Origin of the sequence: Paenibacillus auburnensis (assembly GCF_927798115.1) — a bacterium.
Lineage (GTDB): Bacteria > Bacillota > Bacilli > Paenibacillales > Paenibacillaceae > Paenibacillus_AQ > Paenibacillus_AQ auburnensis.
Genome location: NZ_CAKMMG010000005.1, coordinates 1 through 57,671, shown reverse-complemented (window position 1 = coordinate 57,671; position 57,671 = coordinate 1). Strand labels below are relative to the sequence as shown.

At 48.5% G+C, this 57,671-nt stretch carries 46 protein-coding genes, 2 tRNA genes and 1 other annotated feature (1 of these 49 running past the window's edge); of the genes, 38 read left to right on the top strand and 10 right to left on the bottom strand.

The window, feature by feature from the left end; translation table 11 throughout:
- On the bottom strand, positions 1 to 1,307 hold the 5' portion of the coding sequence (asnB, locus tag L6H70_RS17655) for an asparagine synthase (glutamine-hydrolyzing) (protein ID WP_236335281.1). It extends 538 nt beyond the left edge of the window; the window shows 1,307 of its 1,845 coding nt (coding positions 1-1,307); the start codon lies at positions 1,305 to 1,307; its stop codon lies beyond the left edge, outside the window.
- A 240-nt stretch (positions 1,308 to 1,547) separates the two neighbouring features.
- Between asnB and L6H70_RS17650 the strand changes: the two genes are divergently transcribed.
- Both L6H70_RS17650 and L6H70_RS17645 read left to right on the top strand, forming a co-directional pair.
- Positions 1,548 to 1,916, top strand: a complete 369-nt coding sequence (locus tag L6H70_RS17650) for a hypothetical protein (RefSeq protein ID WP_054942775.1) — start codon at positions 1,548 to 1,550, stop codon at positions 1,914 to 1,916.
- Between the two features lie 200 nt (positions 1,917 to 2,116).
- Positions 2,117 to 2,190: transfer RNA gene (locus tag L6H70_RS17645), tRNA-Arg, on the top strand.
- A 424-nt stretch (positions 2,191 to 2,614) separates the two neighbouring features.
- Here the strand turns inward: L6H70_RS17645 and L6H70_RS17640 are convergent.
- The 7 genes from L6H70_RS17640 to L6H70_RS17615 all read right to left on the bottom strand — a co-directional run bounded on the left by L6H70_RS17640 (position 2,615) and on the right by L6H70_RS17615 (position 11,789).
- Positions 2,615 to 4,486, bottom strand: coding sequence for an arginine--tRNA ligase (locus L6H70_RS17640; protein ID WP_236335280.1), 1,872 nt, complete (start codon positions 4,484 to 4,486; stop codon positions 2,615 to 2,617).
- 62 nt (positions 4,487 to 4,548) lie between these two features.
- Positions 4,549 to 4,767 (bottom strand) — a binding site (T-box leader).
- A 124-nt stretch (positions 4,768 to 4,891) separates the two neighbouring features.
- The gene (locus L6H70_RS28715) at positions 4,892 to 5,017 is read right to left on the bottom strand and encodes a hypothetical protein (protein WP_279306770.1); all 126 of its coding nucleotides are present in this window, start codon (positions 5,015 to 5,017) and stop codon (positions 4,892 to 4,894) included.
- Between the two features lie 30 nt (positions 5,018 to 5,047).
- Positions 5,048 to 5,353: a hypothetical protein gene (locus L6H70_RS17635; protein ID WP_236335279.1), complete on the bottom strand. Its 306-nt coding sequence runs from the start codon at positions 5,351 to 5,353 to the stop codon at positions 5,048 to 5,050.
- A gap of 316 nt (positions 5,354 to 5,669) precedes the next feature.
- Positions 5,670 to 9,002 (bottom strand): DEAD/DEAH box helicase, encoded by a 3,333-nt coding sequence (locus L6H70_RS17630; RefSeq protein WP_236335278.1) that lies wholly within the window; start codon positions 9,000 to 9,002, stop codon positions 5,670 to 5,672.
- A 268-nt stretch (positions 9,003 to 9,270) separates the two neighbouring features.
- Positions 9,271 to 9,963 (bottom strand): TetR/AcrR family transcriptional regulator, encoded by a 693-nt coding sequence (locus tag L6H70_RS17625; protein WP_236335277.1) that lies wholly within the window; start codon positions 9,961 to 9,963, stop codon positions 9,271 to 9,273.
- 66 nt (positions 9,964 to 10,029) lie between these two features.
- The gene (locus tag L6H70_RS17620; protein ID WP_236335275.1) at positions 10,030 to 11,061 is read right to left on the bottom strand and encodes an ABC transporter permease; all 1,032 of its coding nucleotides are present in this window, start codon (positions 11,059 to 11,061) and stop codon (positions 10,030 to 10,032) included.
- Entirely contained in the window at positions 11,058 to 11,789 is a 732-nt protein-coding gene (locus L6H70_RS17615) for an ABC transporter ATP-binding protein (RefSeq protein WP_236335273.1), read from the bottom strand. Before L6H70_RS17615 ends, L6H70_RS17620 begins: the two co-directional genes overlap by 4 nt.
- A gap of 1,055 nt (positions 11,790 to 12,844) precedes the next feature.
- Here L6H70_RS17615 and L6H70_RS17610 point away from each other — a divergent pair.
- The 10 genes from L6H70_RS17610 (at position 12,845) to L6H70_RS17565 (ending at position 25,128) form a co-directional block, all read left to right on the top strand.
- The gene (locus L6H70_RS17610) at positions 12,845 to 13,288 is read left to right on the top strand and encodes a hypothetical protein (protein ID WP_236335271.1); all 444 of its coding nucleotides are present in this window, start codon (positions 12,845 to 12,847) and stop codon (positions 13,286 to 13,288) included.
- 190 nt (positions 13,289 to 13,478) lie between these two features.
- Positions 13,479 to 14,897: a stalk domain-containing protein gene (locus L6H70_RS17605; RefSeq protein WP_236335270.1), complete on the top strand. Its 1,419-nt coding sequence runs from the start codon at positions 13,479 to 13,481 to the stop codon at positions 14,895 to 14,897.
- A gap of 59 nt (positions 14,898 to 14,956) precedes the next feature.
- Entirely contained in the window at positions 14,957 to 15,820 is an 864-nt protein-coding gene (locus L6H70_RS17600) for a phosphate ABC transporter substrate-binding protein (RefSeq protein WP_054942766.1), read from the top strand.
- An 81-nt stretch (positions 15,821 to 15,901) separates the two neighbouring features.
- Complete coding sequence (gene pstC / locus L6H70_RS17595; protein ID WP_236335269.1) at positions 15,902 to 16,852, top strand: phosphate ABC transporter permease subunit PstC; 951 nt, start codon at positions 15,902 to 15,904, stop codon at positions 16,850 to 16,852.
- The gene (gene pstA, locus L6H70_RS17590; RefSeq protein WP_236335268.1) at positions 16,852 to 17,733 is read left to right on the top strand and encodes a phosphate ABC transporter permease PstA; all 882 of its coding nucleotides are present in this window, start codon (positions 16,852 to 16,854) and stop codon (positions 17,731 to 17,733) included. Before pstC ends, pstA begins: the two co-directional genes overlap by 1 nt.
- A 146-nt stretch (positions 17,734 to 17,879) precedes the next feature.
- Positions 17,880 to 19,679: a sensor histidine kinase gene (locus tag L6H70_RS17585; RefSeq protein ID WP_236335267.1), complete on the top strand. Its 1,800-nt coding sequence runs from the start codon at positions 17,880 to 17,882 to the stop codon at positions 19,677 to 19,679.
- On the top strand, positions 19,679 to 21,310 hold the full coding sequence (locus L6H70_RS17580) for a response regulator (RefSeq protein ID WP_236335266.1): 1,632 nt from the start codon (positions 19,679 to 19,681) through the stop codon (positions 21,308 to 21,310). Before L6H70_RS17585 ends, L6H70_RS17580 begins: the two co-directional genes overlap by 1 nt.
- 224 nt (positions 21,311 to 21,534) lie before the next feature.
- On the top strand, positions 21,535 to 22,464 hold the full coding sequence (locus tag L6H70_RS17575) for an ABC transporter permease (protein ID WP_236335264.1): 930 nt from the start codon (positions 21,535 to 21,537) through the stop codon (positions 22,462 to 22,464).
- A 16-nt stretch (positions 22,465 to 22,480) separates the two neighbouring features.
- Positions 22,481 to 23,359 (top strand): carbohydrate ABC transporter permease, encoded by an 879-nt coding sequence (locus tag L6H70_RS17570; RefSeq protein ID WP_236335262.1) that lies wholly within the window; start codon positions 22,481 to 22,483, stop codon positions 23,357 to 23,359.
- A gap of 65 nt (positions 23,360 to 23,424) precedes the next feature.
- Positions 23,425 to 25,128, top strand: coding sequence for a type 2 periplasmic-binding domain-containing protein (locus L6H70_RS17565; RefSeq protein ID WP_236335261.1), 1,704 nt, complete (start codon positions 23,425 to 23,427; stop codon positions 25,126 to 25,128).
- Positions 25,129 to 25,284: 156 nt separating this feature from the next.
- Here L6H70_RS17565 and L6H70_RS17560 read toward each other — a convergent pair whose 3' ends face one another.
- The gene (locus L6H70_RS17560) at positions 25,285 to 26,253 is read right to left on the bottom strand and encodes a DMT family transporter (protein WP_236335260.1); all 969 of its coding nucleotides are present in this window, start codon (positions 26,251 to 26,253) and stop codon (positions 25,285 to 25,287) included.
- Between the two features lie 177 nt (positions 26,254 to 26,430).
- On the opposite strand from L6H70_RS17560, the gene L6H70_RS17555 reads away from it, so the two are divergent.
- Together L6H70_RS17555 and L6H70_RS17550 are read left to right on the top strand one after the other, a co-directional pair.
- Positions 26,431 to 27,774 (top strand): aminotransferase-like domain-containing protein, encoded by a 1,344-nt coding sequence (locus L6H70_RS17555; RefSeq protein ID WP_236335259.1) that lies wholly within the window; start codon positions 26,431 to 26,433, stop codon positions 27,772 to 27,774.
- Positions 27,775 to 27,900: 126 nt separating this feature from the next.
- Entirely contained in the window at positions 27,901 to 29,766 is a 1,866-nt protein-coding gene (locus L6H70_RS17550) for a FapA family protein (RefSeq protein ID WP_236335258.1), read from the top strand.
- Positions 29,767 to 29,978: 212 nt separating this feature from the next.
- On the opposite strand, the gene L6H70_RS17545 is transcribed toward L6H70_RS17550, so the two are convergent.
- Positions 29,979 to 30,052 (bottom strand) — tRNA-Arg (locus L6H70_RS17545).
- A 221-nt stretch (positions 30,053 to 30,273) separates the two neighbouring features.
- Here L6H70_RS17545 and L6H70_RS17540 point away from each other — a divergent pair.
- From L6H70_RS17540 to L6H70_RS17425, 24 genes are all read left to right on the top strand, one after another.
- Positions 30,274 to 31,119 carry a hypothetical protein gene (locus L6H70_RS17540; RefSeq protein ID WP_236335573.1) on the top strand — a complete coding sequence of 282 codons (846 nt, stop codon included), beginning with the start codon at positions 30,274 to 30,276 and terminating at the stop codon, positions 31,117 to 31,119.
- Positions 31,120 to 31,227: 108 nt separating this feature from the next.
- The gene (tig, locus tag L6H70_RS17535; RefSeq protein ID WP_236335257.1) at positions 31,228 to 32,562 is read left to right on the top strand and encodes a trigger factor; all 1,335 of its coding nucleotides are present in this window, start codon (positions 31,228 to 31,230) and stop codon (positions 32,560 to 32,562) included.
- Between the two features lie 295 nt (positions 32,563 to 32,857).
- The gene (gene clpP, locus L6H70_RS17530) at positions 32,858 to 33,448 is read left to right on the top strand and encodes an ATP-dependent Clp endopeptidase proteolytic subunit ClpP (protein WP_054942759.1); all 591 of its coding nucleotides are present in this window, start codon (positions 32,858 to 32,860) and stop codon (positions 33,446 to 33,448) included.
- A 12-nt stretch (positions 33,449 to 33,460) separates the two neighbouring features.
- Positions 33,461 to 34,717: an ATP-dependent protease ATP-binding subunit ClpX gene (gene clpX, locus L6H70_RS17525; protein ID WP_054942758.1), complete on the top strand. Its 1,257-nt coding sequence runs from the start codon at positions 33,461 to 33,463 to the stop codon at positions 34,715 to 34,717.
- A gap of 112 nt (positions 34,718 to 34,829) precedes the next feature.
- A complete protein-coding gene (ispG, locus tag L6H70_RS17520; protein ID WP_236335256.1) occupies positions 34,830 to 35,969 on the top strand; it encodes a flavodoxin-dependent (E)-4-hydroxy-3-methylbut-2-enyl-diphosphate synthase in 1,140 nt (379 codons plus the stop codon).
- A 413-nt stretch (positions 35,970 to 36,382) separates the two neighbouring features.
- Positions 36,383 to 37,054: a DUF559 domain-containing protein gene (locus L6H70_RS17515; protein WP_236335254.1), complete on the top strand. Its 672-nt coding sequence runs from the start codon at positions 36,383 to 36,385 to the stop codon at positions 37,052 to 37,054.
- Positions 37,055 to 37,297: 243 nt separating this feature from the next.
- Entirely contained in the window at positions 37,298 to 39,007 is a 1,710-nt protein-coding gene (lonB, locus tag L6H70_RS17510; RefSeq protein WP_236335252.1) for an ATP-dependent protease LonB, read from the top strand.
- Between the two features lie 225 nt (positions 39,008 to 39,232).
- Positions 39,233 to 40,048 (top strand): hypothetical protein, encoded by an 816-nt coding sequence (locus L6H70_RS17505; protein ID WP_236335249.1) that lies wholly within the window; start codon positions 39,233 to 39,235, stop codon positions 40,046 to 40,048.
- Positions 40,049 to 40,384: 336 nt separating this feature from the next.
- Positions 40,385 to 42,751, top strand: coding sequence for an endopeptidase La (gene lon, locus L6H70_RS17500; RefSeq protein WP_236335247.1), 2,367 nt, complete (start codon positions 40,385 to 40,387; stop codon positions 42,749 to 42,751).
- Between the two features lie 12 nt (positions 42,752 to 42,763).
- Positions 42,764 to 43,456, top strand: coding sequence for a ribosome biogenesis GTP-binding protein YihA/YsxC (yihA, locus tag L6H70_RS17495; RefSeq protein ID WP_236335246.1), 693 nt, complete (start codon positions 42,764 to 42,766; stop codon positions 43,454 to 43,456).
- A 175-nt stretch (positions 43,457 to 43,631) separates the two neighbouring features.
- Positions 43,632 to 44,219, top strand: a complete 588-nt coding sequence (locus tag L6H70_RS17490; RefSeq protein ID WP_236335245.1) for a non-ribosomal peptide synthetase module — start codon at positions 43,632 to 43,634, stop codon at positions 44,217 to 44,219.
- A 101-nt stretch (positions 44,220 to 44,320) separates the two neighbouring features.
- Entirely contained in the window at positions 44,321 to 45,103 is a 783-nt protein-coding gene (locus tag L6H70_RS17485) for a tyrosine-protein phosphatase (RefSeq protein WP_236335244.1), read from the top strand.
- A gap of 145 nt (positions 45,104 to 45,248) precedes the next feature.
- On the top strand, positions 45,249 to 47,222 hold the full coding sequence (locus L6H70_RS17480) for an S-layer homology domain-containing protein (RefSeq protein ID WP_236335243.1): 1,974 nt from the start codon (positions 45,249 to 45,251) through the stop codon (positions 47,220 to 47,222).
- A 104-nt stretch (positions 47,223 to 47,326) separates the two neighbouring features.
- Positions 47,327 to 48,106, top strand: a complete 780-nt coding sequence (locus L6H70_RS17475; protein WP_236335242.1) for a YveK family protein — start codon at positions 47,327 to 47,329, stop codon at positions 48,104 to 48,106.
- Positions 48,087 to 48,773 carry a CpsD/CapB family tyrosine-protein kinase gene (locus L6H70_RS17470; protein WP_054942750.1) on the top strand — a complete coding sequence of 229 codons (687 nt, stop codon included), beginning with the start codon at positions 48,087 to 48,089 and terminating at the stop codon, positions 48,771 to 48,773. The genes L6H70_RS17475 and L6H70_RS17470 overlap by 20 nt, the downstream gene beginning before the upstream one ends.
- A 42-nt stretch (positions 48,774 to 48,815) precedes the next feature.
- Positions 48,816 to 50,648, top strand: a complete 1,833-nt coding sequence (locus L6H70_RS17465) for a polysaccharide biosynthesis protein (protein ID WP_236335241.1) — start codon at positions 48,816 to 48,818, stop codon at positions 50,646 to 50,648.
- Between the two features lie 23 nt (positions 50,649 to 50,671).
- Positions 50,672 to 51,406 carry a hypothetical protein gene (locus L6H70_RS17460; protein WP_236335239.1) on the top strand — a complete coding sequence of 245 codons (735 nt, stop codon included), beginning with the start codon at positions 50,672 to 50,674 and terminating at the stop codon, positions 51,404 to 51,406.
- Positions 51,406 to 52,419: a copper amine oxidase N-terminal domain-containing protein gene (locus L6H70_RS17455; RefSeq protein WP_236335237.1), complete on the top strand. Its 1,014-nt coding sequence runs from the start codon at positions 51,406 to 51,408 to the stop codon at positions 52,417 to 52,419. The genes L6H70_RS17460 and L6H70_RS17455 overlap by 1 nt, the downstream gene beginning before the upstream one ends.
- A 39-nt stretch (positions 52,420 to 52,458) precedes the next feature.
- A complete protein-coding gene (locus L6H70_RS17450; RefSeq protein WP_236335235.1) occupies positions 52,459 to 53,073 on the top strand; it encodes a sugar transferase in 615 nt (204 codons plus the stop codon).
- 31 nt (positions 53,074 to 53,104) lie between these two features.
- Entirely contained in the window at positions 53,105 to 54,088 is a 984-nt protein-coding gene (locus L6H70_RS17445) for an ATP-grasp domain-containing protein (protein ID WP_236335233.1), read from the top strand.
- Positions 54,075 to 54,767: an HAD family hydrolase gene (locus L6H70_RS17440; protein WP_236335231.1), complete on the top strand. Its 693-nt coding sequence runs from the start codon at positions 54,075 to 54,077 to the stop codon at positions 54,765 to 54,767. The genes L6H70_RS17445 and L6H70_RS17440 overlap by 14 nt, the downstream gene beginning before the upstream one ends.
- Positions 54,767 to 55,909, top strand: coding sequence for a DegT/DnrJ/EryC1/StrS family aminotransferase (locus L6H70_RS17435; protein WP_236335228.1), 1,143 nt, complete (start codon positions 54,767 to 54,769; stop codon positions 55,907 to 55,909). The genes L6H70_RS17440 and L6H70_RS17435 overlap by 1 nt, the downstream gene beginning before the upstream one ends.
- A 59-nt stretch (positions 55,910 to 55,968) precedes the next feature.
- Positions 55,969 to 57,129 carry a glycosyltransferase family 4 protein gene (locus tag L6H70_RS17430; RefSeq protein WP_236335226.1) on the top strand — a complete coding sequence of 387 codons (1,161 nt, stop codon included), beginning with the start codon at positions 55,969 to 55,971 and terminating at the stop codon, positions 57,127 to 57,129.
- A gap of 289 nt (positions 57,130 to 57,418) precedes the next feature.
- A partial coding sequence (locus tag L6H70_RS17425; protein WP_236335224.1) for a hypothetical protein occupies positions 57,419 to 57,671 on the top strand: 253 nt, incomplete at its 3' end.

The window sequence follows — 57,671 nt, the reverse complement described above, 5'->3', positions numbered from 1 at the left end:
GCATCGCTGTAACGGTCGCCCAAATATTCCAGTGGACGTATCCATTCCCTGACTTCGGGCGACAATAGTTCTGCGCGCATTTTGGGAGCCACGGACCAGGGGAACGTCCCGGAGGACAGCATCTCTTCCCGGTGGAACCAGGGATATCCGCCAAAAATTTCGTCAGCCGCTTCGCCGGAAATGGCTACGGTCGCATTCTTTTTAATTTCCCGGCAAAATAAATACAGCGACGAATCCACATCGGTCATCCCCGGTAAATCGCGCGAGTAGAGGGCATTATCCAGCGCCGACACCAGCTCCGGGGTATCAAAAGCGACATAGTGGTGATTGGTGTTCAGCTCATCGACCATCCGCTTAATCCACGGCCCGTCTGCTCCGGGCTGGAAGGTATGGCTTTTGAAATGCTTATCGTTATCAACATAATCGACGGAATAAGTGTCAACCTGTCCTTGGCCGCTGCGGTTGTAATAGTCAACTGCGAGCGCGGTGAGGGCGCTGGAATCAAGGCCGCCGGACAGCAGGGAGCAGACCGGAACGTCGGAGACGAGCTGGCGCTCCAGCGTATCCTGCAGCAGTTCGCGAACCTTGGCGGCTGTTTCATCGACATTATCGGTGTGATTGTAGCTCTCCAGTTCCCAGTAAGCGTACTTACGAATTCCATTCCGGTTATAAATCATGGCATGACCCGGGCGAAGCTCGAATATATCTTTGTATACACCCTGTCCCGGTGTGCGGGCCGGACCGATGATGAAGATTTCTGCCAGACCTTCCGGTCCGACCTTCGGCTGAACCTTGGGATGCTGCAGCAGCGCTTTGGGTTCAGAGCCAAAGACAAACACATCGTCCACCTGGCTATAGAACAAGGGTTTGACGCCAAGCCGGTCACGTGCCAGAAACAGATGCTCGCGTACGCTGTCCCAGACCGCAAAGGCAAAGATTCCGTTCAGCTTCTCAGTACAGTCTGGCCCCCATTCCATGTAGGCGTGGAGCAGAACCTCAGTGTCACACTGGGTCAGGAAGCGGTGCCCGCGCTGTTTGAGTTCGCTTTTGAGCTCGCCCGCATTATACAATTCGCCGTTATACACAAGGGCATAGACCTGTTCGTCATGGCGGGCGATCATCGGCTGTGCGCCATTCTCGGGGTCAATAACGCTGAGTCTGCGGTGTCCAAGGGCACAAGGCCCTGATATCCACGTTCCGGCCGCATCCGGTCCGCGGTTGGATAAAGTTTCAGTCATTTTTACGAGCAGCTGCGAGTGCTGTGTAAGGTCGCCGCGCCACTGGATAAATCCGGTTATTCCGCACATGTCGTTTCATCCTCTCTTTTTGTGCGATTGTTGTCCAAATATAAGAATGGATATGCTTTACGCAAAAAATGATCCTTATATTCTCGCTGAAACGGTTGTGGTCCTTTGGAGACGGCGCAGCCGGTTCCACTTGTTTCTTTTTTGCCAAGTAATACAGATATATGCCGATTGAAGGGATAAAATGTATGTCCTTATCCGAACACTAGGGAGAGGGAAATTTGCCAGGAGGGATGATGACAAGTGTATTACATTAAAGACGCCAAAATCCGCAGAATGACCGAATATGACGGTGCGCCTTGTGCCGAAGTAGGGGTATTGCCGGGAGCTGTAGGCGATTCCGCGCTTTTGGTGTACATTGTTGAAGACCAGCGTGAGGAAGGGTACGAAATTGTGCGCATTCTGACGAATGATGCGGACACCGAAACCGATTGGTTTGATAACAATATGCATGATGCCTTCCAGGATGTGACAGTCAGCGCGTTTACCGGCAGCATTGTCATGAGTCCGGAGGATGAACGTTCCAAGTTCCAGCGCGAGCTGCTCATCTTCGGCCATCTGAAAAAACAGCTGGAGGAGCACTTCCGGCAAGTTACGCCAGGACGGCATTAAGGGCAGCAGCAAGAGATGCTGCTGCCTCTGCTCCGGCGGCGGAAAGGCGGGAAGTGAGCGGCGCTCTGCTCCGTTTCATCCGCTGCCGGGGGCAGAAATTGTTTTTCTTCGTCTCCAGTCTTGAAAAATTATCTCAATGAGGTATAATAAATAACGTTGCGTTAATACATAGTGTTAATAATCAGTCCTGTCATCGACATGTCCCGGTAGCTCAGTTGGATAGAGCATGCGCCTTCTAAGCGCACGGTCGGGGGTTCGAATCCCTTCCGGGACGTCACTACAAACAGCCTTCCTTCGGGAAGGCTGTTTGTGCGTTCAGGGGATGAGAAGCCCTGGATGGGGGGACGTTGGAGCATAAGCATCGAAAATAAGGGTGCGAGCGAATTCTATTGCACTTTCTACAGCAGTTACTGCTATAATCGGCCCGAAAAATGAATCTATTGTATTTTGTACAGCAGAATACTGTGATTTCGGCCTTTTTCATCCATATACCTGAATTCTATTGCACGAAATACAGTAGAGAGCGATTTTTACTAATTTATAAGAATTCTGTTGTACAAAGTACAATCAGGTAACAAATTTTCTGTAATACCGGACTTGTACGCTATCACAATCACAGCAAATGACCAGAGAGCTGCTTCTATTATTCAGCGCCTGTTGCAGCTTAGGAAAGGGGCTGCAAAGGTGCGTGATACGCGCTACATCCGTTCCGGCTTAGGCAGTCCCAGTACGTCCAGCACATCCCTCAGCGTCTCCTGGAATTTGTACGTTAGCCAGAGGCGGAAGGAGACCGAGGCAGCTTCACCTTTTAGAATCGGGCAGGCTGAGTAGAAGTTGTTAAACAGCGAAGCCAGAGTATGCGCATAGTTGCAGATTGAATTTGGCGTCAGCAGAACGCTTGCACTGTAGAGAGTATCCTGCCAGGTGCTGAGATGTCTCAGCAGCGCAAGCTCCGCCTTTTCCAGTGACGGCGGGAATTCCGGGAGAGCGTCCGCTTGTTCAACATTAACAGGAACAACAGCCTTACAGAGCACACTGCCTGCACGCGCGTAGGTGTACATCAGGTAAACTCCCGTATTGCCGGAAATCTCTGTGGCCTGCTTGAAATCAAAAATAATCTCTGTTCCCAGATTGAAGCGCAGCAGATAATATCGGATGGCTGCGGTGGCGATGAGCCGGCTGGAGAGGCCATTTTTGTCGGAGCGGGTGGCTTCAATGGTATGCTCCATCAGCTGCACCAGCTCGGTGACCTTGATGCCGATGCCCTGGCGGCCGGACATGGCGTAAGAGGTTTTGCCCTCTGTGGTGTCAATTCCAAGCTCCGCAGCGGAGGCGGGACTAAGTGAAACAACGCCATAGCTCACATGATGCAGCTTCTCAGCCTGCTTCTTGTACCCCAGCACCTCCAGGGCCTGCTTGACCATCGCCTGCGGATATTCCTGTCTGTAGTCAATAACATTGACCACCCGGTCCGCCCCGCCAAAAGGCAGCTGCTCCCCGGTTAATCCCGTCGTCCAAAGTCCGGCATTAAACTCGCTGTAGGCGAAATCCTTATCCAAAAGTCCAAACTTCCAGAGATGATAGGCAATATCTTTGGCGGTATAGGTCAAAATTCCATTGGAGCGTACCAGCACCTTATCTTTGTGATGCTCTTCAGAATCTGCCCCTTCTTCATCCACCGCAGGTTGCTTCAATATCCAGCAGCCCGCAAGCTTGCCCTCTTTCTCCTGCACAAACACTTCCGTCTGTTCCAGCAGCGCAAATGCAGAAGCCCAGAAGCCCTCTTTCAGAATGCTGCTCTCCCAGACGAGCAAATCATAGCGGATGCCGAACCCCTTCATCTCCTCCACATGCTCTTTGACAATCCGCTCCGCAACCAGTTTACCCAGCCAGGCTGTATTGCCGTTCCCTTCTTCCAAAGCATGGAGAATCTCTGTCCGTTTGTGCACCGTCTCAGGATGCAGCGCGTATTCTTTGTTCACACCGGCATAAATATCCCAGCAATAATCACCAAAACGCACATGTTCACCCGCAAGCGGCACATTCAATAGCCCAACCACCGTATCCGCCAGCTGATTGCCTAGATCGTCCACATAATTATGGACCTCTACGTTGTGCCCGGTTCTACGCAAAATTCTGACCAGTGCGTCCCCGATACACGAGTTTCTCAGATGGCCTATATGCATCGATTTATTGGGATTGACAGAGGTATGCTCGATGATGACTTTTTCTCCTGCAGATGTGGGCAGTTCAAACCTGCGTCCGGCCCATTCCCGCCAGTCAATATACAGATTAATGAACCCCGGTGCCGCGATGTCGATTTTATGAAATAGTCTCCCTAGACTCTCAGACTGGCGTAGCTCAGTTGTTATCAGCTCTGCAATGGCCATAGGGGCTTTGCGCAGTACTTTAGCCAGCTGCATGGCGATGTTGCTGGAGTAGTCGCCGAAATCGGGATTAGCGGGCTGTTCAAGCACAATCGTTACCTGTTCTGCACCTCCAGCGCCGAGGGCTGTAAATACATGACTTACGCTCTTTTCCAAACTGTCTTTGATAAGCTGACTTAACATGGGTATGACCTCCTGAAATGTTGATTCAGTGATATATGCATAAGAAAAAGCCCTCATCTCTAAAAAGAGACGAAGGCTTATTGCGCTCGCGGTACCACTCTTGTTGCTAAACCGCCGGTTTAGCCACTCATAAGTTAACGGTCTTCAGCCGGGGCTTCCTACTATCAGTTCAGAAGTCCATCTCCCGGGTGCGCTTCATGGGTTGGTCTGTACCGGTTTCCACTCTCCCGGCTCGCTGAGGACTAGATCCAAAACACTACTATCCCGTTCATCGATTGCATATTGATTTTTTTCAGTATAGCGAATTTTTGGGAGAAAGCAAGAGGCTATCCCTTATTTATTTCCTTTTTTTGAAAAATAGCTTGTCTTCCGTAACCCCTCCGGCCAACTGGGGGCAGAGAGGCCTTAATCCGAGGCGGGGGCAGCGGTCAGATCTTTAATATCCGTGGAACCATAAATCAGCAGGGCAATTACGATTACCAGCAGCAGGGCACCGGCAAAATTCTCCCCGTCAAAATCCAAATTTCCCATAAGCTCTTTTGCCCCCTTGATCATCATTTTTTATGAGAGATCGGCTTTTTTCTTTAAGGCGGTCATAATTTCATTTAATGTCAGGCTGCTGTTATCATCGAGAAAGCTGACCAGCTTATCTACATTGCTCTCGCTCAAAGGATTCAAGGTTGTATATTTCCCGACCAGGCTCACGACCAGAGATGCGTCTCTAAACATCTGAATGGAGTCTACCTTCAGCTTGCCTGTCAAAAGGAGCGCAGCGACCGCAAATTCCAGCCCTTTCGGGCTTTGTGCTTTGGGGTTCGCCGGTTGTTTTTTAACACCCGTTTTCTTTCCTTTTCCAGGAGGGGGCATGGAACTCCCTTCTTCCGTTTACATTCTTTTAGGAAAGTAGCAGCTCCCTAAGCGTGCTCTCCTTTGAACACCATATGCGTATTTAGAGGTATCGGTGAATGAGCTGCCTTATGTCCACAACGACAGTACAGTCTTCGAATATAAGTTTATTGTGCGATTCATTAAAGCGCCGATAGAGTCAAAGTTTTGCAGAAATTGGTCTAGTATGAAAATGAGCAAGAGGGACTCCAAAGCCGCTTGGCTGTGGTAGTCCCTCTTTTTGATAAAACGATTCTATACCAGCTCACAGGCCGCATACTCCCGAACCAGCAGTCTATCAGATCATAAGAATCTCGCGGATGTCCTGCTCGCTCAGCGTGGATAACGCTTCTTCCCCGGGCTGGATGACTTCGTCGATCAGATTCTTTTTCTTCTGCTGCAGCTCATACATTTTATCCTCCACCGTGCCTTGGGCAACGAGGCGGATCACCTGGACCACTTTTTTCTGCCCGATCCGGTGGGCCCGGTCAGCAGCCTGCTGCTCGACAGCGGGATTCCACCACAGGTCATACAGGATCACCGTGTCTGCTCCAGTCAGGTTCAGGCCGGTTCCGCCTGCTTTGAGGGATACCAGGAACAGGTCCCGTTCTCCTTCATTGAACCTGTTGCAGAGTTCAACGCGCTGCGAAGCAGGCGTCTTACCGTCCAGATAGAAATGCTGGATGCCCTGCAGGGCAAGCTCACGTCCGATCATACCGAGCATCTCGGTGAATTGGGAGAAGACCAGCATCCGTTTGCCGGAGCTGCGGCATTCCTCAATAATTTCGAGCAGCTGCTCAAACTTGGCGGAACCCCCGTCATAGCCTTCAACGAAAAGTGCAGGGTGGCAGCAGAGCTGGCGCAGTCTTGTAATCCCCGCCAGCACCTTGATCCGGCCATGGCCGAAGCCTTCGTTATCCAGATGCTTCAGTGCTTCTTTCCGCAGTCTCGCGAGATAAGCAACGTACAGCTTCTTCTGCTCCGGCAGCAGCTCGGAGGCCTGCAGCGATTCGATTTTATCCGGCAGCTCCTTAAGCACGTCGCTTTTTAGGCGGCGCAGTAGAAAAGGCCGAGACCGCTTCGCGACTGTTTCCCTGGGCAGGTCATGAAACGCTTTTTTGCCGGGGAACAACCCGGGGAATACGACACTGAAAATGGACCACAGATCCTCCAGCGCATTCTCCACCGGCGTTCCGGTAAGGGCGAAGCGGTAGCGCGCCTGCAATATTTTGACCGCTTGCGCAGTCTGGGTGGCATGGTTCTTGATCATCTGGGCTTCATCCAGAATCAGCGTATGGAAGGAGAGCCGGGCATACAGTTCAATATCCCGGCGCAGCAGCGGGTAAGACGTAATGATCACGTCAGCGCCTGCGGCATTCCGCACGGCCTTGCTCCGCTCGTTCAGGTTCCCGTCGGCGATGGCCGCCTTAATTCCGGGGGCGAACTTCTTCAGCTCATTCTGCCAGTTGTAGAGCAGGGAAGCCGGAGCAACGATCAGGGCAGGCTTGCCCCCTTCGCGGATATCCGCCAGCTCCGAGAGCAGAAAGGCGATTGCTTGCAGTGTTTTGCCGAGTCCCATATCATCAGCCAGAATGCCGCCGAAGCGGTAGTGGGCCAAGGTCTTCAGCCACTGGAACCCGAACTGCTGATAATCGCGGAGTATGGGAGCCAAACTGTCCGGCACAGGAAAGTCCAGATTCTCGGGGCTTGCCATATTGGCCATCAGCCGGCGGAAGGAGCGTCCGATCGTCACGGCATCTCCATACTTTGCGTCTGGATTCAGCTGCAGGCCATGAACAAGAGGCAGGGAGAACTGGGGCTTGTTGAAAGGAACGCTATGTACCCCCATCTCGTTCATAAACGCTATCACTTCTAAGAATTCTGCACTCTCCAGCGGCAGCAGCGCCCCGTCCGGCAGCCGGTAATATCTGCGCTTTTCCTGCAGCGCTTTGAGGACCAGTACAATTTCACCCTCCGGTATTCCCTGCATCCCGAATTTGAATTCCAGCCAATCGGTCTTCTCGTTCCAGGTCAAAACGGCCTTCGGCGTGAAGGTAACGGCAGCAATGCGTCCTTTGACGGCAGTGGTGGCATACACCTGAAGCAGCGGCTCCAGCAGCGGAATCGTGTGGTAGAGGAAATCGTATTCCCCCTCTTCATCGTTCATGATATAACCGCCTTCCGTCCGGGCAAAAGACTCATGCTCCATCAGCTCGAGAATCCGCCGTTCGGCCTCCCCGTCACGCATCAGAATGACCTCGCTGCCCCGCTGACGGCTCTGTTCATCAAGCGGATTAATCACAATGCCGCCGTATTGAAATTCAAGGCCGGCCAGCAGCCGGTCTCTGACCCGGTCCAAATATAGCCTGGCCTGCAGCTGTGTCTGGACAATGCGGTCCGCAATCGCTTCGGCAATATGCACATGCCCCAGCTTTTTCAGACCGGGAATGACCTTGTCCATAAAAGGCTCCATCTGCTCCGGGGCGATCGCAATTCCGTCTTTACGGGCGGCTGCCAGCATCCGCTTCAGCTCGGCGAGCCTGCGGCATTCCTCAGCCGGCAGCTTCAGCAGCCTGCCTTCGGACAGTACCAGCCCGTAATCCTCCAGCACCATAATCTGCGCCATCCCCTGAATATCCAGCCGATAGCCATCCTCTGACGCCTGGTCGAACTGGAAGCTTAGCGGCGGCGCCTCTGTGGAGATCTGAAGTCTCTCCATGGACAGGTTGCCCTGCTGTAAGTAGGCAGAGGGGGCAGCGGTGAGCGCCGGAAGCACAGACTCCCAGAAGTAAGGCGGAACCGCCAGCAGCCGTTCCCCGCCGATTCCTCCCGATAGCGCTGCATAGGGGTTAACGGCGGTTCGGTAGATCTGTTCATTCTGAAAAATCTCAATCAGCTTCTGCAGAACTGTATTGTCTTCTTTATGAAAGGAGTGCAAAGCGGGATCGTAGATGAAATGTCTGGAGAACTCAAACGGCTCACCGCGTTGAAGATGGTCCAGGAACATTCTGATTTTTTGCACAATATAGAGGCGTTTCGGCCCGACCTTGAGTTCGATGCCAAGCATAGGTGCGCCATAGCTGAGTGAAACCGGCTTGCAGATGAATTCTACCTGCAGTGGTGTTCTGAGATCGATATAGGTTCCCGTACCGCTTGGGCGCGGACGGCTGCTGCCCTCGAACACGCCTAGCATGCTGTTCACGAGCTGACGGTCACCGGAGCGCTCCACCGAGCCGCCCGGATAGCGGGGGGGAATAACACCGGCCGCTTCCGGCAATTCTCCCTGGGCCTGAATACTGGAAGCGGTCGTCCGTCCGCCGGGGCCCCGGCCCTCTTCAAGCCGGAGAATGCTCACCAGTACAGCTGCAATATGCTGACAGAATGCTCCGCCGGGATAGTAAGCAGGACAGGTGCATTCCGCATTCACATCACCGTCGCTGTCGACCGTAAGCGCTACGTTGTAATTTTCCAGGCCTTGGACCTCAGCGCGGTACTTAGAATATTCAAGAGTGTCGTCATTCTCTATATAAGTTAACCGGACCATGTCTGATTCGTGGTAGGCTATTCCTTTGTCCAAGGATGCGCTGCCGCACAGCAGCTTGATCACCCGTTCCGGCACATAAAATCCCATACTTACATCACATCCTTAATCGCTTTAATGCCGCCGTTCGTTTCTCTTATAATAGCAGAACAAGCGTACGCCTCAAAGTGCGGAGTGAATCAGCGGGGAATCCCCCCGAACAGTCTGACAGTCTGCACAAAAAAGCAGCCCGGAAGAATTCACTTCCGGGCTACCCCAAGGTCTATCATATGCTCACTCCGCCGCTGAACTGCAAGCCCCGCCGCTGATGCTATAAGTCCTGCCGCGAAAGCCGCAATCCCCGCCGCCCGAACGCTTTTTACTGTTCTGCTTGCTGTCCCGGTCCGCCAATTCCGTGGAGCATAAAGCTCAGGATCAGGTTGATCTCTTCCTCATCATTCCAGTCCTTCTCGGGCATCAGCAGCAGGCGGGTCACCAGATAACCGATCACCGAGGAGACCGTGAAGCGGATAATCGCTGGCGTAGGTGCCTCGATAATTTCACCTTTAGCCTTGAAATGCTCGGTGATAGCGGTTACGCGCTCCAGCACCTGGTTGAGGATGTTCTCGGAAAAATGCTTGCGCAGTATAGGCTGGAAGGGGATCTCTTGAATTAGAATCCGTATAATTTTAAAGTTATTGCGGGCAAATTCCAGGCGGTTAAGGATAAAGGCCCGCAGAAACGCTTCATAGCTCTCAAAAGGCATATCCAGCACACCGTTAAAATTGCGCATCACGAAGGGAGCGATCATACGGCTCATGGTCGGCCCTACAATAGACAGCAGCAGATCCTTTTTCGTCTTGTAATAGCGGAAAATCGTCCCTTCAGCTACTCCGGCCTTTTGGGCAATTTCACTGGTAGACGCTGCCGAGAAGCCTTTGTCGGAGAAGATTTCGACCGCCGCCTCCAAAATAGAAATCTGCTTCGGCGTCATTTGCTTGTCTCCGCCTATCGCCAGCAGCTCCTCCATCCATTGCTCAATTTCGTGCTGCTCAGCACTGTCCTTCTTCATGTTGATGCCCTCCAAATTTATGCTATCCGTTAATAGTATCACGGGCGCCGGACAAATTACACCAAGCTACATCTTCCGGTGCTTGCGCAGGGCCAGAACATTCAGTGCCATGAACAGGAGGGAGAACCCGATCAGCACATATACCTCCAGTGCAATAGCGCTCCAGCCTTTGCCGCGGATCATGATATCCATCAGCGCCTGTGCGCCGTAATAGATCGGTGTGGCCAGCCCGATCCGCTGCAGCCACAGGGGAAGGGTATCAAGCGGGAACAGCCCGCTTAAGAAAATCTGCGGCACAATGACCAGCGGGATGAACTGGATCATCTGCAGCTCATTGGCGGCAAATGCGGAGAGCAGCGTCCCCAGAGTAAGTGCTGTTACCGCCAGCAGCAGCGTCATCAGCAGCACATAGCCGAAGCTGCCAGCCATCATAATGCCGAGCACCTGGATGGAGAACCAGGAGATCAGCAGCGCCTGAATGACGGTGAAGATGCCGAAGCCGCAGACATAACCGAGTACAATCTCCCAGCGCTTCAGCGGCGTGGAGAGCAGGCGCTCCAGTGTTCCGGTAGTCCGTTCGCGCAGGAAGGAGACGCCGGCGATCAGGAAGACGAAGAAGAAGATGAAGACCCCGATCATAATCGGACCGAAACGGTCGATTGTGGTCATGTCCTCAGCGCCGTACAGATAGCTGATGGCCGGCTGAACCTGTCCGGAGCCTGAAGGCTGCAGCCGCTGCATGGCTTCCTGCAATACCTGCATGACAGCTCGGTTGGCCGTAGGGTTGCTGCCTTCCAGCATAACCCCGGGAGTGGTTCCGTCCATTGTGATTAGCGCATCAATCTCGCCGTCCTTCAGTGCAGCGTTCCCCAGCTCAGTTGTAGCGAATGCGGTAACTTCAGCCTCCTGCGCTTCCAGGGCGGGGGTAAAGACAGCCGTTCCTGCGGTAACGCCGATATTTGGTTTATAAGTGTCGCCGTTGAACACCAGGCTCATTAAGCTGAGCACGATCAGGGGCGCGATGAACATCAGCGCCATTGTCCGTTTATCATGAATAAACTGCCGTAGAATTCGAATTGTAATTGCCCGGATTCTCATTTGCGGGCACCTCCATAGTATAGAAAAGCTTCCTCAATCGTAGCAGAGCCGCTCGCCTGCATCAGCCCGGCCGGAGTATCTACAGCCAGCAGCTCACCGTCCCGGATCATCCCCAGCCGGTCGCATTTCTCGGCCTCGTCCATTACGTGAGTTGTCAGCACAATGGTAGTGCCCTGACGGTTCAGCTCCCGCAGCTCCCGCCAGATGGACTGGCGCAGCACCGGGTCAATGCCAACGGTAGGCTCATCAAGAATGAGCAGCGGGGGCTCATGCAGGAGAGCGATGGCCAGCGACAAGCGCCGCTTCATGCCTCCGGAATATTGATCGACGCGTTTGCGCAGATGCTCCTGCAGGTTTACCAGTTCCATGACATCGGCTATCCGCCGTGTGCGGTTTCCGCCTTTAAGACCATAAAGGGCGGCGAAAAACTCCAGATTTTCCTTCGCGCTCAGCTCCGTGTATAAGGCATCAGACTGGGCCATATATCCGATTTGCTGCAGCATCGGCAGTGAGGGAATCTTTACCCCCAAGACCTGCACTTCACCTGAGCTGACCTCATCAATGCCGGTAAGAAGCTTCACAAGTGTAGTTTTACCGGAGCCGGATGGACCCAGAAGTCCAAAGGTTTCTGCCTTATTTACCTGAAGATTAATATTCCGAAGCACCTCCTTGCTGCCAAAAGCTCTGCTGACATGGGTTACTGTAATAACCGGAGTGTCCTGATTCATGTCGATCTCCTCGATTCTCATCAATATGAGTGAGTACTCACTCATAATATAAAATAATCTTTTGGAAAAGTAAACCGTTATTTATTGCTGTGATATAAATCTTAACTAGATCAAACTTATGGTTTTTCTATTCTGGAATTGATCGTGAATAAAGGGCAGGCATAATCGGGGGCAGCGAGGAACAAAAGTAAAGGATCTTAGGCTAGGCCCCTTAATCAAACTGGAGAGTAGCCGCCAATTTACTACAAAGTAAGAAGAGGGCGGCGAGCACCATGAAGTAGAGACGAGTACTATGAAGCAGAGACGTGCACCATGAAGCAGAGACAAGTACCATGAAGCATCGAGCCTATGAGGAAATCGTATTTCAGAAGTGCTCTCCAGTATCAAGGTGGGGGTGTTAGCGCGGCGCTCTTTAGACCAGTATATGGATTTTTACAGCGACTCTCGTTCACCATGGGAATTTAAAACGTAAAGCACCAATGGAATTCTCCAAGTGAGTGATGCAACTCCCAGACTGAAGTTCATTCACTTCACAACAACCCTAATTTCGCCATTCCGGCGCAATACCGCAGAAACAAAGGGAAAAATCCTGTTGATTCCGCCACTGCGGCGCAACACGGCAGAAACAAAGGGAAAAAGGGAAAAATCCCGTTGATTTCGCCACTCCGGCGCAATATCGCAGAAACAAAGGGAAAAATCCCGTTGATTTCGCCACTTCGGCGCAATATCGCAGAAACAAAGGGAAAAATCCCGTTGATTTCGCCTCATTCAGCCCGCCAGCGCCGAATCAAGCGCACCTATGCGCTTGATTATCGCGAATTGGCAACGCCCCCACTCTATTTTCCCTATTAAATCGAACAAGGAAACCTAAAATTTTCACTATTCTGTTTGCACCCTGGCCAAACTGGTTAAATAAGGGTATATGTTGCAATCACCGTATGCTCTGTTTATATCAAACTCTGCTTATATCTTTGTTTTTATCAAACTCAGCTTGTATCTCTCTTTAAATCAAACTTTGCTCATATCTCCGTTTATACCATAGAGGAGGTTTCTGTATGAGGTTGGCCAAGAAACCTGTTTTTTCCCTGCTGATCCTGCTAGCCGCCGCTGCTTCGCTAGTTGCTTGCAACCGCACGGAAACAGGGGATGAGAATTTCCATACGCTGGCTCAGGAGCAGATTCGTGATCCGCAGTATTTTCCCGGTGATTTGCCGATCCCTGAGGGGGCGGGCATCACTTTTACGGAAGGGGAACTTGTCGGCGGCAAGAAATCATCCATGCTAATCTATGAGACTGAGGAAAGTATGGCTAAGCTGGGCACTACATATATAAAGTATATTCAAGACAAGGAATTAGTTAGTAATACGGAAATTGTGGAGCGGAACAATCTGATTATTAGCGGAAAAGCCCCGGGCAGCTACTCATATTCCATTATAGGCAGCAGCTCTGAAGCAAGACCCGGCGGTGCTGAGATTATAGTCACTTGGATTGAAAATTAACATTAACAGGACTTTTTTAAACATTTTACTCCGGTTTTTACACTGAGTTTACTCACAGGCCGACCTCGAAGCATTTCGGGGCCGGTCTTTTTATTTACTTAATATTTCCATAACATTCCTCTTGAACAGAATTCACACTGGTAGATGAAAATAACATTAGCAGTTACCTATAGGAAAAGGGTGAATCTAATTGAGAAATAGTAAATGGTTCGGCGCGGCTTTGGCTTCAGCACTTCTCGTAACAGGGGGGGCAGGCAGCATTGTGGCAACTAGCAGCAACGTGAGCGCCGCCGCCGTCAATACATCAGCAGTCAAAACAGCGAAGGCGACATGGAAAGTCAACAGCCTGCCGGTTGCGTTCAGCACAATAGACAGCAGCGGCTACAAACTGTATTCCCTTAGTGAAGTTGCCGGGGAGCTAGGAGCCAAAGTGATCCTCAGCAGCAACGGTTTTGAATTGAATGACAGTAAAGGATTACATACCGTACAGCTTCAAGCGGATGCCAAAAGCTATCTGGTGGACGGAGTATCGCAGCAGTTCACAGTAGCGCCTGTACTCTATAACGGAAAAGTATACGTAGAGCTGACCAAGCTGGTTACTGCCCTTGGCGGTGAGCTCACGGCTGAAGACCAGTCGATTCTGAGCTTTGCCCGTCCGGAAGGCCAGTTCGATACGCTGCACTGGAACGCCGATGGAAGCATCATTGCGAACCGGAGCGATTCCGAAACCGCCCAGCTGCTCAAATTCAGTGCCTTCCCTGGCGTATATGATATTTTCTCTTCCAATGAAAGTGCACTGGATTTCGCGGTATCCCCAGATCAGAAATGGGGCGCATTCACAGATGATAAAGGCCAGCTGAATCTGATCAACCTGTCGAGCGGTGCGATTTCCCCACTGGGTACGGATACGAGCGTGAAGATGGATCTGGTCTGGTCGCAGGACGGCAAAACGATCTACTTCATCCAGGGCGACAAGCAGGAGAAGATTGGCCAAATCTCTGTAGATACAGGAGCCGTCAAAACCCTTCTTGAAGATAAAGTCGAGAACAAATCGGAGCTTCGGCTGTCTGCTGATGCGAAAAGCGTGGTCTACATTGTCAATGTAACCGGTGTTGCCAAGAATGATGCTGACAGCACCGAAGATTCATTGACCGTAGACTTCAGCAAAGCCGGAGAGCAATTGTACAAGCTGGACCTCTCCACTAAAGACGCGAAGCCGGCAGCTCTGACTACAGCGTTGGATAACAAACTGTATCCTGAAATTTTGGCAAATGGTACTGTAGCCTACCTGAGCGCAGATCCGGACGGAAATGCGGCGAACACCCTGAAATCCATTGGAGCGGATGGTGCCATTACCAACATCGCGCTTGATGTAGAGCCTTCCTGGACTACCGGCGTAACCACGGGACTTATCGTGTCCGGTACGGCAGCTGACGGAAGCACCACGATTTATTCGATCGATGCAAACGGCAGCAAAACTTCGCTCTTCCACACTACCGAAGATGTTTCGGAAGTAGCGGTTTCCCATGACGGCAGCAAGCTGGCTATCGTAAGTGACGGCAAAGTGCTCCTGATCCAGAACGGCCAGGCACTTCAGCTCACCAAATAAGCAAGTCCACCCACACCCACACAATATAACGGCGCAAACGCCGGGAGGAGAATTATTTCATGAAGGTTTTCAAAAAATTAACGGTAACAGCACTGACAGCGGTCATCGCGGTAACAGCATCTTTTGCAGGGATTGCTGCAGCGGCAGACAGCCTCAAGGGTAAAATTACAGTCAACGGCTCCACAGCACTGCTTCCGCTCACGCTGCAGGCAGCCAAAGAATTCCAGAAGCTGCATCCAAAAGTGAAAATCGCCGCTTCCGGCAAAGGTTCGGTTACCGGACCACAGGCCGTGAAGAAAGGCATCGCCGATATCGGCGCCTGCGACTGGGATGCCAGTATTGACGTACCAGGCTTCAAAGCATTTGACGGACAGGTAGCGAACAAGGTAGCGGTTATTCCTTTTGCCACCATCGTGAACAAAAATGTCGGTGTAGACAACCTGACTACCGAACAGCTGGCAGGCATTTTCTCCGGTAAAATCACCAACTGGAAGGATGTCGGCGGATCGGATGCCAACATCGTAGTGATTACACGTTCATTCGGTTCCGGTACACGCGTTAACTACCAGGCTAAGGCACTGGGCGGCGGAGATATCGTGAAAAAAGAGAAAAACTATAAGGAAACCGGCTCCAGCGGTGACATGAAAACAGCGGTTGCAACTACACCTAACTCCATTGGCTACATCGACCTCGTTTATGTAACCGGCAGCGACATCAAGGCTGTGAAATTCAACGGTGTGGCCGCTACTACGGATAACGTAATCAATGGCTCGTACAAGATTTGGGCATACGGCTACTACATGACCAAAGGCCAGCCGACCGGCGCAACCAAAGAATTCATCGAATATGTACAGAGCAAGAAATTCCAGAACGGATCGCTGAAAAAGCTTAAGTTCATTCCGATTGCAGCAATGAAAGGCTAAACCAAGCAGCTTCATTATATTGAACGGTAACTGCGGCCAGCTCCGGAATGTACGGGGGTGGCCGCTTACAGGAGGGAAAGTATGGGGGCACCAGTCCAAAGCCTGGCATCAAAAACACCTAAGCGTGCAGCTCAAATGCAAAGTAGCGTAAACGAAAAGCGCCACCGTAGACATCTGCTCGGTAATAAATTATCCCGCTTTTATTTCTTATTCAGCATCCTTGCACTTTGTTTTGTGCTTGGACTAGTAGTTGTATTCATCGGAAAAACGGCGCTGCTTCTGTTCGCACACGTCTCGCCAGCTGAATTCTTCTTGTCCTTCAACTGGACTCCGGAGGAGGATGCCTTTGGAGCTGCCGCCTTTATCGTAAATACATTGTCCCTGACCGCACTAACCCTGCTGATTGCGGTGCCGGTCTCGGTCGGGATGGCCGTGCTCTGCGCCGAGATCGCTCCGAAGTGGCTGAAGAGCTTTATCCGTCCGGTGCTTGATCTGCTCGTCGGCATACCTTCTATTGTATACGGCTATCTGGGCCTCACTGTACTGCTTCCATTTCTGCGCAGAGTCAGCGGAGAAGGACTTGGCGACGGACTGCTGGCGGCTGCGCTGGTGCTAGCGTTAATGGTACTGCCGACGATCTGCCGGATCAGCGACGATGCCATTATTGCCGTTCCGCGCAAATACCGTGACGCCGCCTACGCCCTGGGTTCTACCCGCCTGCAGGTGATTATGCGTGTGGTGCTGCCCGCGGCTAAACGGGGAATTATCTCGGCCATTATCCTTGGCATGACCCGTGCAGTCGGTGAGACGATGGCGGTTGTCATGGTTATCGGCAATACACCGCAGCTGGCCAAAACCCTATTCACACCGTCCTCAGTGCTGACCAGCAACATTGTCATGCAGATCTCCAATGTGGAGTTTGACTCCTCCTGGAACTATGCGCTGCATATGATGGCCTTCCTGCTGCTGCTGATTTCGTTTGTGCTGATCTTTGTCATCCGCGTGCTGGGCCGGAAACGGGGGGATGCATAATGACCGGTTTTACCCGTACACGTTATACTGCACGTGCGCAGCGGCGCAACAAAATTGCAACCATCGGCTTCTATACGCTGGGAGCGCTGGTCATGCTGCTGATTTTTTGGCTGCTCTTTACCATTCTAAGCAAAGGTCTGCCCGCGCTTAGACCCGATTTCCTGATTAAGCAGCCGGAGGAGATTGATCCCGGAGGCGGGATTGGCCCGGTATTATTCAATTCCTTCTACATTCTGTTTATTTCCCTGCTGATTTCGATTCCGATCGGCGTAGGGGCCGGAATTTATATGGCAGAATACGCGCCGGACAACCGTTTTACCGGTGCGCTGCGTATTTGTGTGGAGTCGCTGTCCTCCGTCCCTTCGATTGTATTCGGGATGCTGGGGCTGGCAATCTTCGCCGAATATTTCAATATCGGCCTGACCATTCTCGGCGGCGGCGTCTCCCTGGCGTTGCTTAACCTGCCGATGCTGGCCCGCGTTACGGAAGAAGCCGTGCGCGCGGTTCCCGGCGACATCCGCGAAGCCGGCTACGCACTGGGGATGACTAAATTCCACGTCATCCGCAAGGTGGTACTGCCCGTGGCAATGTCTGCCATTGTCACAGGCATCTGTCTGGTGGCCGGACGCGCGTTCGGGGAGTCTGCGGTCATAATCCTGACCGCAGGCCTCAGTACCTCCGGCGAAATGTGGGACTTCAATCTGTTCTCGCCGGGTGAGACGCTGGCGGTACATCTGTGGTATGTGCAATCCGAGGCGATCGTCGAGGATGCGCGGCAAATTGCCGACAAGTCGGCGGCAGTGCTTGTCTTTGTAGTCCTGCTGATCAATTTCATTTTCAGGTTCCCGCTGTGGCTGGGAAACCGCCGCAAGGGGCGGTAATGTCGCAGCGAACCTGCTAGCTGTACCGATTTACAGGCCGCCGGGCTCATCCGGCGGCATTTTTTGTGTTTGGAAAGGTGCTAGCGGAAGCACATAGGGAGTTGTACAATGGGAGGGCGGTGAACGTAACAGGAGGGTGGACCGGCATGGTACGATTTGTACGTTTTTATCAGCATTGGAGCGTGACCTCGAAATTTGTCATTATTTTTGTTTCCATATTGTTTGTGTCGCTGCTGCTGACCGGCTATACCCTCTACCGGCAGGCGGCGGAGTCGGCGATTGAGCAGGCTCAGACCATTATGGAGCAGAACCTGCTGCAGACCAGGAGCAGCATTGAGGAGAAGGTCAAGATGACGGAGAATATTTCGCAGATCATCGCCTTTGACTCGCGGATTCAGACGCTGCTTGACAGTGATTTTATCAATGAGAGCTTTCAATTACAGGATTACCGCGACAATGTCGCGCCGACCATTGACAATATTATGAGGCAGAATCCTTATATTCACTCCATTCATGTCTATATGAGCAATCCGCAAATTCCCGAGCTGTATGGAGGGTATGACGGGTTTTTCAGTATTCGCCGGATCGCAGAAGATGACAATTACCGCTTCCTGCTGAACGATAACAGCACCAAATCCGAATGGCGGAGTATGCACAAGGAGAAGCTGCTGCTTAAGCGACCGGATGTATCGCCGGTGGCTGATGTACTTTCTTTTAACCGGAAAATCTATTCGTTCCATGACTTCGGCATCGCCGGGATGGTCGAAATTGAAATTACGGAGAGCGAGCTGTTTAAGTCGATGCGGGATGCCGTCTCAGGCACTATTGGTAACGTATACATTGTGGACGGTGACGATCGGATCGTCTCGGATAATATCGCGGGAGCGTACGGCGCAAACGCTGAACAGATGGGTCTGGGCGCTTGGACCTCAGGCGGATCCATCAACCGGCTTGCTGACGTGAACGGGACCCGGTCGATTGTCATCTCCCTTCCGCTTACCGGGCCCGAGCTGCGGATTATCGGTGTGTTTCCGGTCAGCCATGTCGTGGATAAGGTACAGGATTCGCTGTACACTACCTTGATTGTGCTGGCTGCAGCGCTGCTGCTGCTGAGCCTGCTCGTTTATTTTGTTACCGTTAAGCTGCTGTCCCGGATGAAGCTGTTGCTGAAGGCCATGAAGCAGGTACGTGAGGATTCGCTTAGCGTGTCGGTTCCGGTCACGGGCAATGATGAATTTTCACAGATGACCCACAGCTTCAATCATATGACGCAGCGGATTCACGATCTGGTCGAACGGGTGTACAAATCCGAGCTGCTGGAAAGAGAGGCGGAGGTAAAGGCACTGGAAGCGCAGATTAATCCGCATTTTTTGTACAACACGCTGGCAACGATCTCCTGGGCGGCACGCAAGGCGAACGCTCCAGATGTTACCCGGATTTCGGATTCGCTGGCTAAATTTTACCGGCTGGTGCTGAATAAGGGGAGCTCGGAGACGCTGGTCGCGGGTGAGCTGGAGATGGTCAAGGCCTATCTGGTGATTCAGAAATTCCGCTTCGAAGAGCGCTTTGATGCGGTATTCGAAATTGAGGACGCCGTCCTGGAGTTTGTCACGCTGAAAAATATTTTGCAGCCGCTGGTGGAAAATGCGCTCGTCCACGGCATCGAACCGAAACGCTCCCACGGCACCATCATTATTAAAGCGGGCGTGGAAGACGGCTGGGTCGTGCTGCGGATTATCGACGACGGTGTGGGCATGGCGCGGCAGCGACTGGCTGCTGTCAGGGAAGAACGGCCGCTTGAATCAGCCGGCAGCGGGTATGCGCTCGCGAATATTACGAGCCGGCTGCGCTCGCATTACGGGGAAGAATACCGGCTGGAGCTGTTCAGCAGGCCGGGAATCGGTACAGTCATTACCATCTCCTTCAAAGCCAGGAGGTTAATCTAATGTTTACAATGCTGATTGTTGAGGATGAACGCTGGGAGCGTGAAGGGCTGGTAGAATTTCTGGACTGGCCCGCACTTGGAATAGGGACCGTAGAGACTGCCTTTGACGGTATCGACGGACTGGAAAAAGCGCTTCTGCTGCAGCCTGATATCATCGTTACGGATATCCAGATGCCCGGAATGAACGGTTTGGATATGGCGAAGCAGGTCCGGGACAAGCTGCCCCAGGTGCATATCGTCATTTTGACCGGCTATGACGACTTCGAATACGCCCGCGAGGCGATTCGTTTTCATGCCGCGGAATATCTGCTTAAGCCGGTAGAAGAGCAGGAGATGCTCGCTGTGATGACACGGGTAGTCGCCAGATGTCAGGAAGAACGGCTGCTGCGGCTTGAAGAAGCGCATAAGCTGGACCTGCTGGAAGCCGGACATGTGGCGTTTCTCCGCCATGCACTGAGCGATCTGCTCTCAGGCCGGGCAGAGGGACTGGGGGCGGCGCCTGAACTGGAGCTTCACCTTACCCGGTATGGGGAGCTGGAACCAGCAGCCTATGCGCTTGTTGTGATGCACGCTCCGGCGCGCACCGCTAATGACCCGTTTGAACGCCAGGCAGAAGAGGTGTTGGGCCGGCCGGTACTGCTAGTACCTCTTCCAGAAGGCGGGAATGCCGACTTCACGCTGCTGTACGCGCTGGAAGCAGGGGAAGAGAAGCGGCAGCAGGAGCTGGCACACCTGCTTTTGAGCGGGCTGGCCGGGACGGAGGGGACAGACCCGCAAGCGCTGGAGAACAGTGCGGACGGAGACTGGATCATGGTGTGCGGGTACTCCGCACAGGCGCTGATGCAGTTGCCCGCGGCCTGCGCACAGGCCGCCCGCTCACTAAGACATGCGGTATGGAACAGCCTGTCGGGCATTCTCGCCGCCGGAGAAGAGGAAGCAGCGCGCATGGAATTCGCCCGGGATCCGGAAGGGCTGAGCCGCGGATTCAAGGAGCTGGAGAAGCGTATCCGCTCCGCTCTGGGAAGCGGTCAGTTACAGGAGGCTGGAGCTGTAACCGGTGAAGTGTTTGACCTGTTTGCCGCTTATCCCGGAGCGGGCCGGGCCTATGTCGGGGGCCTGCTGAGCGGGCTGATCGATCATCTGCAGGTGCTGGCCGCCCCGGGTCATCCGGTCGGCCAACCGGATAAAGCGCCAGGCAGCCTGGAAGAGCTGCTGGCCTGCGAGAGCCGGGAGCAGATGAAGCAGCAGATGCTGTCCAAGCTTCAAGATATTGCTTCCAGGCTTCAGGAGAAGCGAGAGAACAAAGAGGAATATGTGATTCACCGCGTCATCCGGCTGGTGGAAGAGCGTTATGGCAACCCGGAGCTCAGCCTGGCCTATCTGGCTGCAGAGGTATTCGTCTCCCCGAATCATCTTGGCATGCTCTTCAAGAAGAATACAGGCCGAACCCCGATTGAATATATTCAGGATTACCGGCTGGCTCGGGCAGAGGAGCTGCTGCGGACGACGAAGCAGCGGGTATCCTTGATCGCCGAGAAGGTCGGTATCCCCAATACCTCCTATTTCGGGACCCTGTTTAAGCAGGCCTACGGCATGACGCCGGGAGAATATCAGATCGTTTCACAGCGCTAAGCTTTTTGCATAACTGTTAATGTGACGCTGCCTTTTACCCTGTCCGCTTAGCGGATGGGGTTTTTGCGTCAGAAGACACAATCCGGCCAGTGGAAAGATAACGCTTTCAAACATCGTTCGTTTTTGATACCTGCGTGTATTTTTTGTATATCTCGGCGTTGAAACCGTTTTTATAATAAATGTATAGACAAAAGAAACCACACTGCAGGAAAGGAAGTAGGACCATGAGCAGCATACCCGCCAAGCACAGGCTGAGAAACCGGATCTGGCAGCAGCGCTATTTATTGATTTTGACATTGCCTGTCGTTTTATGGATGATTGTGTTCAATTACATTCCGATGTACGGCCTGATCATCGCCTTTCAGGAATACACGCCGTTCCAGGGTTTTATTCACAGCCCGTGGCTCGGGTTCGGCAATTTCCGTGAGCTTTTCGCCGACCCGACCTTCAGAGACTCGCTCTACAATACATTTAAGATCAGCATCGCTAAACTGGTGTTCGGCTTTCCGGCCCCGATTATTCTAGCCTTGCTGTTAAATGAACTCGTCTTCAAACGCTTCAAGCGTATCGTTCAGTCACTCACCTATCTCCCGTACTTTGTTTCATGGGTGCTCGTTGTAGGCTTTATGTATACCCTGCTTGATCCGGATACCGGCGTAATCAGCAAGCTGCTGGTCAATCTCGGTATTATTGGAAGCGATACCATGCTGATGGGGGATTCGCATTCCTTCCTCGTGCTCGTGGTATTTACGGAAATCTGGAAAAATATCGGCTGGAACTCCATCATCTATCTGGCAGCCATCGCCGGCATCGATCCGCAGCTTTATGAAGCGGCTGTTGTGGACGGAGCGAACCGCTTCCGGCGGGTCTGGCATATAACACTGCCTGCGCTCAAGCCGACCATTATTATATTGCTCATCCTGTCCATCGGCGGGCTGGTGAACTCCAACTTCGATCAAATGTTCATGATGCAGAATTCCCTGACGCAGGATGCGGCCAATGTGCTGTCTGTCTATTCCTATAAAATGGGGCTAGTGGCCGGACGCTTCTCATACGGAACCGCCATCGGACTATTCCAGTCCATTGTCGCCTTTGTCCTAATGTACATCGCCAACTTCACATCAAACAAAATCACGAAAGAAAGCCTGTTCTAGGATAGGAGGAGGAAGCATGCTAACCCATTCACGAAGCTTAGGCAGCAGAGCCTTTGATGTGTTCAACATCATTCTGATGCTCGCCCTGTGCCTGATCACCCTGTATCCGTTTTATAACATCCTGATTACGTCGTTCAATGATCCGGCGGACGCGGCGCGGGGCGGCATTACCTTCTGGCCGCGGGTGTTCTCCATCGACAACTACCGGATTGTGTTCCAGGATGAGAACATGCTGCGAGCCTTCATTGTTACGCTGGCCCGGACCATTCTCGGCACGGCAACTGCCGTGTTGTTCACCGGCGCCTTCGCTTACGGAATCTCGAAGACGGAGCTGGTCGGCCGGCGGGTTTTCCTGATCATGGCGATTGTTACCATGTATTTCAGCGGCGGAATTATTCCCTACTATTTAGTAGTGGCGAAATACCTTCATCTAAAAGGTCATTTCCTTGTCTATATTATCCCTAATCTTTTTAATGTGTTTAATGCGATCATCATGCTCACCTTCTTCAAGGCCTTGCCCAAAGAAATTGAGGAGTCGGCCAAAATTGACGGGGCCAATGATCTGCGGATATTCTTCCAGCTGGTGCTCCCGGTATCCAAGCCGGTGCTGGCGACGATTGCGCTGTATAACGCCGTGTTCCACTGGAATTCCTGGTACGATGCGATGCTGTTCGGCGGCGACAAGCTGCTGACGCTGCAGCAGATTCTGATGCAGATTATCAGCTCCAACAGCAATGTCAGCCAGCTGGCCAGCCAGCTCGGCTACGGTGCCGTCTCGGCGGCCTCGCTGAAACTGGCGACGATGGTAATTACGACGCTTCCGATCGTATTTACGTATCCTTTCGTCCAGAAGTATTTTGTCCAAGGGGTCATGATTGGCTCGGTGAAAGGGTAAGCCGGAAGATTTCCGGGCCGGGCGTTCATGTATAGAGCAAGACCAAATATCAAGGGGGTTAGAGTATGAAAGGGAAAGGCTTAAAGATAAGCGCGCTGGCCATTCTGGCTATGAGTATGCTTGCAGGCTGTGGTTCCGGCAACAACGCGAATAACAACACAAATGCACCGGCGGAAACCGCTGCGGCGAATAACGGGAATGCGCAGGCATCTGCACCGGCAGAGAGTAACGGCCCATCGTGGCAGAAGGATACATCTCCGTTCACATTCACCCAATATTTCTATGGCAACTGGGCGTCCAATTATCTGTGGAAAGACCAGTTTGCCATGAAGCTAGCTACCCAAAAAACAGGTGTTACCATTGACCGCAAGCTTGCAACCGGCAGCGATGACGACTACCTGAACACGATGATCGCTTCGGGAGACCTTCCCGATACCATCATGCTGGACTGGAACAACCCGGCCGTAACGAAGCTGATCAAGAATGGCATGGTCTATTCCATGGATGAGCTGATGGAGAAATATGCGCCTGACTTCAAAGCTCAGCTGGACCCGGATATGGTCAAATACCATTCCATCGACGGCAAGCTCTGGTATCTGCCGAACCTGTACGAAACCGCAGACCGTCTGACCAGCGGCGTGCCGATTACCCCGATCCGGCCTTGGTTTATCCGCTCCGATATTTATGCGGCGATCGGCAGCCCGGCCATTCAAACACCGGATGATTTAGAGAATGCGCTTAAGCTGGCCAAAGAGAAATTCCCGGATGTCAGTCCGGTGGGCGTAGAATTTTTCGATGTGGCGAAGAATGGCTTCCACGGTAGCAACTCTATGGACTATTTGATCTATTCCTTCTCCCCGCATCTGCTTGAAGAACGAGTGAAGGACGACCAGCAAATCGTGGAATACCCGATGCGCAACAAAGGATTCATCGATGCCTTCCGCTTCTTGAACAAGCTAAGTCTCGAAGGCCTGTTTGATCCGCAGCTGCTGATTTACAAGCAGGAGCAATATGAAGAAAAGCTGTACGGCGCGCAATATGCAGTCGCTTCCCAGTTCATGAACAACATGTATACGCAATATAACCCGAAGATCGAAAGCACACTCGGCAAGGAACAAGCATACACGATTCTGGACGGCCTGAAGGTTAACGGTCAAGACCCGCGTTATCCGGCTTCCCGCCTGATGGGCTGGCAAGGTCTGTTCATCACCAAAAATGCCAAAAATCCGGAACGCATCATCCAGTTCGCCGAATACGCCTGGTCGGATGAAGGGCAAATGGATATGAGATACGGCACCGAGGGCGAGACCTATGATATGGTTGACGGTCTTCCGAAGTACAAACAGGATATTCTGGACATGTCGGTAAAAGACAACGCCACCTTTAACTCCAAATACGGGTTCAATGACTCCACGCTGCTCTTCAGAGCCGGCAAGCTGTGGGATGACGCTTCTGCCCGTGATTTGAAGGAAAGCCAGCCGGTACAATATGAAGCGATGAAGATGCTGGAGAAATATAACTTCGACAACTATTCACTCGGTATGGAAAATCTTGAGCCCGACGGTGCAACCGCCGAAGGCACGATCAATGCGAAGGTTAAGGATCTGTGGAACAAAACCATTCCGAAGCTGATCCTGTCCAAATCCGATGCAGAGTTCGATTCCGCCTACAATGAATTCGTGAAGCAAATGGATCAGGTCGGCGCGGAAAAAGTAGAAAAAGTGATGTACCAGCGCCATCTGGAGGACCTCAAGAAAAAAGGGTTGTAATTGAATAGCATGACGCCACTTGCGGGCGGCCGGATTTCCGGCCGTCCGCTTTTTGATGCCATACGGACAGAAACGGAAATGAACAGCTTACGATGAAGAAAAACGACACAATTTGGTTTATCGGAGATTCCTTTGTGCTGCTTCCTTCAAGCCTTGTTAACCGTTATGGACCGAACCCCTCTGGGCAGGCTCCGTAATCTCCATTGCCTTCCCTGTCTGCCCCCGCCCGAACATATTCGCCCCCAGCACCCCGGCAATAATCAGCGCGGATCCGATCCAGTGGTACAGGGTAACCTCTTCTCCCAGGAACAAGGCTCCGGCTGCGATCGAGACCAGAGTCGAGAGATTCGTGAAGACACTCATCCGCGAAGCTTCGATTTTGGACAAAATATAATTGGACGTCCAGGTGGTCAGCAGCGATGAAATTACGCCTAAGTATAGGATTGCCAGCGTGAAGGTGGCGCTCTTAAGCGGGGTAAACAAGTCCCCCAGAGTTCTATCCGCTGTATGGCTGATGAGCGATATGCCGAAGAATACGATGAAGCCGACCGCCATCATCAGGTAGCTGATTTCGGACGGGGTGAACTGCTTTGCAAGGGAACGTGCCAATACAGTGTACCCGGCAAAAGCGACACAGGTCAGGAACAGCATCAGGATTCCGGCCATGTTTGACAGGTCAATGCTGCTGCCTTTCATGATGAAGATGAACACTACGCCGAAGACCGACAGGAAGATGGACAGCTTCTGCAGGAATGATGTGGCTTCCTTGAGGAACAGAGAGGCAATAATCAGCGTCACCACGGGGGTGAACGAATACAGAATACCTCCCTCGGCAGAAGTTGCATGCTGCAGACCGAACACCTGAAGGGTGAAGAAGCCCAGCGGGTACATGGCTGCCAGTAGCAGCACTTTATATAGCGGCTTGCCCCGGTAGCTCAGCTTGACCCAGCCGCAGGCCACGGGAACAGACATGACAATGAACGACCCGGCAAACCGGAAGGCCAGTGTATCAAGCGGGCCGGAGAACTCCAGCGCCATTTTGGTAAAAAGAAATGAAAATCCGATAATCGCCGCATTCAGTACGGCAAGCATATAGGCAGTCTTAACCCCTGGTTGTTGTTTCATGATGGCAACTTCCTTTCTGTCTGTGCAGTTCGAGATCACGGGAACCCGCGCCGCCCCCAATCTGTTAATTTTAATTTAAAGGGATTCGTACTCAGCCACAACGGGAGATTATCTTAACTGTACCGGTACAGTTAGGTTGCATAAGTTATAATGGTGATATCGGAGGAGGGGAAGGGTATGCGCAAGTATGATAAAGTCCTGATGGAGATGGAGCAGCAAATTAGCGGCGGGTCCTACCGTTCCGGCCATAAGCTCCCGTCAGTCCGCAGTGCCGCTGCCCGCTACGGCTGCAGTGTCAGCACGGTAATCCGGGCCTACCGGGAACTGGAGCAGAAGCATGTAATTTATTCCATTCCGCAGAGCGGATATTATGTCGTAGAGCAGCCGGGGGAGGGCAGCCTGGAGGCAGAGGACGGAATTATCGATTTCGGATCGGCATCGCCCGACTTGAATGTGTTTCCATATCTGGACTTTCAGCACTGCCTGAACAAAGCGATCGACACCTACAAATACCATTTGTTCACTTATGGGGAGACTCAGGGGCTGGCAGCCTTGCGGCAGACGCTGGTACCGCATTTGGCAGATGCACAGGTATTTGCCGCCCCCGGGCGGATCTTCATTACCTCAGGGGTGCAGCAGGCGCTGGGGATACTTGCGAAGATGCCTTTTCCTAACGGAAAAGAGACGGTGCTTGTGGAACAGCCGAGTTATGATATTTACCTGAGATTTTTGGAAGCGGAGGGGATTCCGGTCTGCGGTATTCCCCGCTCAGGGGGCGGGATTGATCTGCAGCTGCTGGAGGAGTATTTCCGCACAGGGGGGATAAAGTTTTTCTATACGATGTCGAGATACCATAATCCGCTGGGAACCTCTTACACGAAAGAGGAGCGCCAGGCGATAGCCCGGCTGGCCGGCAAATATGATGTATATGTGGTGGAGGATGACTACATGGCTGATCTCGGGGACAGTAGACCTTTCGATCCCATTGCGGCCTTTGACCGTTCCGGGCATGTGATCTATCTAAAAAGCTTCTCCAAAATCATTTTCCCGGGTCTCAGCCTTGGAGCTGCTGTCCTGCCGGAGCCGCTGCTGCCAGTCTTCAAGGCGCATAAGAGTTATATGGACACCTCGCTTCTGTCGCAGGCTGCGCTTGATATCTATATCAAAAACGGTATGTATGAGCGCCACAAGCATAAGATCCGCAGCCTGTACGCGGAGCGGATGGCCCGGCTGAATGAAGCCCTGCTGCGTTATAATTCTGCCGGGCTGATAGAGGCGCCGCGCGTAGACTCCGGGATATATATGCAAATGAAGCTGCCCCAGACTGTAAATCTGGAGCAGCTAGAGAAGCGTCTTCACAAGCGCAAGATCCGCGTGGTCTCAGGTAAGGGATTCTATTTATCCGGCTATTTGGAGCGGGAGAAATTCCTGCGCATCAGCATTTCACGTGCCCGTCCGGAACATATTGCCACCGGTGTTGCAGCGATTGTGGAGGAGGCGGCAGCAACGGGATGGTGGTAAGCTGGGATTTCCTAATCCTGCCATGATTCGTAATTGCTTAAAATTAGTATTAATAATAGAATGAAAGCAGTTACGTACAGAGCGCAGCCTTTCTACCGTTGTATATTAACCAGGAGGTGCAGCGAGATGCCTGATCATATGTCCGAACAGGAACTGAACAAGCTGATTAATATGCTGGAACTTTCGCAAAGTGACGATGACGCCCTGCAGACCTTTATGGAGCCTGAGTATTTTGAGAATGACCTCGGCGGACGTGTTCTTGTCCGTGCGGGCAAAATATTTGTTCAGGACCCGCTGCCAGGCGGAACACCTGCGGTGATTTCGGCCGCTCCTCCAGTGGTAATCCTTGTCAACGGCCAGCCTGTTTCAGGCCCAGCTAAAGTGACCTCACAGGATATGATTGAGTGGGAGATCCTAGAGCCGCCGCTGTATACGATTACGGTCTCCGAGGATCGTCTGCAGGCTTTTTTCACCTTACATTCACCAAAACGCTATCAATGGAAATTGAATGACTATTACTCAGCCAGCATGGTAGAAGTTGAGGCTGCATTGGATACGGAGACTGTGGTTGAACAGCTGGGTCTGAACCGAATCATTACTGATTTCGAGCATCGGGGAATTATACAGAACCTGAATATATCCGGAATTCATGCCGAGCTGCAGAATCCTACCTATCAGCCGATAACCGCTGCTAAGGGACGGGCTGCTGTTCCGGGAGAGAATGCGCAGCTGGAGCTGTTTTTCTCAGAAACGATAGAGAATGAGTTCAGTGAAATTGAGGGGCAAGTCGATTTCCGCAGCCATCTCCGCATTCCTTCAGTGATCAGAGGAGAGGTCATTGCCCGTAAAATTCCCTTTGTGGAGGGGATTCCCGGCTGTGATGTATACGGGGAGATATTATATCCGCCGCTGCCAAACGATGTGAATATCATTGCCAAAAATAACACCGTGGTGCTGATCAATAATGAGATCCGGGCGCTGCGTGAAGGCCGTCCCCGGGTAACCGGTGACAAAATCAAATATTTTGACATTACTACGACCTATATCGTTCCCGGCAATGTGAATATCAAGACAGGCAATATTCTTTTTTCCGGCGACGTGATTGTCCGCGGCAACGTGGAAGACAATATGATTATAGAATCGCTGGGGAATGTATATGTGGACGGAAGCATTTACAATTCCACGATAACCGCAACCGGCAGTATTCTCGTCAAAGGAAATGTGGTGAACAGCAAGCTCTATTCCGGTTATTTTGGTGTGCTGTACAACCGAATTTTCAATTGCTCCAAGCTGTTGATTGAAGAGGCCCAGCTACTGAAAACTGCCGTCAGGCTGCTGATCCAGGCGGTCCAAGCCCGCAAACAGAGCGTGAAATACGGACAGGCGGTGGTCCTGCTGCTGGAGAGTAAATTTCACAAAATCCCGCAGCTCACTAAGGAACTGCTCTCCGTGCTTGCGACGGTCCAGGCTTCGTACCATCAGGATCTTCAGCAAACACTGCATTTCCTGAATCTGCTGTTGAAGCCGGCCCAGCTGGTTGACTTCATGAATGAGGCCGCTTTGAGCGGAGTGATCAGCATGCTGGAAGAGCTGCATACGGGCGTGGCCCGATTACAGGAGATCAAGGTGGAGGTCAATATCGGAAAATGCCAGAATAGCACGCTTAAATCCAATGGCGACATTATGATCCATAGAGACGGCATAGTGCAAAGTGAGCTGTTCTCCTCCGGCAATATCTCGTTTCGCAAAACGTTTTCGATGTGCCGCGGCTCCAAGCTGGAGGCGGGAGGCAGCATTTCAGCCTTTTATGTAGGCGGAGAGAGCGGTGCGCAGTCTTATCTGAAGGCGAAACAAAGCATCTCTGTCCACAAAATGTATCTGGAAAAGGTCACGATTGACCGCTACACGGCAGATATCACGGAGCCCGTGGAGAATATGGTGTTCAACATCGACAATATCCGCACCATTCAGCTACGGATGGAGTCGAATTAAAACTAAAGGGGGTTCTCATCCCCCCGGAACGCAAAAACAGCCTCCCCAAAGGAAGGCTGTTTCTGAAGGACGTCCCGGAAGGGATGCAGCCCATTCGGGCTGATTGCGAAGCGGTCCTACCGAAGATAATGCTCCAACGTCCCCCACAAGAGGGGTTCTCATCCCCCGGAACGCAAAAACAGCCTCCCCAAAGGAAGGCTATTTCTGAAGGACGTCCCGGAAGGGATTCGAACCCCCGACCGTGCGCTTAGAAGGCGCATGCTCTATCCGGCTGAGCTACCGGGACATGAGATAACAGTGAAAAGCAAGCAAAAATTATGTTATCATAGTTGAATAATTTTTTCAACTTGTTTTTTTGAAACCTTAATAGGTTATGCTATAATCTACAATTAATCATGGTTCGGAGAAAAAGGAGGTGCCCTCATTAATCAATTCAATTCCCCCGCCAAAGAGAATATCGTGCTGTTTCCGAAAACGCTGGATTACTATCAGATTCAGCTTACGGTAATGCTGGAAAGTGAACGCTACGGGGAAGCGATGGAATTGCTGCGGTTCCTGCTGCAATGCCAGGGTCAGGAAGAGCGGCACTACGAGGAATGGCAGTCGCTGCTGGGCTGGCTGGAAGCGGCCTTTCCGGAAGCCGCCGAGAACGCAGACAGTGATCATAACGCTTCCGGTACGGAACAGGATCTTAAGGAAGAGGATATGGCCCGGATTTTGGCAAGGTCGAAGCTGGAAGAGGATGCGGATTATCCCGACAAGCTGCTGCGGAAGGTGATGAATGAACCGTTGTCGGAAGCGACCATTCTGGCGCTGGAACAGCTTTCTTATCTGGAGGGCGGGCAAGTGGATGAACAGCTGACTGCCTGGCTGCAAAAGACAGCGGTGCATCCGCTGCTGCAATTCCGAACACTCCAGACACTGAAGAAACGCGGGGCGCAAGGCATTGTGAAGCTGGGCCGCGGTCATGAGGTGGCGCAGATTGAGATCGAAACCGTCCCGCTGCAGAACGACGAGTTTCCGCCCCAGGTAAGCCAGGTGATGGAACGGGTGGCGGAGCAGGCTGAGGTGCATGAGCCCACCCTGTATTATTTTGCGCAGGAACTTTGGGGACAGTTTATTATGTCGATTTATGGGTCCTCTGAATATCACAAATTGCTGGAAGGTGAGGATGCCCTGCTGGATATTTGGGCGGGTGCGCTGCATCAGATGGTTTCGGAGAGCCTGAACGGGAACCGCCAGGAGGAAGAAACGCGTGTAATGTACGGGATCACAGACGGCATGCGCTTTCAATTTGAAGGAGCCTATCGGTCTCTCAAAGGATTTGTTAAGAGTTCCATACTTGATAAATAAAGCGATGTTGTATATAATATAATGGTTATTCTGTGCGTGAATTGCGTGATTATTTTGCGTAATTATTTGAAGTAAACATGTAACCTATTTTGGAGGGAAAAGTATATTATGAAAGCAACTTGGGAAAAAATAGAGAAGAACCTTGGCGTTCTTGAAGTCGAAGTAGAAGCAGAACGCGTAGCTGCAGCACTCGACAAAGCATTTAACAAAGTAGTTAAGAAAGCAAACGTACCTGGTTTCCGTAAAGGTAAAGTGCCACGGCCGATTTTTGAATCCCGTTTTGGTGTAGAAAGCCTCTACCAGGATGCAATCGACATCCTTCTTCCAGAAGTATACGGCGAAGCTGTTGAACAAACAGATATCTTCCCTGTAGACCGCCCGGAAGTGGACATCGAGCAATTCGCAAAAGGCCAAGCCTTCATCTTCAAAGCGAAGATCACTGTTAAGCCTGAAGTGAAACTGGGCCAGTACAAAGGTCTTGAAGTTCCGGTTCAAAAGGCAGAAGTTACCGAAGACGAGCTGAATGCTGAACTGAAACGCCTGCAGGAGCGTCATGCTGAGCTGGTTGTAGTTGAAGAAGGAGCAGCAGCTAACGGCGATATCGCTGTTATCGACTTCGACGGTTCTGTTGACGGAGTGCCATTCGAAGGCGGCGCGGCTGAGCGTCATTCCCTGGAGCTTGGCAGCAACTCGTTCATTCCTGGATTTGAAGAGCAGGTTGTAGGCATGGCTACTGGCGATTTCAAGGATGTTGAAGTTACTTTCCCTGAGGCTTACCATGCAGAGAACCTTGCCGGTAAAGCAGCAGTATTCAAAGTGAAGCTGCATGAAATCAAACGCAAACAGCTTCCTGAACTGGATGATGAGTTCGCTAAAGATGTAAGTGAATTCGATACGCTGGAAGAATACAAAGCAGACCTGAAGGCACAGCTGGAATCCCGCAAACAGGATGAGCTGAAGGGAGTTCGCGAAACTGCAGTAGTTGACAAAGCGGCTGCTAATGCAGAAGTTGAAATTCCTGAGGCAATGATCAAAAGCGAAGTTCAGAACATGGTTCGCGATTTCGACAACCGTCTTCGTCAGCAAGGCATGAACATGGACATGTTCCTCAGCTTCTCCGGCCAAACCCGTGAAGATCTTGAAGGCCAGATGAAGAGCGATGCCGAGAAGCGCGTTCGCAACAACCTGGTGCTTGAAGTGATCGCGAAGGAAGAGAACATCGAAGTTTCCGAAGAAGAAGTAAACCAAGAGCTTGCGACTATGGCTGAATCCTTCAAACGTTCACCTGAAGAAATCCGCAGCATCCTGGCAGCCAACGGCTCCCTGAGCAGCTTGAGCGAGGAAATTTCTCTGCGCAAAACCATCGACCTGCTGATTGCAAGCAGTGTGGAAGTTGAAGCAGCAGAAGAAGCTCCAGCAGCAGAAGAAGCAAGCGCTGAGTAATACTGTTTCATAAGTCCATTTTACCTAGAACGGCCAAGCAAGTCGGCCTCCATAAATAGTAATCAATAAGGCACGTAAGTTCTGTTACGTGCCTTATTTTTTATCGGCGGCTGGACGTTTGGGTGTACATAACCGGAAGCGGGTTGGCATTCTGTCTGGAAGTACGCTATAATGGCAGGCACGCGGGGTATTACGTTATTTTCGAACCAGTGAAAAAATGACATCCCGCCCCGAACGTGTTAAAATATTTCTGAAACGGAAAGACTAATCTGTATAGAGAAAAGAGGTTGGTGGCATGAGTTTGGTACCTATGGTTGTGGAATCAACAAGTCGTGGAGAACGCTCATACGATATCTATTCCAGATTGCTTAAGGACCGCATCATCTTCCTGAGCAATGCGATTGACGATGATGTCGCCAATCTGATTATTGCCCAGTTGTTGTTCCTGGCAGCAGATGACCCAGAAAAAGACATTCACCTGTACATCAACTCTCCCGGTGGTTCTGTAACAGCGGGCATGGGTATATATGATACGATGCAATATATTAAACCGGATGTTTCAACGATTTGCGTAGGGATGGCAGCCAGTATGGGTTCGCTGTTGCTTACCGCTGGAGCACCAGGCAAAAGATATGCGCTGACCAACAGTGAAGTCATGATTCATCAACCGCTCGGCGGTGTTCAGGGGCAGGCATCCGATATTTGGATTCATACGGACTGGATTCTCAAAACGAGACAGAAGTTGAATCAAATTTATGTGGATCGCACGGGTCAACCCCTTGAAAAAATCGAACGGGATACGGACCGCGACAATTTCATGAGCGCGGAAGAAGCGAAGGAATACGGGCTTATTGACCAGGTACTCTCTTCACCGATCATATCTTAAAGGGGTGGTAAGATGTTTAAATTTAACGATGAAAAAGGGCAGCTGAAATGTTCCTTTTGCGGTAAATCACAAGAGCAGGTTCGTAAGCTTGTAGCTGGACCTGGTGTTTATATATGTGACGAATGCATCGAGCTGTGCACGGAAATCGTGGAGGAAGAGCTCGGTCATGAAGAAGAGCTGGATCTGAAGGATATTCCGAAACCGAAGGAAATCCGTGATATTCTCGATCAATACGTAATCGGCCAGGAGCAGGCGAAGAAATCGCTCTCCGTTGCCGTATACAATCACTATAAGCGCGTCAACAGCCAGAGTAAGATTGAAGATGTCGAATTGACGAAGAGCAACATTCTGCTGCTCGGACCAACCGGCTCCGGTAAAACCCTGCTGGCCCAGACGATGGCGAAGATTATCAACGTTCCTTTTGCTATTGCGGATGCAACCTCCCTTACGGAAGCGGGCTACGTCGGCGAAGATGTTGAGAACATTCTGCTGAAGCTGATCCAGGCTGCTGACTATGATGTGGAAAAAGCCGAACGCGGCATTATCTATATTGACGAAATTGATAAAGTAGCACGCAAATCCGAGAATCCGTCCATTACCCGTGACGTTTCCGGTGAAGGTGTACAGCAGGCGCTGCTGAAGATCCTGGAAGGCACAGTTGCTTCTGTACCTCCGCAGGGCGGACGCAAGCATCCTCATCAGGAGTTCATCCAAATCGATACAACGAACATTCTGTTCATTGTAGGCGGTGCTTTTGACGGTCTGGAGCAAATGATCAAACGCCGTATCGGCAAAAAGGTCATCGGCTTCAATGCAGCAGTTGAAGGCCAGAAGGATCTGAAAGCCGGAGAATACCTCTCCATGGTATTGCCTGAGGATCTGCTCAAATTCGGTCTCATTCCTGAGTTTGTCGGCCGTTTGCCAGTAATCTCCACACTCGAGCCGCTTGATGAGAATACACTGGTCCGCATTCTGTCTGAACCGAAGAATGCATTGACCAAGCAGTACATCAAGCTTCTTGAAATGGACAATGTGGCGCTGAAGTTTGAACCGCTGGCCCTTGAAGCTATTGCCAAGGAAGCGATCAAACGCAACACAGGTGCCCGCGGTCTGCGTGCCATCATTGAGAGCATTATGCTTGATGTGATGTATGAGGTTCCTTCACGCGATGATATTAAAGACTGCGTGATTACAGAACAGGTTGTGCAAGAGAAGGCTCTGCCTGAGCTGGGACTTAAGAAAGATAAGAAAAAAGAGGAAAGCGCCTAAGACACGCTGACCTTACAATAATACAAGTCATAGTCTCCACCGTTTCCGCTGATCCCGCTTCATACAGGTGGGCGGAAGGGGTGGAGCTTTGATCGTTATGGGGGAGAAAACCATGTTCTTGAGACACCAGACCCGGCCCGTCAATGTCGGCGGAGTTATTATCGGGGGTAACAACGAGGTTGCTATTCAAAGCATGTGTACGACCAAGACCGCTGACGTGGAAGCTACAGTGGCTGAAATTCTGCGGTTAGAAGAAGCGGGCTGTCAGCTTGTGCGTGTTACCGTCAACAATGAAGAGGCGGCTGCAGCGATCAAAGAAATCAAGAAGCAAATCCACATTCCGCTGGTGGCGGACATTCACTTTAATTATAAACTGGCACTGCTGGCGATTGAGAACGGAATCGATAAGGTGCGGATTAATCCCGGCAATATTGGCCGCCGCGACAAGGTAGAAGCGGTAGTCAAAGCCTGTAAGGACAAAGGAATTCCCATCCGCATCGGAGTAAATGCCGGTTCCCTGGAGTCTCATCTCCTGGAGAAATACGGTTATCCGACTCCGGAAGCGATGGTTGAGAGCGCCCTTTATCATATCGGGATTCTTGAGGAACTGGACTTCCATGATATTATCGTATCGCTCAAAGCCTCGGATGTGCCGATGGCCATCGAAGCTTACCGCAAAGCAGCCGAAGTCATTCCTTATCCGCTGCACCTCGGTATTACCGAGTCCGGTACGCTGTTTGCCGGAACCGTGAAGAGCTCCGCCGGGATCGGTGCACTGCTCTCCATGGGGATCGGCAGCACCGTGCGCATCTCCCTGAGCGCCGACCCTGTCGAGGAGGTTAAGGTGGCGCGTGAGCTGCTTAAGACCTTTGGCCTGATCTCTAACGCACCTACACTGATCTCCTGCCCGACCTGCGGACGTTTGGACATTGACCTCTTCTCCATCGCCAATGAAGTAGAAGAGTATATCTCCAAGCTGAAGGTGCCGATCAAAGTCTCAGTACTGGGCTGTGCTGTTAATGGCCCCGGAGAAGCGCGTGAAGCGGATATTGGTATCGCAGGCGCCCGCGGTGAAGGGTTGCTGTTCCGCTACGGTCAAATGATCCGCAAAGTTCCTGAAGCGGAGCTCGTATCCGAGCTTAAGAAGGAAATTGACGCCATTGTTGTCGCTTTTGAAGAGACCGGTGAGATTCCAGGCCGTAAGCATGCCGGATTGGCTCCGGCTGTAAGCGTGGGTAATCCGGCGGAATAGTAGAACTTATTCTATATTTATAAAAGCCATAGTACCTTATGATAGTTACACCGGGTTGATCAGCAGTGCTGAAGTTCTGAATTGCTGAAGTGCTGAATTTAACTAAAGGGAAACACTCCCGTTAATTTGGCTCGTTTCAGGGAAATGAAGATTATAGAGGGGTTTCCTCCCTTTAATCCAATCAACGTAGAACGATTCGAAGATATAGAATGAATTAAAGGGCGATATTCCCTTTATTGCTCGAGAAACATGCTTAATTGGTATTATAGCGGGTGTATTTCCCTTTAGTTGTAGATAGAGGCTCCGATTTTCATAGCATGAAGCAAGGTGACGATGAACGTCCCATTATGCCACGGGTGATCCGGCGGTGAATGGGACGTTTTTTATTTTTATAACCAAGGGGATATGCAGATATGAATCACAAACAGCTTATCGATGACTTTATCCAGTATCATCTGGATGCCAGAACCGGTGAACGCAAGGGGAGACTGGAGAGGGGTCACCGGCACGCCGAAACGTTATTTCTTCAGAATGTGTGGTGGCCGCTGCGTGGTGATTTCTGTGATCTTCATCCTGAGTATGAGGTTCTGGACTGGCGTGGCCGCTCTTATTTTGCTGACTTTGCCTTTTTGCCGGGAACAATCAGATTGCTGCTGGAGATCAAAGGCTACACAGCACATGTTAAGGATATGGATAGACAGAGGTATAGCAATGAACTAAATCGAGAAACTTTTCTGTGTGCCATGGGCTTCCAAGTGATTTCCTTTGCCTATGATGATGTAGAGCAACGTCCGGAATTATGCATAACTTTGCTCCGCATGGTGCTCAGCAGATATATGGCGGCAGTTGTTCCGGTTGATAAATTATTGCTCGGAGAAAGAGAAATCATGCGTTTCGTCATGCGTCAGTCCGGATCCGTGCGTCCACAGGATGTTTCTGATTATTTTTCAATCGATGCTAAGACTGCGCGGCAACTATTATACAAGCTGTGTGAAAAAGGGTGGCTGAATCCGGTAAAACGTGGCGAGGGAATTCGAAAGGTGAGGTATGAGCTGGCTCGTAATGTTCTTAGCTACTGGGACTAAGGGGCGATCGTAAATTCCCTGAATGGTATGTTCACGCTGCTGTCCTTGCTCCCAGTGCTCTCTATCCTCGCTGCCTACCTGTCGTCCGGTCAGTGGACTTACCCCCGGTTTATATTCAAAGTTTCAGGCCGATCTTTCATTATTCCTGTCCCGGAGCGTTTATGAATGAACGAAACGGCTATACTACCTAGTAGTAGCCAAAAGGGCAGGACAGATAGACTGAATGAAACAGGAGGGTGACCTATGCAATTAGGAATATTGCTGATGATCGTGCAGCTCTTTTTCGCGCTGGTTATCGGCGTTTATTTTTGGAATCTGCTGCGGGGACAGAAGACGAATAAGACGGCGGTGGACCGGGAATCTCGTAAGGAGCTGGACAAGCTGCGGAAAATGCGGATGATCTCTCTAACGAAACCGCTCTCGGAAAAGACACGGCCAGCCTCCATTAGCGATATCGTTGGGCAAAAGGACGGGCTGCGTGCCTTAAAGGCCGCACTGTGCAGCGCGAATCCCCAGCATGTGATCATCTATGGTCCGCCGGGAGTCGGTAAGACGGCAGCGGCCCGTGTTGTGATGGAGGAAGCTAAGAAGAATTCACTTTCCCCTTTTAAGAGTGATGCCAAGTTTACAGAAATAGATGCAACTACAGCACGCTTTGATGAACGCGGGATTGCCGATCCGCTGATCGGCTCTGTGCATGACCCGATATACCAGGGAGCAGGAGCAATGGGGGTGGCTGGTGTGCCGCAGCCGAAGCCGGGAGCAGTGACGAAGGCACATGGCGGAATATTGTTTCTGGATGAGATCGGAGAACTTCATCCGATTCAGATGAACAAGCTGCTAAAGGTGCTGGAGGACCGGAAGGTGCTGCTGGAGAGTGCGTACTATAACTCCGAGGACAGCAATACGCCTGCTTATATCCATGATATTTTTCAAAATGGCCTTCCGGCTGATTTCCGGCTGGTTGGAGCCACTACGCGTTCGCCCGAGGAAATATCGCCTGCACTGCGTTCACGCTGCATGGAGATTTATTTCCGTCCGCTGCTGCCTGATGAGATTGCCGTTATTGCCCGGGATGCCATTCAGAAGATTGGCCTGAAGCCGAGCCCAGAAGCCGTGACAGTGGTACAACAATATGCCACGAATGGCCGTGAGGCAGTGAACATGATTCAGCTTGCTGCGGGGCTCGCACTGACAGAACAGCGCGATACCTTGAGTGCGGCAGAAGTAGAGTGGGTAGCCGGCAGCAGTCAGCTGCCGCTGCGTACGGAACGCAAAATTCCGACTGCCCCGCAGATCGGACTAGTCAATGGACTGGCTGTTTATGGACCGGGGATGGGTACCTTGCTAGAAATCGAAGTATCCGCGGCACCTGCGCAGAACGGCCAGGGCCGGCTGAATGTCACCGGCGTTGTTGACGAAGAGGAGACCCGCGGCGGTTCGCGGACGATCCGCCGCAAGAGCATGGCTAAGGGTTCCGTAGAGAATGTACTGACCGTTCTGCGGATGATGAACCTGGAGCCGGATCGCTATGACATCCATGTGAACTTCCCCGGCGGCACGCCAATAGACGGCCCCTCTGCCGGGGTTGCCATGGCCGTGGCTATTGTCTCGGCGATCCGCCACCTGCCAGTGGACAACACCGTAGCCATCACCGGGGAGATCGGCATTCATGGCCGGGTGAAGCCGGTCGGCGGCGTGATCGCCAAGGTCGAGGCGGCCTTCCAGGCCGGCGCGACAACCGTGCTCATTCCCAAGGACAACTGGCAGTCTCTCTTCGCCGACCTTGCACCGCTGCAGGTCATTCCTGTAGACACCGTTGAAGAGGTATTCCGCCACCTGTTCGGAGCCGAGACCGCCGATGTGCGGCTGCCGGCAGTCTCGGGCGAGACCTTTTCTACCGGGCCTTCGCTGCTTAAGGCGGATGCTTCGGGGGAAAGTGCGCAGGGGTAAGGGCTGCTTGTGAGGTTTTTGAACCGTATTATGTGAGTGTGAAAGGTGAAGTAGGAAATTTAAAAGCGCCCCCTCATTAACAATTTGAGGGGGCGCTTTTTTATACGAAAAAAATGCAACTATTTTACAATGGGATCGTCTGTAATACCGTGGATTATTGATGAAAACATGGATATTATATACAATTCAATAGTGTGATAATCTTTATCGGGGGAGAGTTGGATTTTGAAAAGACTATTAATCTTAAAAATTATAGTTGCATCTATGCTTTCTTTTTCTGCAAGTGCTTATAGTGAAGGTGTAAGCCCTAAGTACATACAAATGAACAAGGCCTACCGGGGATGGCAAGGAGTAGCTGCAGATAAGGAAAAAATATATGTGACTTCAGATCGAGATGTGGATTTTTCACTTTCGAATACAATATCGGTCTATGGAATTTCCGGTAAATATTTATCAGAGAAAAGGAGGGCCTACACCGGTAAGGATAGAAAAAAACGCTTCATGTCATTTGGAGATTGTTTTGCTGCCAAAGGATTTCTGTATGCTACGGTCTATAATTTCAACTCAGGCCCGCCTGAAAAAGAGCGTATTAGCCGGGTTGTGAAATATAAGCTTCCTGATCTAAGGCAGGTAGCGCAATACGATATAGGACAAGGTACAGCTGAATCCCTGGCTATTTACAAAGGTTCCTTTTGGGTGGTGTACCATGATAGGAATGAAATCAGGCGGTATGATAGCAAATTTAGATTTCAGGCTGCTTACCCGCTGTCTGCACAATTTGGTGGAGAGGGAGGGTATCAAGGAATCTTTTTCAAAAATGATGATCTTTATGGAAACCTTCACGGATCGAATGAATACGGGAAGGCGTACGCCCAAGGGTTAGATCATTACAGGTTCGATGGGTGTTCTTTTAAATTCATTGAAAGAATTAAACCTCCTACATATGGGTCTGGTCAAGGAGTTGAAAGATTTGGTACATATATATTTTGGGCGGATCGTCCGGGAAATAAAATCATAATCACAAATGAAAATGCACTTTAAACCATGGTTTATTTTTGCCCTCTACTTATTAGGGTGTTTAACTCTTAAAAGGTGTGTTCATCCAGGAGCTGGAGGTGAATAACCTCTGCTCTTTTTTTATTGTTAAATCATCCTTCCCAGCCGCCAAAAAATCCAGGTCAAAACATATTCTGCAGAAGAACCACAAATACTAAAGACTGTGCCAAAAATCTGTTTTGGGCAACTTAGCCCTTCAAATGTCCTCTAACAGACAAACAACCTTTCTATATCGCATGCCGCCAGTTGGTGTTTTGACCCCGCTTTTGTTAGAATGAATGCATATGACATAACTTGAGAACCATGGGAGGTGCGAAAGCGATGATACCAAACAAATCCAAAGGTCGTCGTTTTCCTTTATTGCCGCTTAGAGGTCTTCTTGTGTACCCTAGCATGGTTCTTCACCTTGACGTAGGACGCGAGAAATCTGTTCGTGCGCTGGAAAAAGCTATGGTTGAAGATAACCTGATTCTCCTCTGCTCCCAGTCAGAAGTGAATATTGAGGAGCCTGGACAAGAAGATATTTTTCGGGTCGGCACCGTTGCGAATGTGCGGCAGATGCTGAAGCTTCCGAACGGCACGATCCGTGTGCTGGTAGAGGGAGTGGAACGGGCCGAAATTATTCATTATACGGATAATGAGGAGTATTACGAGGTTATGGCACGCGAGCTGCCGGAGCAGGAGGATGTCGATCAGGAGAGCGACGCCTTGATGCGGACGGTGTTGAGCCAGTTCGAGCATTACATCACCTTATCCAAAAAGGTCACCCCAGAGACGCTTGCTGCCGTGTCCGATATTGAAGAGCCTGGCCGTCTGGCAGATGTCATTACGAGCCACCTGGCACTGAAGATTAAGGATAAGCAAGAGATCTTAGAGACCATTGACGTCAGCAAACGTCTGGAGAAGCTGCTCGATATTCTCAATAATGAACGCGAAGTGCTTGAGCTGGAGCGTAAGATCAACCAGCGGGTGAAGAAGCAGATGGAGAAGACCCAGAAGGAATATTATCTGCGTGAGCAGATGAAAGCGATCCAGAAGGAGCTCGGGGAGAAAGAAGGCCGGGCTGGTGAAGCTGATGAGCTGCGCTCACAGATGCAGGAGAAGAATCTGCCGGAGCGGGTGCAGGAGAAGATTGAGAAAGAAATCGACCGTCTGGAGAAAATGCCTGCGAGTTCGGCTGAAGGCAGTGTCATCCGCAACTACGTCGATTGGCTGCTCGGTCTGCCTTGGAGCGAATCTACGGAAGATGATCTGGATATTCTGAAAGCGGAACAGGTGCTGGATGCCGATCACTACGGTCTTGAGAAGCCGAAGGAACGCGTGTTGGAATACTTGGCTGTGCAAAAGCTGGTCAAGAAGCTGAAGGGTCCGATTCTCTGCCTCGTAGGCCCTCCGGGCGTCGGCAAAACCTCACTGGCGCGCTCCATCGCCCGTTCCCTGAACCGCAAGTTCGTCCGTATCTCGCTCGGCGGCGTGCGTGATGAAGCTGAGATCCGCGGGCACCGCCGCACCTATGTGGGTGCGATGCCGGGCCGGATCATCCAAGGGATGAAGACAGCCGGAAGCATTAATCCGGTCTTCCTGCTCGACGAAATCGATAAGATGGCGGCTGACTTCCGCGGCGATCCGTCGGCAGCATTGCTTGAAGTGCTGGACCCGGAACAGAACAATACTTTTAGCGACCACTTTGTAGAGTTGCCGTTCGATTTGTCGAACGTAATGTTCGTGACAACGGCGAATGCCGTGCATAACATTCCGCGTCCGCTGCTAGACCGGATGGAGATGCTGTTCATTCCCGGCTATACGGAGCTTGAGAAGCTGCAGATTGCCAGCCGGTACCTGCTGCCGAAGCAACGTAAGAACCACGGGCTTGAGGATTCACAGCTGACGATTGAAGATGATTCGCTGCTGAAAATCGTCCGTGAATATACACGGGAATCCGGGGTGCGTAATCTGGAGCAGCAGATTGCTGCGCTGTGCCGGAAGGCCGCGAAGCAGATTGTCTCCGGAGAGAAGGAAGAAGTCAGTATTCTTCCAGGAGAGATCAAGGATTATCTTGGTGTCTCGAAATACCGCTATGGAATGGCGGAGCTGGAGGATCAGATCGGTACGGTTACCGGGCTGGCCTGGACGGAAGTTGGCGGTGATACACTGCTGATCGAAGTAACGGTGGTACAGGGCACCGGCAAGCTGACGCTAACCGGACAGCTGGGCGATGTAATGAAGGAATCGGCACAGGCCGCCTTCAGCTACACCCGCTCCAAAGCGGAAGAACTGGGTCTGGCGCCTGATTTCCATGAGAAGAATGACATTCACATTCATATCCCTGAAGGTGCGATACCGAAGGATGGCCCGTCTGCTGGGATTACAATTGCAACTGCGCTAATCTCTGCACTCACGAAACGGTATGTCTCGAAGGATGTAGCAATGACGGGTGAGATTACACTCCGCGGACGTGTCCTGCCAATTGGCGGACTTAAGGAGAAATCGCTGGCAGCCCACCGGGCCGGCTACAAAAAAATCCTTCTTCCGAAGGATAATGAACGCGACCTTAAGGATATTCCGGAGAGTGTGCGTAATGATGTGGAGTTCGTACCTGTATCCCACATGGATCAAGTACTGCAGCATGCGCTGGTAGATCATCATCATACAGAAATAAGCAGTGAAGCGCCGAGTAGTGTGCATTAGAAAGGAAGTCCTATGAAAGTTAACAATGCCGAATTTATCATCAGTGCCGTAGGCCCTGATCAATACCCAACGGACGCCTTGCCAGAGATTGCTCTGGCAGGGCGCTCCAACGTCGGGAAGTCCTCTTTGATTAACCGTATGATTAACCGCAAGAACCTGGCACGTACCAGCTCCACCCCGGGCAAAACCCAGCATATGAACTATTACCGTGTTAATGAAGATATGTATTTTGTCGATTTTCCCGGATATGGTTATGCGAAGGTATCCAAAACCCAGCGGGCCTCATGGGGCAAAATGGTTGAAAAGTACATGGCGGAGCGTGACACGCTGAAGCTTATCCTGCTTGTTGTGGATCTGCGCCATCCGCCGACCGGCAATGACAAGATGATGTTTGACTGGCTCAAGCATTATGACCTGCCGTTGTGCGTGGTGGCTACTAAGGCCGATAAAATTCCTAAGACGCGTTGGCCCAAACATATCAAAGTGATGAAGCAGGAGCTTGGTGTGCTGCCGGGGGATAACTTCATTCCATTTTCGTCGGAAATCGGTCTTGGCAAGGATGAGCTGTGGGCGTTAATTGAAGGTTACAGTCTTCAGTCTTCAGAAGAAGATTCGGATGAACTGTCTGATTCGGATAATCTGAATGATGGAGCTGAGCAGATAGCTGGAAATGAAGTTGCGCCTGAAGAAGAGCAGGAATCCTGAAACAAGGCTTTATCCTGTGTATAAGTTAGCAATAGAGCGCAATCCTTTGACTCTCCTCCTATTCTCGAGGTTTAGGTTGAATTATCAGCTTACAGTCTGTTTCCGCTCATGAGAAAACCCACACTCATCGATGTATAATCATTGTAAAGGCCTTACAAAGAATAGAGGGATGGTTATGGCTCAGCGATTGGCTACAGAATATGTAAATGCGACAATGCAATTGACAGAATTTCAGATGAACCAGTTTCTGCTCACAGCCGATACCTGCTATATCAGCCATCGGGTGAAGGTACTTGGAGGTGGGGAACAGATGATTGTTCTCGAGGAAGCCGGGGGTGAGGAGGTGTGCCTGTCGGTAGAGCGTAAAGGCGATATCCATTGGTGCACACTTTCCTGCCGGGTGGTTAATCCCCATCTGAATAATGCCGTCCGCAAACTATTCGTCACCTATAAAGGAACGGGGACTGTGAATAGAATCTATCATGGGTTTACCATGATCTATTATTATGAGAGAGGTTCTGTCCGCCGGATCTCAGAATTGACGTCCTCTGGCAGCAAGCTGATCTATCAGCATAAGCACTCTCTTTCAGAAATGATGAATCTGTATAAGTCAGAAGCTATAGAGCGAGAGATAGAAGAACTGCGCCGGAATGTTGACCGTTTATTGGATCGGCGCAACGCCCTCAAATCTGCCATGAATCCCGATGATATTGATGGGGAGCTTGCATTCATAGCTCATAGATTGCTATTTTTAGAGGCTTAACGATACAATAGCTATATACTTGACAATCATTTCCCAGTGAAATGGTTGTATTTTTTTGAGAATCTATATAATTTTACTGGAAAAGGACCGATAAAAAGTATATGATAGATATTCACAGCCACATTTTGCCTTTTATGGATGACGGAGCCACCGACTGGGAAGCGGCCCTCTCCATGGCACAGGATGCCGTACAAGATGGCATTTCCACTGTTGTTGCCACACCACATCATGCTAATGGAATATATATGAACCCCGCCCCAACTATTGGACAAGCCGTGCAGCTGCTCAATGAGAGAATTCAGCAGGCTGGACTTCCTTTGCTTGTGCTTCCCGGCCAGGAGATCCGTATTTACGGGGATCTGCTGAATGATTTGGAGCAGAGTCAGTTGCTGACCCTGGCGGGTTCGAATTATATCCTGCTGGAAATGCCTTCTTCACGTGTGCCGCGCACAATGGAGGAGACCTGCCACGAGCTGGTTATTCAAGGCTTCGTTCCGGTCATCGCCCACCCGGAGCGCAATGCTGAGGTTGCCGCTAATCCCGCCAAATTAGAAAGATTAATAGAACTGGGAGCCGTGGGTCAGGTTACCGCCCAGAGTCTGGCCGGAACCTTTGGAAGCAAACTGCAGAAACTGTCGCTTGATCTGTGCCGCAGGAACGCTGTCCATATTATTGCATCGGATGCGCATGACAGTAGTCATCGTCCGTTTGGATTAAGTGAAGCTTTCAAGGTTGTGGAGAAAGAGCTGGGGACTGTGGCGTTCGACAATTTCCGTCAAAATTCGCAGAGAATCATCGCAAATGAGGAGCTAATCCGGGTCATTTATACTAATTCCGGCAAGAGACTTCATAGAATGTTCGGATTTTTTTCTCGTAAAGGGTGACCAACCTCTCAATTGATGGTAGAATGGGTATTACTGGATTATTGTTATATTTTATCAGATTAGTTTGAGTTAGGGCAGAACTTCTCTGATAGCGCAGCAGTATAAGAAACATAACTACATACAAAGAGGTGGATGAAAAGTGTCTTTGAAGAAGAAACTGGCAGTATCAACACTAGCAGTAAGCATGGCAGCAGCATCCGTAGCAGGGTTTCCGTTCAGCAGTGAAGGATTGGCTAAACATCTGACTGGCGTAGCATCTGCAGCAGCAGTCGATCACAACGCAGTAAAAACCAAGATTAAGGCGATCTACAGTAACCTGACTGCAACAGAAGTAACTTATTTGCAGAACTATTCCAAAGAAGTTGCTGGAATTGATAAGGCAAAGTTCGAAGATATTTTTGCACCAGTACTCGGCAAACTTAAACTCAGTGATGCAGATACAGCGACTTCCCTGAAACTCTTCAAGAGCGTATCCAGCGTAGTATATGATGTATATGCAAGTGATTTCGATGTTCTTAAAGGCATCCGTTATGATGTTGACAATGTTAAGCTGTTTAACAACATTGCAGCCAAAGCGAAAGTGGACAGCCTAAGCTTCGACGATATTCTTGATTTCTTCTTCGCTACTAACGGCGTAGAGGCAGAACTTCGTGCATTGCTGGGAAGTAAGTCTACTGCAGATATGATCAACCTCATCGGTAATCCAGAGTCCCAGAAGACCTTGGTTAAGGATGCTGTTTACAAAGTGCTTGAGCACAAGACTGGCGCAGGTGCACTGACTGTAAGTGATGCAGTATACAACTTGGGTATCACAGCAGATGATCTCGTGCAGACATTTGATAATGTGAATACACAGATCAAATCCGCAAAACCTGCTGCACAGGCACTTGCTCTCGCCTACATCCGTACTTATCCGCTTGTTTCTGGTGGTGGTACTGGAGGCGGTACTGGAGGCGGTACAACAGTTACTACTCCAGGTGCAACTCCTGGCGTTTATGATGTATCGGCTTTGGTAAGTGTTGTTAACGGTAAAGCAACATTGAAGCTGGTAGACGCTGATGTACTCAAAGCCTTTGATGCACTGTTGGCAGCTAACCCAGGTAAAACTGGTCTTACACTAACATTGAACTTGGGTACAGTGAACGCAACGACTGTAGAAGTTCCACTGTCCAAAGCGATTATTGAAGCTGCTAAAGCTAAAGGTATTGCGAATATCGCGGTTACCTTCAACGGGCTGACTGTTACAATTCCTGTAACCCAATTCAGCGAAGCAGTAACTTTGGCAGTAACTACAGAAGCTGACACCACAGTAACTTCTATCACTAGCCTGAAATTGGCTTCAAAAGTTTATTCCTTCGACCTGACAGTTGGTGGAGTAGCCACAACAACCTTCAAACAACCGCTGACAATTAAGCTTCCTCTGGTTGGTGCAGCATCGCTTGATAAAGAGCTTCTGTCTGTATCGAAGATTGTTTACGGCAAACTGCAGTTCCAAGGCGGCGTTGTTGATGGTGATTTCATCGTTGAGCCGCGAGACACCTTCTCTTCCTACGCAGTAGTTGAGAACAAAGTAAGCTTCAGCGATGTTGCCAGCGTACAAGCTTGGGCTGGAAGACAGATTCAGGTTGTAGCCGCTAAAGGCGCAATTGAAGGTATCGGCTCCGGCAAGTTTGCTCCTAAGAGCAATGTTACCCGCGCTGAATTCGCTAAGATGCTGATTCGTGCACTGAACCTCGAGAACAGCACGGCAACAGAAAGCTTCAGCGATGTAAGCTCTACTGCTTGGTATGCTCCATACGTTGCTGTTGCAGCTGAGAAGGGCATTATCACTGGACGCAATGCTTCAACCTTTGATCCGAATGCGACAATCACACGTGCTGAGATGGCTACAATGATCTCCCGTGCAGTGAAAGCACTCAAACCTTCTGCAACTGCTGATGCAACAGCACTAAGCAAATTCTCGGATGCAGCGAAGATCAGTGCTTCCCTGAAAGACGGCGTAGCCTTTGCAGCCAGCAATAACCTGGTTATCGGTAATGCAGGCAAGTTCAACCCGAATGCTACTGCTACCCGTGCAGAAGCAGCTGTAATCATCTATCGTACAATGAACTTCAAGTAAGAAGTGAAATAAGCAAGTGGAGAGCCTCCTCTCGTTAATGTGAGAGGGGGCACTTTTTTAGCGTGAATTGAAATATTACAGAAACAGCTTGGAGGGAAATTCACTTGTCAGCACAAGAATTGGATCTTCGCGATTATTTTCAGATTGTAAGAAAGAGACTGTGGATGATTGTAAGTATTGTTATCGTCGTCTGTCTTCTTGCCGGTGTGTATAGCCTGTACATTAAGAATCCGGTATATGAAGCGTCAACGAAGATTATTGTTAATCAGACACAGCAAGTGCAGTCAACAGCATCACAGCTGGATTTGAATCAGATTAATACTAATATTCAATTAATTAACACGTACAAGGAAATTATTAAGACACCAGCCATTCTGGATGTTGTAGCCAAAGACTATCCGCAATTTAATACTACTGCAGAAGAGTTGCTGAAGAAGGTTAATGTGAGTTCGGTAAATAATACGCAGGTGATGACACTTGTCGTTCGAGATAATTCTTATCAGAGAGCAGCAGAAATCGTGAATGCCATTTCACTTGTGTTCAAGCAGGAAATTCCCTCCCTGTTCAATGTACAGAACGTATCCATTTTGAATGAAGCTAAGCTTAATCCTACTGTTGCACCAGGACCGGTTGAACCTAATGTAGTGATGAACCTGGTAATTGCCTTTATCGTTTCACTGATGATCGGCCTGGGGATTGCCTTCCTGCTGGAGTACATGGATGACACCCTGAAGACGGAAGAGGATATTGAGAAATACCTGGGTCTGCCGACGATAGCAATGATAACCAGACTCGGACAAGAAGAAACCAAGTCTACAGAAACGCAAGCACAGAAGCTATCCAGAAAGGCAGGGGATCTTGAACATGTCACAGCAGCCAAATAAACAACGCCATCTGATTACCGTGACGAATCCGCGTTCGCCTGTATCGGAAGCATTCCGGGCTTTGCGGACTAATATTGACTTTTCTTCGATTGATGAGCAGATTCAGATCATTATGGTCACCTCCTCCGGACCTGAGGAAGGGAAATCCACAGTGACTGCGAACCTTGCGGCCGCCTATGCACAAGCAGATAAGAAAGTGCTTTTGATTGATGGGGACTTACGGAAGCCTACGGCGCACAAAACCTTTTCTTTAAGCAACCGTTACGGGTTATCTTCTTTGTTGTCACAGCAGGCAGATTTAAACGAGGTTATACAGGAATCTGGAGTTCCTAACCTCTACCTTATGACTTCTGGCCCGATTCCTCCGAATCCGGCGGAGATGATGGCTTCGAACCGGATGAGTACAGTCCTGCAGGAGCTTCGTCAGCAGTTTGATGTGATTCTATTCGATACCCCGCCGCTCTTAGCGGTTACGGATGCACAGATTGTGGCTTCCAAGAGTGATGGTGTTATTATGGTAGTCAGCTATGGCAAAGTGAAACGTGATATAGCTGTTAAGGCTAAGGCCAATCTTGATCGTGTAGGGGCGAAGATGCTGGGGGTAGTACTTAATAATGTCAAGCGCAAAGCTAGCGAAGGATACTATTATTACTACTACGGGAATTGACAGTGTTCGGTAGGGAAAATGTTATTTTTGGAGGCACTAAAAATGACAGCAAAATCTAGAGTGTTCGTATTGTTCTTCATTGATCTGGCCATCATTTGGTTCAGCATTGCTACCTCGTATTGGTTCCGGTTCTATGATGGTATCCCACATGATTATGTGGTCCAGATGCTGCAATTTGGCATGATCTCAACGATTGTTATTGGGGGAAGCTTAATCTATTTTGGTCTTTACCGGCGGATGTGGCAATATGCCAGTATTGGAGAGATTGTCTCCATTCTTAAGGCGATTGTAATTGGTTCCATTAGCTCCTATGTGATTGCACTGCTGCTCCTTCCGGGACGTATACCATTTGGAGTGGAAATTCGCTCAATGGAAACGATTCTAGTTTTGGTTGGCGGAGTTCGGTTCTTATGGAGAGTTTTTCGTAATGAGCGGATAACCAATAAAGAAACGGAAACCCATGCACTGATTGTTGGAGCAGGGGATTGCGGCATGCTGATCGCGAAGGAAATGATGGGGCCTTCCTTTGCTGATACGAGAATGATAGGGTTTATAGACGATGATCACAACAAATATCACATGTCAATCTTAGGCTTGCCGGTGCTAGGGAATCGATATGATCTGCCGAGGCTTGTCAAAGAAAAAGATATTCATGAGATCATTATTGCGATGCCATCGGTATCGAGAACCGAGATCTCAGAGATTATCAATCTAGCCAAAACTACGGGTGCTAAGCTTAAAATTATTCCCGCACTTAATGATCTGATTGCCGGGAAAATATCTGTGAAGAAGCTTCGTGATGTTAGCGTGGAAGATTTACTTGGACGTGAGCCGATTATCGCAGATTTAAATGGTATTCTTGGCTATGTTCATAATAAGACGGTTATGGTAACAGGTGCTGGCGGGTCTATTGGCTCGGAGTTATGCCGTCAGGTATCTCCCTTTGCTCCAGAGAAGCTTCTATTACTGGGTCATGGAGAAAATAGTATCTATACCATTGAAATGGAACTGCGTAAGAAATTTCCTGATCTTGAGATTGTTACGGTCATTGCAGATGTACAAGATCGCAACCGAATGATGGATGTATTCCGCACGTTCAGACCGCATGTTGTCTTTCATGCGGCAGCGCATAAACACGTTCCTCTGATGGAGCGCAATCCATCGGAAGCGATTAAGAATAATGTTTTCGGAACAAGGAATGTGGCGGATTGTGCGGACCGATTCGGAGCAGAGCGATTTGTGATGATTTCATCTGATAAGGCGGTCAACCCTACTAGCGTAATGGGAGCAACCAAGCGCATTGCAGAAATGTACGTACAGAGTCTGAATACTACAAGCCACACTAAGTTCTCTGCAGTGCGATTCGGTAATGTCTTAGGTTCCCGGGGTAGTGTAATACCAGCCTTCAAACAGCAAATTGCAGCTGGTGGACCTGTGACCGTTACCCATCCGGAGATGGTTCGCTACTTCATGACGATTCCTGAAGCTGTACAGTTGGTCATCCAATCCGGTTCTTTCGCCAAAGGCGGAGAAGTCTTTGTACTGGATATGGGTGAACCTGTGAAGATTCTTACCTTGGCCGAGGATTTGATAACCTTGTCAGGATACGAACCTTATAGGGATATCAATATTACGTTCTCTGGTATCCGCGAAGGTGAGAAGCTCTATGAAGAGCTCTTAACAGATGAAGAGAATCTGGGTTCGACTCAACATGATCGTATATTTATAGGTAAACCAAATGTAATCAGTCAGAATCAGCTAGAGCTGGAATTTAAGCGGCTGGAACGTGTATTAACGGAGGAACCAAGTGCAATCCGCGAAGTGATTAATCAGATTGTTCCCATGCAGCCTGTTGCGCATGCCGCTATTAGCTAACTATCTTGAAAGAAGGGATTACTATGTTCAACAAGAGATGGAAGAAAGTACTAGCGTGGTCTCTGTCTATAATTATAGTATTAGCAATTGGTGGATTGTTCGCTGCGAATTATGCGGTTGATAAATTAATGACCTCCATGGCCGGAGGCTTGGATTTAGAATCTAACAATGTATCAAATAACGGGAGCGTAATCGTGGAACCGACTATAGCACCTGCTGGAACGGTAAAGCCAAATGAAGCTGTTACAGATAACCCGGTTAGCAATTCAAATACCCCAACGGCAACTCCCTCAGCTGTATCAGCGCCTGCTTCAGAGACTGCAACTAGTCAGCCTGTCACGGCACAGAAGACAGCTGAGAATAGTGGAAGTATTGCTTCTCCTTCGGCAAAACCACAACCATCCAGTAGTCCAACTTCAGACAAGGATGCGGGTATCGGCGGATATACTGCACAGGTCTCAACGGATAAAGCTAAGCAAATACAAGAAAATGTTACGGTTAAGGAAAAAGCAGATGTAGCATCTATTGTAATGGGTCAATTAAGTGTATCGGATATCAAGCGTTTGCAGGAGTTGGCTTCTGGGGGACTAACCATTGATGAGAAACGCGAAGCACGCAGTATTATCCTTGGTAAAGTTTCAGAGGAACAATATAATGAACTTTCACAAATTGCGAAGAAGTATGGTGTAAGTGAAGGGAAAACGCAAGCTCAGGTAATAGCGGAAGAAGAAGCTTTGAAAGAAGGAAGTGGTCAATGATGAATAAAATAAAATTACCAGCAGCAGCTCTATTGCTACTTTTGTCTGTGGGTGCGGCACCTTTAACGGCATCAGCTCCTTTATCCGCATCAGCAGCATCGAGTGAAAAGGTAGTAGCTACTACTGTCAATGTGAAAACAAGTGTTACTAAAGTAAATACCATAGATGTTAAAATGACCTTTGATGGTGTTAAGCTGGTTCCGCCTTCCGGGCAAATGGTCTTTATTTATAATAATTCGACCTATGTTCCGCTACGTTTTATGTCTTATGCACTTCAAAAAACTGTAGCATGGGACGCAAAGAATCTTAAGGTTACAGTAAACGAACCTAACTCCTCAGAGTTAGTGGGAATTAAAGAATATTTAATGAATGTAACGAATACTCAGAATGCTTTTATTTCCAAGAGTGTATCTTTAAGCGATGTGAAAGCTAAATTTGTTTTTAATGGAAGTACCAAGACTCTCCCAGCAGGTCAATCCAGTTATATACTTAATGGTTCATTATATGTGCCGCTTCGTTTCCTTTCGGAATCAACGGGAAATGGAATTAAGTGGGATCAAAAGACAAAAACTATTACAGCAAGTTCTAAAAGTTATCTTGAACAATTGGATAAAGAAGGAGATACAGCGGGTACTGTGGGACAAACTTCTTCTCCAACAACAAGTCCTTCTCCATCTGCAGGTTCAGGTGCTGCGAGTAAGGTATCCTATGAAGACATTACCAGCGCAACAGAAGCTAAGCTTAATAGCCTGAAGTCACAAAGTCAATCAACCTTATTTAACACGGCTGTGGAATATTTGGCAGCCCAAGATGATACTAGCAAAGCAAACATTATTGCCAAGGGTAAACAACAACTAGCGTCATTCACAGCAAGCTTTAATAGTATTGTGGCTGATGCTGAGCAACAGTTGAAGGCAAATGGATATAGTACGGATATTATTAGTCAGTATCGAAGTGCCTTTGAGTCGGAAATTCAAAATGGATTGAATGCAGTTGCAGGCATGGCGGACTAAACTCCGCCTCTTATTTTATACAAAAGAGGTTGAGATATCATGAAGCCGTATTTAATAGTAAAGAGAATATTTGATTGTTTTTTTGCAAGTATACTTCTAGTTATAGCTTCCCCCATTATGTTAGCAGCAATCATTGCTATCAAGAAGGATTCTCATGGGCCTGTATTATTCAGGCAGGAACGGCCGGGACTTAATGGTAAGGTTTTTACAGTTTTTAAATTCCGTACAATGTCATTAGAAAAAGATTCGAAGGGAAACCTACTGCCCGATATAGAGAGAATGACTAAAGTAGGATCCTTTTTGAGAAAAAGTAGTATTGATGAGTTGCCTCAACTGATAAATGTTATTAAAGGTAATATGAGTTTTATAGGACCTCGCCCTTTATTAGTCCAATATCTCGAATACTATACACCTGAACAAGCTAGGAGACATGATGTTACTCCAGGAATTTCTGGTTGGGCTCAAGTTAACGGGCGAAATGCGATTAGCTGGGAAGAGAAGTTTAAGTATGATGTTTGGTATGTTGATCATATGTGTCTTTTATTAGATTTGAAAATAGTATATAAAACAATTAAAAATGTATTGGAGAGAGAAGGTATCAATAACTCTCAAACTGATACAATGCCTTTATTTACCAATTCAAAAAGCATATAGAATATATTAAGTTAAAGAAAGAGGATTTAACATGTATAATATTCTTTTTACGAGCGCCGGTAGAAGGGTTGAACTAGTGCAACAATTCATTAAAGCAAAAGCAGCTAAGGGAATGAGTGGGCGAATAGTTTGTGCTGATTTAAGTGAGCTTGCACCTGCATTGTATTTTGCCGATGGATCTATTAGCTTGCCTGAGATTAAAGATGCTCAATATATACCGGAATTGTTGAAAGCTTGCATCGAAGAAAAGATAAATCTGATTATTCCAACAATTGATACTGAACTTGATGTTCTGGTCAAAAATATCAACTTATTCAAAGAAAACAATATTGATATATTAATCTCTGATAGTAGTACGATTAGAATCTCTCAAGATAAAATGGAAACATATAGATTTTTTAAATCTTTAGACCTACATTCTCCTAAAAGTTATATAAAAGGAATGGAGTACACTGGAGAAGTACCATGCTTCATCAAACCACTTTCTGGGAGTTCCAGTATTAATGCTTTTAAAGTTAGAAACTCCAAGGAATTAGAGTTTTTTCAGTACTATATAGAGGACTATATTATTCAGGATTTGATAATTGGTGATGAATTTACCGTTGATGTATTCTGTGATTTCCATGGAAATCCAATATACATTACTCCTCGATTAAGAATCGCCACCCGTAGTGGGGAGGTTTTAAAAACAAAAATTGTTGAAGATCCAATCCTGACTCAACACATTCTAAATATAATTAAGAAATTAAAGCCTAATGGGCCTTTAACTATACAAGCTATTAAAAATCAAAGTGATGGAAACTATTATTTTATTGAAATTAATGCTCGTTTTGGTGGAGGAGCACCATTAAGTATGTTGGCGGGCGCTGATGCTGCAACTGCTTTATACGACTTAGTACAAGGTAAGGACTTAGAATTCAATGAGAAAGCTGCTACCGCTGAACTTGTGTTTTTAAGATTTGACCAAAATATTTCTATTAAAAAAAATGAAGAAGGTTTTTATGCACAATATTAAAGCCATTATATTTGATCTAGACGATACACTCTATCAAGAAGAAGACTACGTTAAAAGTGGATTTAAATATGTTTCAAACTTAATTGAACTTAAAACTGCTTTAGGAGCAGATTATGTATATGATCAATTGCTCCTTCTTTTCGAAAATGATAAAAGCAGAGTGTTTAATCGATTTTTAGAATTGCAAGAAATAACTGATGCTGAATTAGAGTCTCTAATTATCCAAGAGTACAGACATCATAAGCCATCAATTTCTTTATTGCCTGAAAATATCGAAATTCTTCAATGGTTAAAAAATCAAGGATTTATGATTGGAATTATCACAGATGGGCGCCCAGAAGGACAGAAAAACAAAATTGAAGCTTTAGGGTTATATGATTATTGTAATCATGTCATTGTGACCGATGAATTAGGTGGTATTGAATTTAGAAAACCTAATAAGATTGGGTTTATCAATATGCTGACACATTTTAAAATTAAACCGGATGAAGCAATTTATCTCGGAGATAATCCAACCAAAGATTTTGTAGCATGTAATAATCTGGGGATGAAAACGATTATGTTAGTAAATGGAAAAGGGTTATATTCACAAGAAGTAGAAGATCCAGATTATTTCGCTAATATTTCGATTCAAAGCTTAGAGGAATTAAAGACAATATTAGAAAGTTGGGAAAGTTAATGAACAGTGAGAGAATATTTCTATCGCCCCCTCACATGAGCGGCAATGAAATGAAATACATACAAGAAGCATTTGATACTAATTGGATTGCTCCATTAGGTATAAATGTGGATAAATTTGAAGAAGAAATCTGTGAATATGTGGGGGTGAATCATGCCCTTGCACTTTCCTCTGGAACAGCCGGAATCCATTTGGCATTGAAGTATTACGGGGTGGGCCCGGAAGACTATGTCTTCTGTTCAGATTTAACTTTTGCAGGTAGTTGTAATCCCATAATGTATCAATATGCAAACCCGGTATTTATTGATTCGGAACCGAACACCTGGAATATGTCTCCGCTAGCATTAGAAAAGGCCTTTGAATGGGCTAAAAATGTGAACAAGATGCCTAAAGCTGTTATTATTGTTGATCTATATGGACAAAGCGCTGATTACGATCAACTATTGCCTATATGCAAAAAATATGGGGTGCCGGTAATTGAGGACGCTGCTGAGGCTCTTGGTGCAACATATAAAGGGAAAAAGTGTGGAACGTTTGGTGATATTAGTATTTTTTCTTTTAATGGTAACAAGATTATAACTACCTCAGGTGGCGGAATGGTTGTCTCTAATGACGAAGATGCAATTAAGAAAATGCGGTTTTGGGCTACCCAATCCAGAGAGAATGCTAAGCATTATGAACATAAAGAAGTTGGTTATAATTATCGAATGTCTAATATTTGTGCGGGAATTGGAAGGGCACAGTTACAAAACATAAATAAGTTCATCGATAGTAGAAAATATTTATTTGAACAATATACAGCGAAGTTTACGGGTCTTCCGCTAGCTTCGATGCCTATTAATAAATCAGGTTCTCCTAATTACTGGTTATCAGTATTTACGATAGATAAATTAAACGAATATACTCCTTTAAATATTATTGAATGCCTTGAAGCAAAAAATATTGAATCTCGTCCTTTATGGAAACCAATGCATATGCAAGAACTGTTTAGTGATTATCCTTTCTTCAGTCATAATGATGTGGAAATAGTTGGTGAAAATTTATTCAAACTAGGTGTGTGTCTACCTTCAGGATCTTCAATGAATGAATCACAGCAAAATACTATCATTAAAATAATTAAAGAATTATTTGATTCATTTTAAAGTAAGGTGTCATAGCTGATTTTCTGATTTTGTTTATGCGAAATGTAAGGGGTAAAGATATGAAAATATTATATGTGACCACAATATCAAATACAATTAATGCATTTTTGGTGCCACACATTAAAATGTTGATCGAACAAGGTCATGAAGTAGATATAGCATGCAATATAAATAAAGATATTGATTCAGAATTGTTGGATTTTGGTTGCAAAGTGTATAATGTGCCTTTTCATCGTTCCCCATTTCAAAAGGGGAATCTTATTGCAATGAGTATGATAAATAAATTAGTTGCTCTAGGGAAATATGAAATGATTCATTTGCATACTCCAATCGCCTCGTTCTTTACTAGACTTGCATGCAGAAAGAAAAAGAATTTAAAAATATTGTACACCGCCCACGGATTTCATTTTTATAAGGGTGCTCCAATTAAAAATTGGATAATATACTATCCAATTGAACTTTTAGCTAGCAAGTGGACTGATGGAATAATTGTAATTAACGATGAAGATTGTTTAGCTGCAAAAAAGCTGAGATTGAGAAGAAAGAATGCTGTATTCAAAACATCTGGCGTAGGATTAGACCTGGATAAATACTCAATTCCTAGTTTTGAAGAAAAAAGTAAATTGCGAAAAGAGTATGACTATAAAATGAATCGATTTATTTTGTTCTATGCTGCGGAATTAAACGATAATAAAAATCAAGAACTTCTAATAAATGCAGTTTATTTACTAAAGGAAAAATATCCTGATTTACTGTTATTACTTGCAGGCGAAGGCCCATTAAGAGATAAACTCGAACAGAAGATTTTAGATTTAGGTTTATCTGACAACGTCACACTCCTAGGATATAGAAATGATATTTCTCAATTGTTAAAAATTTCTGATATAGCAGTGGCTTCATCTAAAAGAGAAGGTCTTCCAGTAAATATTATGGAGGCTATGGCAACAGGACTTCCTCTTATTGCTACAGATTGTAGAGGACAACGCGATCTTATAACTAATAGTAGAAATGGTTATATCATAAGCTTGAAAGATATTAAAGGATTTGCAGAAGCTATTGTGAAAGTAAGGGAATCTAAAACTCTCAGAGATGATTTTTCTAAAAATAATTTAATTGATGTTAATAAATATTCTTTAATTAATGTAATGTTAGAAATGAATCGAATTTATGAACCATTAACTGAAAAGATGAACGTAGTTAATATTAATATAACTTTTTAAGTGAATAAGTTATAAATTTGAATGGAAGTTATAAAGTATTAACTGGGAATTGTATAGATTTTAAGTCTTTACACTTGCGGAAACTTTAATATTATTTATTATTGAAAGGCCTTGGGGCAAAGTGTATTTTGATGAATCTCAAAAAAACATTCTGCTTAACTCGACTTTTTTTGTGAAAAATGAAATTTGAAATTTTGTTTCTTAGTAATTAAATGTATTGGTGGGGGGATGAATTATCCTATATTTATATATATGTTGTCTTGCTATATCATTTATATATTTTTATAAAATGATCAGATCAAAAGAAATGTTAAATAATTTTCATTGGTATTTGCTTGGACAAAATTTATTTATTTTATTGCCGTTTACAATGATAAAATTATTTGATTTAGAATTCAAGCTAGTTCAATCAAAAAATGTTGAATTACTTAGTCTAATAATTATGTTTCTATCAGATGGTATTATACTTTTAGTATATAAATTTAATTTGAGAAAAAAAGATGAATTTATAGTTCGTTATAATAGTGTTATGAACAAATTCA

Excerpts from the sequence above, each read along its gene's own strand:
- L6H70_RS17580 (WP_236335266.1), top strand. The coding sequence starts at position 19,679 with ATGTTTACAATGCTGATTGTTGAGGATGAACGCTGGGAGCGTGAAGGG.
- L6H70_RS17575 (WP_236335264.1), top strand. The coding sequence starts at position 21,535 with ATGAGCAGCATACCCGCCAAGCACAGGCTGAGAAACCGGATCTGGCAG.
- lonB (WP_236335252.1), top strand. The coding sequence starts at position 37,298 with ATGCAATTAGGAATATTGCTGATGATCGTGCAGCTCTTTTTCGCGCTG.
- L6H70_RS17565 (WP_236335261.1), top strand. The coding sequence starts at position 23,425 with ATGAAAGGGAAAGGCTTAAAGATAAGCGCGCTGGCCATTCTGGCTATG.
- lon (WP_236335247.1), top strand. The coding sequence starts at position 40,385 with ATGATACCAAACAAATCCAAAGGTCGTCGTTTTCCTTTATTGCCGCTT.
- L6H70_RS17600 (WP_054942766.1), top strand. The coding sequence starts at position 14,957 with ATGAAGGTTTTCAAAAAATTAACGGTAACAGCACTGACAGCGGTCATC.
- L6H70_RS17570 (WP_236335262.1), top strand. The coding sequence starts at position 22,481 with ATGCTAACCCATTCACGAAGCTTAGGCAGCAGAGCCTTTGATGTGTTC.
- L6H70_RS17455 (WP_236335237.1), top strand. The coding sequence starts at position 51,406 with ATGAATAAAATAAAATTACCAGCAGCAGCTCTATTGCTACTTTTGTCT.
- L6H70_RS17465 (WP_236335241.1), top strand. The coding sequence starts at position 48,816 with ATGACAGCAAAATCTAGAGTGTTCGTATTGTTCTTCATTGATCTGGCC.
- pstA (WP_236335268.1), top strand. The coding sequence starts at position 16,852 with ATGACCGGTTTTACCCGTACACGTTATACTGCACGTGCGCAGCGGCGC.
- L6H70_RS17625 (WP_236335277.1), bottom strand. The coding sequence starts at position 9,963 with ATGAAGAAGGACAGTGCTGAGCAGCACGAAATTGAGCAATGGATGGAG.
- L6H70_RS17560 (WP_236335260.1), bottom strand. The coding sequence starts at position 26,253 with ATGAAACAACAACCAGGGGTTAAGACTGCCTATATGCTTGCCGTACTG.
- L6H70_RS17440 (WP_236335231.1), top strand. The coding sequence starts at position 54,075 with ATGCACAATATTAAAGCCATTATATTTGATCTAGACGATACACTCTAT.
- L6H70_RS17610 (WP_236335271.1), top strand. The coding sequence starts at position 12,845 with ATGAGGTTGGCCAAGAAACCTGTTTTTTCCCTGCTGATCCTGCTAGCC.
- clpP (WP_054942759.1), top strand. The coding sequence starts at position 32,858 with ATGAGTTTGGTACCTATGGTTGTGGAATCAACAAGTCGTGGAGAACGC.
- L6H70_RS17540 (WP_236335573.1), top strand. The coding sequence starts at position 30,274 with ATGCTGGAAAGTGAACGCTACGGGGAAGCGATGGAATTGCTGCGGTTC.
- ispG (WP_236335256.1), top strand. The coding sequence starts at position 34,830 with ATGTTCTTGAGACACCAGACCCGGCCCGTCAATGTCGGCGGAGTTATT.
- L6H70_RS17450 (WP_236335235.1), top strand. The coding sequence starts at position 52,459 with ATGAAGCCGTATTTAATAGTAAAGAGAATATTTGATTGTTTTTTTGCA.
- clpX (WP_054942758.1), top strand. The coding sequence starts at position 33,461 with ATGTTTAAATTTAACGATGAAAAAGGGCAGCTGAAATGTTCCTTTTGC.
- L6H70_RS17435 (WP_236335228.1), top strand. The coding sequence starts at position 54,767 with ATGAACAGTGAGAGAATATTTCTATCGCCCCCTCACATGAGCGGCAAT.
- tig (WP_236335257.1), top strand. The coding sequence starts at position 31,228 with ATGAAAGCAACTTGGGAAAAAATAGAGAAGAACCTTGGCGTTCTTGAA.
- L6H70_RS17630 (WP_236335278.1), bottom strand. The coding sequence starts at position 9,002 with ATGGGATTTTATGTGCCGGAACGGGTGATCAAGCTGCTGTGCGGCAGC.
- L6H70_RS17430 (WP_236335226.1), top strand. The coding sequence starts at position 55,969 with ATGAAAATATTATATGTGACCACAATATCAAATACAATTAATGCATTT.
- L6H70_RS17620 (WP_236335275.1), bottom strand. The coding sequence starts at position 11,061 with ATGAGAATCCGGGCAATTACAATTCGAATTCTACGGCAGTTTATTCAT.
- L6H70_RS17635 (WP_236335279.1), bottom strand. The coding sequence starts at position 5,353 with ATGCCCCCTCCTGGAAAAGGAAAGAAAACGGGTGTTAAAAAACAACCG.
- L6H70_RS17585 (WP_236335267.1), top strand. The coding sequence starts at position 17,880 with ATGGTACGATTTGTACGTTTTTATCAGCATTGGAGCGTGACCTCGAAA.
- L6H70_RS17485 (WP_236335244.1), top strand. The coding sequence starts at position 44,321 with ATGATAGATATTCACAGCCACATTTTGCCTTTTATGGATGACGGAGCC.
- yihA (WP_236335246.1), top strand. The coding sequence starts at position 42,764 with ATGAAAGTTAACAATGCCGAATTTATCATCAGTGCCGTAGGCCCTGAT.
- L6H70_RS17615 (WP_236335273.1), bottom strand. The coding sequence starts at position 11,789 with ATGAATCAGGACACTCCGGTTATTACAGTAACCCATGTCAGCAGAGCT.
- L6H70_RS17460 (WP_236335239.1), top strand. The coding sequence starts at position 50,672 with ATGTTCAACAAGAGATGGAAGAAAGTACTAGCGTGGTCTCTGTCTATA.
- L6H70_RS17550 (WP_236335258.1), top strand. The coding sequence starts at position 27,901 with ATGCCTGATCATATGTCCGAACAGGAACTGAACAAGCTGATTAATATG.
- L6H70_RS17490 (WP_236335245.1), top strand. The coding sequence starts at position 43,632 with ATGGCTCAGCGATTGGCTACAGAATATGTAAATGCGACAATGCAATTG.
- L6H70_RS17445 (WP_236335233.1), top strand. The coding sequence starts at position 53,105 with ATGTATAATATTCTTTTTACGAGCGCCGGTAGAAGGGTTGAACTAGTG.
- L6H70_RS17470 (WP_054942750.1), top strand. The coding sequence starts at position 48,087 with ATGTCACAGCAGCCAAATAAACAACGCCATCTGATTACCGTGACGAAT.
- L6H70_RS17640 (WP_236335280.1), bottom strand. The coding sequence starts at position 4,486 with ATGTTAAGTCAGCTTATCAAAGACAGTTTGGAAAAGAGCGTAAGTCAT.
- L6H70_RS17515 (WP_236335254.1), top strand. The coding sequence starts at position 36,383 with ATGAATCACAAACAGCTTATCGATGACTTTATCCAGTATCATCTGGAT.
- pstC (WP_236335269.1), top strand. The coding sequence starts at position 15,902 with ATGGGGGCACCAGTCCAAAGCCTGGCATCAAAAACACCTAAGCGTGCA.
- L6H70_RS28715 (WP_279306770.1), bottom strand. The coding sequence starts at position 5,017 with ATGGGAAATTTGGATTTTGACGGGGAGAATTTTGCCGGTGCCCTGCTG.
- L6H70_RS17555 (WP_236335259.1), top strand. The coding sequence starts at position 26,431 with ATGCGCAAGTATGATAAAGTCCTGATGGAGATGGAGCAGCAAATTAGC.